The organism is Arenimonas sp., from assembly GCF_036275555.1.
Taxonomy (GTDB): Bacteria; Pseudomonadota; Gammaproteobacteria; order Xanthomonadales; family Xanthomonadaceae; genus Arenimonas.
Window position 1 is genome coordinate 1 of sequence record NZ_DASUDO010000009.1, and the last position, 55,914, is coordinate 55,914.

The 55,914-nt window shown below is 68.4% G+C and carries 51 protein-coding genes, 1 tRNA gene and 1 pseudogene (1 of these 53 only partly in view); 17 read left to right on the forward strand and 36 right to left on the reverse strand.

The annotated features are described in order from the left end of the window. On the reverse strand, positions 1 to 967 hold a 967-nt coding region (locus VFV21_RS02640; RefSeq protein WP_329667942.1), incomplete at its 3' end, for a hypothetical protein. 417 nt (positions 968 to 1,384) lie between these two features. Then, entirely contained in the window at positions 1,385 to 2,008 is a 624-nt protein-coding gene (locus tag VFV21_RS02645; protein ID WP_329667943.1) for a hypothetical protein, read from the reverse strand. A gap of 412 nt (positions 2,009 to 2,420) precedes the next feature. Here VFV21_RS02645 and VFV21_RS02650 point away from each other — a divergent pair, with 412 nt between their 5' ends. Further along, the gene (locus VFV21_RS02650; protein WP_329668029.1) at positions 2,421 to 3,092 is read left to right on the forward strand and encodes a recombinase family protein; all 672 of its coding nucleotides are present in this window, start codon (positions 2,421 to 2,423) and stop codon (positions 3,090 to 3,092) included. A 4-nt stretch (positions 3,093 to 3,096) separates the two neighbouring features. Here VFV21_RS02650 and VFV21_RS02655 read toward each other — a convergent pair whose 3' ends face one another. The 4 genes from VFV21_RS02655 to VFV21_RS02670 form a co-directional block, all read right to left on the reverse strand. After that, on the reverse strand, positions 3,097 to 4,218 hold the full coding sequence (locus tag VFV21_RS02655; RefSeq protein WP_329667944.1) for a reverse transcriptase family protein: 1,122 nt from the start codon (positions 4,216 to 4,218) through the stop codon (positions 3,097 to 3,099). Then, positions 4,219 to 4,524, reverse strand: a complete 306-nt coding sequence (locus tag VFV21_RS02660) for a helix-turn-helix transcriptional regulator (RefSeq protein WP_329667945.1) — start codon at positions 4,522 to 4,524, stop codon at positions 4,219 to 4,221. A gap of 48 nt (positions 4,525 to 4,572) precedes the next feature. Continuing rightward, entirely contained in the window at positions 4,573 to 4,737 is a 165-nt protein-coding gene (locus VFV21_RS02665; RefSeq protein WP_329667946.1) for a hypothetical protein, read from the reverse strand. Between the two features lie 590 nt (positions 4,738 to 5,327). Then, positions 5,328 to 6,239 (reverse strand): HNH endonuclease signature motif containing protein, encoded by a 912-nt coding sequence (locus VFV21_RS02670; protein ID WP_329667947.1) that lies wholly within the window; start codon positions 6,237 to 6,239, stop codon positions 5,328 to 5,330. A gap of 213 nt (positions 6,240 to 6,452) precedes the next feature. On the opposite strand from VFV21_RS02670, the gene VFV21_RS02675 reads away from it, so the two are divergent. Beyond that, positions 6,453 to 7,643, forward strand: coding sequence for a hypothetical protein (locus VFV21_RS02675; RefSeq protein WP_329667948.1), 1,191 nt, complete (start codon positions 6,453 to 6,455; stop codon positions 7,641 to 7,643). Between the two features lie 757 nt (positions 7,644 to 8,400). Here VFV21_RS02675 and VFV21_RS02680 read toward each other — a convergent pair. The 3 genes and pseudogenes from VFV21_RS02680 to VFV21_RS02685 all read right to left on the reverse strand — a co-directional run bounded on the left by VFV21_RS02680 (position 8,401) and on the right by VFV21_RS02685 (position 10,130). Further along, complete coding sequence (locus VFV21_RS02680; protein WP_329667949.1) at positions 8,401 to 9,819, reverse strand: site-specific integrase; 1,419 nt, start codon at positions 9,817 to 9,819, stop codon at positions 8,401 to 8,403. A gap of 3 nt (positions 9,820 to 9,822) precedes the next feature. Then, a pseudogene (locus tag VFV21_RS13475) lies at positions 9,823 to 10,002 on the reverse strand (DUF6538 domain-containing protein); the annotation flags it as partial. Positions 10,003 to 10,053: 51 nt separating this feature from the next. Continuing rightward, a tRNA-Met gene (locus VFV21_RS02685) sits at positions 10,054 to 10,130 on the reverse strand. Positions 10,131 to 10,275: 145 nt separating this feature from the next. Here VFV21_RS02685 and VFV21_RS02690 point away from each other — a divergent pair. From VFV21_RS02690 to VFV21_RS02705, 4 genes are all read left to right on the forward strand, one after another. Further along, the gene (locus VFV21_RS02690; RefSeq protein WP_414638461.1) at positions 10,276 to 10,839 is read left to right on the forward strand and encodes an RNA pyrophosphohydrolase; all 564 of its coding nucleotides are present in this window, start codon (positions 10,276 to 10,278) and stop codon (positions 10,837 to 10,839) included. 75 nt (positions 10,840 to 10,914) lie between these two features. Further along, the gene (locus tag VFV21_RS02695) at positions 10,915 to 11,118 is read left to right on the forward strand and encodes a bacterioferritin-associated ferredoxin (protein ID WP_329667950.1); all 204 of its coding nucleotides are present in this window, start codon (positions 10,915 to 10,917) and stop codon (positions 11,116 to 11,118) included. A gap of 133 nt (positions 11,119 to 11,251) precedes the next feature. Beyond that, on the forward strand, positions 11,252 to 11,722 hold the full coding sequence (bfr, locus tag VFV21_RS02700) for a bacterioferritin (protein ID WP_290891236.1): 471 nt from the start codon (positions 11,252 to 11,254) through the stop codon (positions 11,720 to 11,722). A 203-nt stretch (positions 11,723 to 11,925) separates the two neighbouring features. After that, on the forward strand, positions 11,926 to 13,320 hold the full coding sequence (locus VFV21_RS02705; RefSeq protein WP_329667951.1) for a S8 family peptidase: 1,395 nt from the start codon (positions 11,926 to 11,928) through the stop codon (positions 13,318 to 13,320). 51 nt (positions 13,321 to 13,371) lie between these two features. On the opposite strand, the gene VFV21_RS02710 is transcribed toward VFV21_RS02705, so the two are convergent. The 3 genes from VFV21_RS02710 to VFV21_RS02720 all read right to left on the reverse strand — a co-directional run bounded on the left by VFV21_RS02710 (position 13,372) and on the right by VFV21_RS02720 (position 19,325). Next, positions 13,372 to 15,906 carry a hybrid sensor histidine kinase/response regulator gene (locus tag VFV21_RS02710; RefSeq protein ID WP_329668030.1) on the reverse strand — a complete coding sequence of 845 codons (2,535 nt, stop codon included), beginning with the start codon at positions 15,904 to 15,906 and terminating at the stop codon, positions 13,372 to 13,374. A 5-nt stretch (positions 15,907 to 15,911) separates the two neighbouring features. Continuing rightward, positions 15,912 to 18,608: an EAL domain-containing protein gene (locus VFV21_RS02715; RefSeq protein WP_329667952.1), complete on the reverse strand. Its 2,697-nt coding sequence runs from the start codon at positions 18,606 to 18,608 to the stop codon at positions 15,912 to 15,914. A gap of 117 nt (positions 18,609 to 18,725) precedes the next feature. Beyond that, complete coding sequence (locus tag VFV21_RS02720; protein ID WP_329667953.1) at positions 18,726 to 19,325, reverse strand: DUF4126 domain-containing protein; 600 nt, start codon at positions 19,323 to 19,325, stop codon at positions 18,726 to 18,728. Positions 19,326 to 19,430: 105 nt separating this feature from the next. Between VFV21_RS02720 and VFV21_RS02725 the strand changes: the two genes are divergently transcribed. The 5 genes from VFV21_RS02725 to VFV21_RS02745 are packed head-to-tail and all read left to right on the forward strand — an operon-like array spanning position 19,431 to position 22,845. Continuing rightward, a complete protein-coding gene (locus VFV21_RS02725; protein WP_329667954.1) occupies positions 19,431 to 20,162 on the forward strand; it encodes a DUF6776 family protein in 732 nt (243 codons plus the stop codon). A gap of 1 nt (position 20,163) precedes the next feature. Beyond that, positions 20,164 to 20,616: a polymer-forming cytoskeletal protein gene (locus tag VFV21_RS02730; RefSeq protein WP_329667955.1), complete on the forward strand. Its 453-nt coding sequence runs from the start codon at positions 20,164 to 20,166 to the stop codon at positions 20,614 to 20,616. A gap of 41 nt (positions 20,617 to 20,657) precedes the next feature. Next, positions 20,658 to 21,017: an iron-sulfur cluster insertion protein ErpA gene (gene erpA, locus VFV21_RS02735; protein WP_329667956.1), complete on the forward strand. Its 360-nt coding sequence runs from the start codon at positions 20,658 to 20,660 to the stop codon at positions 21,015 to 21,017. 17 nt (positions 21,018 to 21,034) lie between these two features. Then, the gene (gene nudC / locus VFV21_RS02740; protein WP_329667957.1) at positions 21,035 to 21,943 is read left to right on the forward strand and encodes an NAD(+) diphosphatase; all 909 of its coding nucleotides are present in this window, start codon (positions 21,035 to 21,037) and stop codon (positions 21,941 to 21,943) included. A 20-nt stretch (positions 21,944 to 21,963) separates the two neighbouring features. After that, positions 21,964 to 22,845: a hypothetical protein gene (locus VFV21_RS02745; RefSeq protein ID WP_329667958.1), complete on the forward strand. Its 882-nt coding sequence runs from the start codon at positions 21,964 to 21,966 to the stop codon at positions 22,843 to 22,845. A 4-nt stretch (positions 22,846 to 22,849) separates the two neighbouring features. Here VFV21_RS02745 and VFV21_RS02750 read toward each other — a convergent pair whose 3' ends face one another. From VFV21_RS02750 to VFV21_RS02770, 5 genes are all read right to left on the reverse strand, one after another. Continuing rightward, a complete protein-coding gene (locus VFV21_RS02750; protein WP_329667959.1) occupies positions 22,850 to 23,278 on the reverse strand; it encodes a DUF2752 domain-containing protein in 429 nt (142 codons plus the stop codon). Continuing rightward, the gene (locus tag VFV21_RS02755) at positions 23,265 to 23,630 is read right to left on the reverse strand and encodes a CD225/dispanin family protein (protein ID WP_414638462.1); all 366 of its coding nucleotides are present in this window, start codon (positions 23,628 to 23,630) and stop codon (positions 23,265 to 23,267) included. Before VFV21_RS02755 ends, VFV21_RS02750 begins: the two co-directional genes overlap by 14 nt. 16 nt (positions 23,631 to 23,646) lie before the next feature. Further along, positions 23,647 to 23,931 (reverse strand): CD225/dispanin family protein, encoded by a 285-nt coding sequence (locus VFV21_RS02760; RefSeq protein WP_329668032.1) that lies wholly within the window; start codon positions 23,929 to 23,931, stop codon positions 23,647 to 23,649. A 249-nt stretch (positions 23,932 to 24,180) separates the two neighbouring features. After that, entirely contained in the window at positions 24,181 to 26,100 is a 1,920-nt protein-coding gene (locus VFV21_RS02765; protein ID WP_329667960.1) for an MFS transporter, read from the reverse strand. A gap of 162 nt (positions 26,101 to 26,262) precedes the next feature. Next, the gene (locus tag VFV21_RS02770) at positions 26,263 to 33,201 is read right to left on the reverse strand and encodes a putative Ig domain-containing protein (protein WP_329667961.1); all 6,939 of its coding nucleotides are present in this window, start codon (positions 33,199 to 33,201) and stop codon (positions 26,263 to 26,265) included. 283 nt (positions 33,202 to 33,484) lie between these two features. Here VFV21_RS02770 and VFV21_RS02775 point away from each other — a divergent pair, with 283 nt between their 5' ends. The 4 genes from VFV21_RS02775 (at position 33,485) to VFV21_RS02790 (ending at position 35,735) form a co-directional block, all read left to right on the forward strand. After that, on the forward strand, positions 33,485 to 34,015 hold the full coding sequence (locus tag VFV21_RS02775; protein WP_329667962.1) for a phage tail protein: 531 nt from the start codon (positions 33,485 to 33,487) through the stop codon (positions 34,013 to 34,015). Positions 34,016 to 34,084: 69 nt separating this feature from the next. Beyond that, positions 34,085 to 34,615: a phage tail protein gene (locus tag VFV21_RS02780; RefSeq protein ID WP_329667963.1), complete on the forward strand. Its 531-nt coding sequence runs from the start codon at positions 34,085 to 34,087 to the stop codon at positions 34,613 to 34,615. A gap of 27 nt (positions 34,616 to 34,642) precedes the next feature. After that, the gene (locus tag VFV21_RS02785; protein WP_329667964.1) at positions 34,643 to 35,182 is read left to right on the forward strand and encodes a phage tail protein; all 540 of its coding nucleotides are present in this window, start codon (positions 34,643 to 34,645) and stop codon (positions 35,180 to 35,182) included. A 4-nt stretch (positions 35,183 to 35,186) separates the two neighbouring features. Beyond that, positions 35,187 to 35,735, forward strand: coding sequence for a GNAT family N-acetyltransferase (locus VFV21_RS02790; RefSeq protein ID WP_329667965.1), 549 nt, complete (start codon positions 35,187 to 35,189; stop codon positions 35,733 to 35,735). Here VFV21_RS02790 and VFV21_RS02795 read toward each other — a convergent pair. From VFV21_RS02795 to VFV21_RS02885, 19 genes are all read right to left on the reverse strand, one after another. Further along, complete coding sequence (locus VFV21_RS02795) at positions 35,732 to 36,022, reverse strand: DUF6916 family protein (RefSeq protein ID WP_329667966.1); 291 nt, start codon at positions 36,020 to 36,022, stop codon at positions 35,732 to 35,734. The genes VFV21_RS02790 and VFV21_RS02795 overlap by 4 nt on opposite strands. A 26-nt stretch (positions 36,023 to 36,048) precedes the next feature. Beyond that, on the reverse strand, positions 36,049 to 36,846 hold the full coding sequence (locus VFV21_RS02800; RefSeq protein ID WP_329667967.1) for a sulfotransferase: 798 nt from the start codon (positions 36,844 to 36,846) through the stop codon (positions 36,049 to 36,051). 25 nt (positions 36,847 to 36,871) lie between these two features. Continuing rightward, positions 36,872 to 38,497, reverse strand: coding sequence for a flavin monoamine oxidase family protein (locus VFV21_RS02805; RefSeq protein ID WP_329667968.1), 1,626 nt, complete (start codon positions 38,495 to 38,497; stop codon positions 36,872 to 36,874). A 99-nt stretch (positions 38,498 to 38,596) separates the two neighbouring features. Further along, positions 38,597 to 39,502, reverse strand: coding sequence for an Ig domain-containing protein (locus VFV21_RS02810; protein ID WP_329667969.1), 906 nt, complete (start codon positions 39,500 to 39,502; stop codon positions 38,597 to 38,599). A gap of 106 nt (positions 39,503 to 39,608) precedes the next feature. After that, a complete protein-coding gene (purD, locus tag VFV21_RS02815; protein WP_329667970.1) occupies positions 39,609 to 40,898 on the reverse strand; it encodes a phosphoribosylamine--glycine ligase in 1,290 nt (429 codons plus the stop codon). Between the two features lie 28 nt (positions 40,899 to 40,926). Continuing rightward, complete coding sequence (locus VFV21_RS02820; RefSeq protein ID WP_329667971.1) at positions 40,927 to 41,430, reverse strand: hypothetical protein; 504 nt, start codon at positions 41,428 to 41,430, stop codon at positions 40,927 to 40,929. An 8-nt stretch (positions 41,431 to 41,438) separates the two neighbouring features. Further along, a complete protein-coding gene (gene purH / locus VFV21_RS02825; protein WP_329667972.1) occupies positions 41,439 to 43,007 on the reverse strand; it encodes a bifunctional phosphoribosylaminoimidazolecarboxamide formyltransferase/IMP cyclohydrolase in 1,569 nt (522 codons plus the stop codon). Positions 43,008 to 43,205: 198 nt separating this feature from the next. Further along, positions 43,206 to 43,484 carry a DNA-binding transcriptional regulator Fis gene (gene fis / locus VFV21_RS02830; RefSeq protein WP_329667973.1) on the reverse strand — a complete coding sequence of 93 codons (279 nt, stop codon included), beginning with the start codon at positions 43,482 to 43,484 and terminating at the stop codon, positions 43,206 to 43,208. A gap of 129 nt (positions 43,485 to 43,613) precedes the next feature. Next, positions 43,614 to 44,135 carry a DUF3426 domain-containing protein gene (locus tag VFV21_RS02835; RefSeq protein WP_329667974.1) on the reverse strand — a complete coding sequence of 174 codons (522 nt, stop codon included), beginning with the start codon at positions 44,133 to 44,135 and terminating at the stop codon, positions 43,614 to 43,616. 116 nt (positions 44,136 to 44,251) lie between these two features. Continuing rightward, entirely contained in the window at positions 44,252 to 45,166 is a 915-nt protein-coding gene (gene prmA / locus VFV21_RS02840) for a 50S ribosomal protein L11 methyltransferase (protein WP_329667975.1), read from the reverse strand. Positions 45,167 to 45,212: 46 nt separating this feature from the next. Further along, entirely contained in the window at positions 45,213 to 45,944 is a 732-nt protein-coding gene (locus tag VFV21_RS02845; protein WP_329667976.1) for a hypothetical protein, read from the reverse strand. Between the two features lie 84 nt (positions 45,945 to 46,028). Further along, positions 46,029 to 47,672: a phosphoethanolamine--lipid A transferase gene (locus VFV21_RS02850; protein ID WP_329667977.1), complete on the reverse strand. Its 1,644-nt coding sequence runs from the start codon at positions 47,670 to 47,672 to the stop codon at positions 46,029 to 46,031. Between the two features lie 120 nt (positions 47,673 to 47,792). Next, entirely contained in the window at positions 47,793 to 48,545 is a 753-nt protein-coding gene (locus VFV21_RS02855) for an energy transducer TonB (protein ID WP_329667978.1), read from the reverse strand. Beyond that, positions 48,542 to 49,909 (reverse strand): acetyl-CoA carboxylase biotin carboxylase subunit, encoded by a 1,368-nt coding sequence (gene accC / locus VFV21_RS02860; RefSeq protein WP_329667979.1) that lies wholly within the window; start codon positions 49,907 to 49,909, stop codon positions 48,542 to 48,544. The genes VFV21_RS02855 and accC overlap by 4 nt, the downstream gene beginning before the upstream one ends. Positions 49,910 to 49,920: 11 nt before the next feature. Next, positions 49,921 to 50,394, reverse strand: coding sequence for an acetyl-CoA carboxylase biotin carboxyl carrier protein (accB, locus tag VFV21_RS02865; RefSeq protein ID WP_329667980.1), 474 nt, complete (start codon positions 50,392 to 50,394; stop codon positions 49,921 to 49,923). Positions 50,395 to 50,462: 68 nt separating this feature from the next. Next, a complete protein-coding gene (gene aroQ / locus VFV21_RS02870; protein ID WP_329667981.1) occupies positions 50,463 to 50,906 on the reverse strand; it encodes a type II 3-dehydroquinate dehydratase in 444 nt (147 codons plus the stop codon). 95 nt (positions 50,907 to 51,001) lie between these two features. Further along, positions 51,002 to 51,565 (reverse strand): TlpA disulfide reductase family protein, encoded by a 564-nt coding sequence (locus tag VFV21_RS02875; RefSeq protein ID WP_329667982.1) that lies wholly within the window; start codon positions 51,563 to 51,565, stop codon positions 51,002 to 51,004. A gap of 1 nt (position 51,566) precedes the next feature. Beyond that, the gene (locus tag VFV21_RS02880) at positions 51,567 to 53,699 is read right to left on the reverse strand and encodes a protein-disulfide reductase DsbD (RefSeq protein ID WP_329667983.1); all 2,133 of its coding nucleotides are present in this window, start codon (positions 53,697 to 53,699) and stop codon (positions 51,567 to 51,569) included. A gap of 107 nt (positions 53,700 to 53,806) precedes the next feature. Then, positions 53,807 to 54,172, reverse strand: coding sequence for a helix-turn-helix transcriptional regulator (locus VFV21_RS02885; RefSeq protein ID WP_034213132.1), 366 nt, complete (start codon positions 54,170 to 54,172; stop codon positions 53,807 to 53,809). Between the two features lie 631 nt (positions 54,173 to 54,803). On the opposite strand from VFV21_RS02885, the gene groES reads away from it, so the two are divergent. After that, positions 54,804 to 55,091, forward strand: a complete 288-nt coding sequence (gene groES, locus VFV21_RS02890; protein WP_329667984.1) for a co-chaperone GroES — start codon at positions 54,804 to 54,806, stop codon at positions 55,089 to 55,091. 70 nt (positions 55,092 to 55,161) lie between these two features. Beyond that, a protein-coding gene (groL, locus tag VFV21_RS02895; RefSeq protein WP_329667985.1) for a chaperonin GroEL crosses the window boundary here: on the forward strand, positions 55,162 to 55,914 show its start. The gene runs 897 nt beyond the window's last position; only the first 753 of its 1,650 coding nucleotides appear in the window; the start codon lies at positions 55,162 to 55,164; its stop codon lies off the right edge, out of view.

Here is a 55,914-nt window from a genome sequence, read left to right on the forward strand (position 1 = left end):
CGAGTACTACCAGTTTGGTGCGAGCAAAACCTTCACCAACGTCGAGACGGCCGACGAAGTCCAGTCCGCCGTCGCTGGTGCCGCGCGTAAGCCAGCCTCGCTGGTAGTTTCCGCCCGACTCGCGCACCGTTGATTCGCAAACCATGCTTGCGAGAGCTTCGAATCGGGCCTTTTTGCCGTCGTAATAGTTGTAAATCGTCTCGAGCGCTTTACGCTCGCTTGTGTTCGATCCCGGCACTTGGTCGGATTTTGGCGCAATCTGATAGCGGACAACCCGGCGACGGAGTTTTTCGATAACTGGTTTACCGTACCGGACCCAGCTGACCCATGCACTAGGTGCAGCAGAGTTGGCTACGGTGGCAGAGAGCTTCGAGTCCCGGCGGTCCCTGAGCCACACGGCAGCAACCCCTTCGTCTTCTTCAGTGAGCGTCAGCAGGGCAATTTCGAACAGGTAGTTCGTGAAGAATCCACCGTTGCGTTGGGCGTACTGAGTGACGCGTTGGACGCCTGTCAGAATGCCGAGGCCACAGAACTCCTTGTAGCCCTTCTTACTTGAACGGAAAACGAGAAGTGGCGCCGCTTTTTGTCGCTTCTCAGGGTCGGGGGATGCGTGCAATTCGAATTGCGCGAGAAGGCTTGAGTTGCCTGGGGCCTTCGAAGGGTCATTGCCCGGTGTTCGATTGTCTCCGTAGTACCTGGCATAGCCTCGGTCGGGTTCGATCTCGTCATGCCACGGGTTTTCGAACGAGCCCCGCTTGTTGTAGCTGCTGGAAAGGAAAAAGGCGGCAACGCGCACACCGTCAGGTGCGATTGTTCGCGCTGGCGCGGCGATTCCCCTTTCCATCTGGATCCGGGGCATGCCTTCGGTCCACATGATGAAGTGGAAATTCGGCAGTCCATCAACGTGGCTTGGCTTCGCGTCCGCCGGCTTGGCGTAGCGATAAAACTCGCCGATACGAAAACGCATGGCGGTTCCTCAAGTTGTTGTGCCAATCCAGCTTACGCGAGCCTTGGTCGGTTCAGTAGCGTGGTCACCGAACGGGTGCGCCATGGGTCTCGCGCAAAAGATTCGGCGCCGTGGTTATCTGAGTTACGGGACCAAAAAAACCTGCAGGAATGCGGGTTCAATGTGGTGGCTATGGGTGGACTCGAACCCACTGGCCGGGCGGCGTTATCAGTCAGGCACTTGCGCGCGGGACGAGATTAAACAAGCCGGCCGGACTGTAGCAGTCTGGTAGCAAGTTTTCACCGTTTGCGAAAAAAACTTCGAGGGGGGCTTGAGCCCCGGATGCGCGTCCCATTCCCCCCGTGCCGGGTGTGGCTGGCGGGGGGCGCGCCGAGAAACATCCGGCGCGCGCCCGGAGGGGCGGCGCCGGACGGTGCATCAGTTCTGGATCTGTCCGAGGACGTCTCGCAACGCTGCGATAACCACCTCTTCCTGCACCTCTTCGGTCAAACGAAGAAGGCGCCTTCGCGGTGCATCTACCAGCGCTACTTCGGCATCCAGCGCTCGGGCATCAGCCACGTACTGGGCAGCATGAAGCAGCAGGTGAACCGCCTCATCGGTGCGAGGGGCGTCGACCACATGGAAGAACATGAACAGCGGTTTGCCCGTCTCAGAGGTTCCGATGCTGTCCGGGCTCATCTTCAGCGCGGTGCCGCCGATGATTCCGAAGCAATCCTTCGGGGTCGGCTTGCGCGTGAAGTCAATGCTCGGATTCGCGTCAATGATGTGTTGGAACCCGTCAATCACCGACCTGGCCTTGAGCTGCAGTGCCTCGTTAAAGGTGTTGACCCGGAGGTAGGCTGCGGCGAGTCCTTTGCCCCCAAACACGTCCTTCCCTGCGTTCTTCAGTCGCATGGTGTACAGGAGAGGGAAGGGCAACGGGTCGCCCGGCTTGCGCTGGGCATCCCGGAGGCGCGCTTCTTCAAGTTCCTCCTCCGGCGTGGAGGCAAGGCGTACCAAGGTGCGGACAGTCAGTGAATGTATATCTTTGATGGTGCCCATATTTCTGAAGTTTCCTTTTGTTGGCTTAAGAGCACGTCCAACAGAGGCAACTTCGTCGAACCGCAGTACGCGAAAAAGTTTTCAGATATTAACGAAAAATTAACCTATTAGCTGTCAATGCGTCGTTATACTTTTCCGATCTTGTTGTACGTTGCTCGAGCGGAGTTGCACCTCTGCTTGTTGTTGAAAAGAGCTCCCCCTGGTTGCACCCAGGGAGTGGGCTCTTTTCTTTTGGGCACTCCAAACGAAAGACATAAGGAGTGGCCCAGATACAGAGTATCACAAGATTAATCTGTTGAGCAGATCACAGTTCTGGACATCGAGCTGGGGTTGCTCACAATCTTTTCAAGGGGTATAGTTCTGCCTAACCAACGTTAGGCGAGTTTGTACGGTGTCCAAGCTAGTGGCTTATATGCGGGTCTCGACAGCCAAGCAGGGCCGGAGCGGACTAGGCCTGGAGGCCCAGCTCTCAGCGATTCAGGCCTACTCGAACGCTCGAGGCGGCGCCATCGTGGGGGCCTTCACGGAGGTCGAGAGCGGCAAGGTGAACTCTCGGCCTGAGCTGGCACGGGCGATCCACCTCGCGAAGGTGACGGGGGCGACCCTAGTGATCGCCAAGCTGGACCGGCTCTCCCGCAATGCCTCTTTCTTGCTGGCCCTGAGAGACAGCGGGGTTAGGTTCGTCGCTGCGGATATGCCCGACGCCAATGAGTTAACGGTCGGGATCATGGCGTTGGTGGCGCAGCAGGAGCGAGAGGCGATCTCTCGCCGTACCAAGGAGGCATTGGCCGCCGCTCGCGCTCGAGGTCAGCGCCTGGGCAACCCAAGGGGGGCGGAAGCGATCAGGCGCGCGGGGAAAGGCAACGACGCCGCCGTAGCAGCAGTGGTGGCGGGGGCCGATCTGCATGCACGGCGTTTGGCCCCCGTCATTGCTGAGCTAAATGGCACCGGTCTTAACTCACTCGGTGCGCTAGCGGAGGCGCTGAACTCGCGGGGCATGCTCACGCCTCGTGAAAAGCGTTGGCATAAGTCTTCGGTACGGAACCTGCTCAGCCGCTTGGCGGTGTTGGGTTGCGTGGAATGACCGACTAAGGTGTCCCGGAGTCGATGTCTTCCCGTCCGGCCGAAGTGTCTTGGTCATGCGGTGTCTGAACTGGGGCATTAGCCTTCAGGGCCTGACTGACGAGGCCTCGTATCGAGCTCACCCGATGTGACCTGGTGCGCCGCCGTTTCTTTTTTGTTCCTGGCGCTTTTTTGCCGGGCGTAATCCCGAGGGTTTGCATTCTGTCGAGAATCGGAGCCGCACGAAACTCGATTCCTGGTTCCACGCGTGCCGCCTCACGAAACTGCCCGATTAGAGCGGTTCCGAGAAGCCTTATGCCCTCTTCGTCTGCGGCCCTCCAGAATGCAGTCTCAAACATTCTTGCGCGACGCTGCCGCGAGAACGGGAGGCTCCTCTCGCCCTGGATTAGTGCAACCCCAGTGATAACCTTTGGCTCCCCATCCGGAATGCAAGCGGCCTTGTGGCCGACGAAACCATGACGCTTCAAGATTCCATTCACCCTTGAAGCAAAGGCCCTGTTCGCCTTGGCTCCAGTAAAAGTCATGTCGTCAACATAAAGAGTGAAGTTGAGGTCGTGCTCGGCGGCTATGTCGCGAATCTCGAGGAAAAGATCGCTGCAGGCAAAGTAGGAGAGGATGGGGCTGAGCGGGCTACCTGTGGGAAGCTTTCCATCCAGGCAGCAGGTGCGGGCGATCAAGTCCGCCACGTCACCCGGACACTGCATGTGTACCTTGAAAAACTTCTTCACCTGCAGTTTTGTGACTGAGGGGTAGAAGTTCTTGATGTCCACCTTAATGGTGTTGCCCGGCGAGGTGTGGGCGGTGGCGTTATCAAGGTAAGAAACGCCCCTCGTCGCCGACTTTACGAAACTCGGTTTCTCGATCTTTGCCAGAAGAGAAGCCAGCCGAGCGTGGATCGCGAAGAGTGCTGACTTCGGATGCTGAATGGTTCGAGACTTTCGCGGCTTAATCCCCGCCAGCTGCTCCGAAAGCTTCTGTTGCGTTGGCCAGACGTTGTAGTTTTCGTGGCGTAACAGTGCCTCAAGCTCAGGTACCGTGAGACCGAAGAGGTGTGCGAGCTTCCGCTTCGAGGCTACCCTGAAAAACGGGGATTGATGCGCTGGGTACTGTGTGATCCGACGGCTCAACTAAGCGGCGTCCTTAAACTTTGCTCGCTGTTCGATCCATTGAAGTATGGCGATCGCCTTCTCGCCAAGAAGCTTCTTGATCTTAAGATCCTTTCCAGGCTCGTCCGTGTTCTCGGAAAAAAAGATTAGGGCCGAAAGCGGCATGCCGAAGTGCTCTGAGTATCGCTGGAGCAGTTCGAGGCTCGGCGACTTCTTGCCCGACTCCAGCTCGGAAAGGTAGGACCTGGAGATGCCCAGCGAGCCGGCCAGATCTGACTGGCTAATCTGGTGAAAAGTTCGAATCAGTCGTAATGCGTCTGAAAACATGTTGGTCCCCTTTAGGGTGGTGAAGGGGGTGGAATGGATTATGGGGGGTTAGCTGAAGAACTCTGCCAGGTAGTCATACGCACGCTTGAAGAGCCGGTAGTACCGGTAAATCGTGCAGGCGCCGACCATCACGGTTTTCAAAGTGAAGACCCAAACGGTCTTCTTGTCCTCAGGCTGCTTGCGGTTGTCGTTGGTGTTGCCGTTGCTGGTCATAGTGTTAATCCTTGTTTTGGCGATAGTTCCCGCCCCCGAACCATTCGGAGGAAGTCGCTATCTCTCGATCACCAAACAAGGCCATGAACAGCTGAAGTAACCGCTAGCTTTGTCACCCCCCACAACCAACCCCGTCTCTTTCTCGAAGACGGTCTAAGTCGCCCCTCGGGCCGCACCAGATCCGACGATGGACGCCGGCCCGGCTCGGATCGCGCGACGACGGACGTCGACGATGGCCGCGTGGGCGGGGGTAGGGGCCAAGCCTCAGCCCCCGCGAACACCCTTGCGGGTGTTCAGTTACAGCTCGAGATGAATCCTTCTATATCCAACGACAGGGAGTAGCTTACCTTACTGTTCGCTCAGAGTCAACACCATTCCGCCTCAGGAACAACACAATGTCGCAACTTTGGTTGCCATGGCGGCCCAAAGATGGACGGAAAACGAGCTAAAGCCCATATACAACAACGGGTTGTGTATACCCGGTGGGGAGTCCTGCTGTCGGCGTGTGTCTGACCTACCCATTCGAACGGCGCGAATGGGCAGCGAAGATCGAGCTGGCAGCTGGTCAGCCTTGCGGAACCAAGGAACAGCTAGTCGTACTTCGCTTCTAGAGCGGCGATTCTGATCCGAAGTTGGTCATTGAGCTCCGACCCATCGGCTCCGTGGTGAATCATTCGATGACACGTAGGGCAGATCGCAGCCACCTTTTGGGGCAGGTCGAGGCCGCCGTCGGAAACCCGATCTACGTGGTGGACCTCAAGATACGGTGTCCCATCTTTTCGAGCGAAGGGCGCTGCCCCCCCGCAGCCCTCGCACACGCCTGAAGCGCGAGCCAGCGCATACCGAACAACGTCCTGGGATCGTTCGTAGAGCGTTCGCCGTGCGTCATTGGACTTCTTGGTGGGGGATGTCGACGCTGCCTTCGCGCGCGCCCTCAGGTCGGCCAGGGAGCCTTTAGGCGAAGTCTGGGGTGCCTGAGTGGCCTCATCGGTGCCGGCTCCTGCCGAGCTGGCCTTCTCTTCAAGCTCCTGGACGGCTCCCACCCTGACCAGCTGGAACTGGATTAGGTCCCGGAGGAGCGTCTGCTTCTTGTCTAGTCCCTTGCTGACGATGAAACCTGCGCACTGCATCTCTGCCACGTACCGACAGTAGCCCTTTCTGGATTCCCCCTTTGGGAGGTGGGCCATCCCGGACTGGGGTACCGCCTCAAAGAGGTGCAGAGCTCGCCCGTCAGCGACGTGGTCGTGAATCGCGGCGTTCCCGCCGGTCATCGTCATGTCGCCCTCTGTCCCCTCGCCGGTGTACGTGAAGACCTGGCCGGCGGCATCCCAGGAATCCTCGTACCCATACTGCTTCCCGCTCTCCCCGGTGAAGATGAAGATCGCGGGGGCCTGCCGGGAGGCAGATATCCCGGATTGGCGGCTTCCGCCGAACTTGTCGTGGATGTCGCCTCGCTTGTAGATCTTGCCCTCGGTGAAGCTGGGGATGTTGTTGTGGTCCATAGGCCCTCCCTGGGCAAGCTCCTGCAGGAACCTAGGTGTCGACATTCCCCTGGCCCTGTCCTATCTTCCCACCCCGCGTTGGCCCGGATGGGTACGAGTTGCGCACTTATGCATGAAACAGTCGCTGACGAGGAACGTTACAGGAAGGACCGTTCCTTTGACCCCGCCAAGCGTCCAGCTTCCGAGGGGCTTCTAAGCGTCATTGAAGAGGCCATGAGTCTCCTGGACCATCAAGAGGCCAGGATTAGACGTCGCCGTCCCAGGGACGAGGCGATCGTGCGCGCCGCTCTTTCAGCCCTGATTGCCGATGCCGCGCATCGTGCGATCGAAGCCCCGGGCTCATGGATCACCATCGAGCTTTCCAAGGCTGAGCTCAGTCCTCGCAAACGGCGTGCTCCCTTTATGACGGAAGCCATCGCGCCACTGGTCCACTACATGGCAGAGGCGGGGCTCCTAGAGGTCCAGATGGGCTATCGAACAGCCTTCCGCGCCCGACGAACACGCATCCGCGCCTCCGAGTGGCTCCTTCAGGCAATCGACGAGCGCGGCATTGGCTATGACGACATCGGCCGCAACTTCGAGTTCCAGGGCGACACTTTGATCTTGAGAGATGCGAGCACCGAAATCGGAGCTCCGCCCCTCGCTCTCCCCGCGATACCGGAGGTGGATCGGTACCGAGAGGAGATGGCTCAGATCAATGCCTGGCTCGAGGAGGCAGACCTAGCCTGGACTGGAGACGAGGCGGTTGATACCCGGCGGAGGTTCCTCCGCAGGGTGTTTAACAACGGCAGTCTCCGACAGGGTGGCAGGCTCTATCACGGCTTCTGGCAGGACCTTGGGGCGCGTGCGCGGCTACAGCACTTACTCATCGCCGGCTGTCCGGTGGCGTCCCTCGACTTCGCGCAGATGGCCGTTCGGTCAGCGTATGCCCTGGCCGGTGTCGAGCCGCCGCAGGGTGATCTTTATGCGCACCCGTGGTACCCGCGGGAAGGCGTGAAGATGGTCCTCAATGCGCTTCTCTCGTCTAGTAAGCCGTTACGCCGCATGCCTAGCGGGGGTCGGCAGTACTTCAAGCGCGAGCCCTGGCCTGACGTGGAGAGGAGAATCAACGCTGCGCACCCGAACTTGGGCTCTCTCTTCTACAGGGGGGTCGGGATGGAGCTCATGTTCCTGGAGAGTGAGATCACGGTCAGGGCGCTCCTAGCGTTGAAGGAGGCGGGGGTGCACGCACTCCCTGTCCATGACTGCCTTTTAGTAGGGGTGCCCCATGTGGCTGTGGCCCAGGAGGTTCTCCTGAGGTGCTCAAGGGAAGTGCTGGGTTGGGAGGTGCCTGTGACGGTGGACACTCTCTCCCTCTTTAAGCAATCCATGGGGCTCCCCGTAAGAGGGGGGCATAAGCCATGAACCTCCTTCGGTCGAAGCGGTCAATCGAGGTCGAGGGCCGGATAAAGAGGCAGATACCTGCTCCCCGGGGTTGTGCAGTCCTGGGCTGCACGGGGATGACACGTGCCCACCTGCAACAAGGCCTCGACCGAAACTACTGTTCGAAGCATGTCGCGCACTATCTGCGCCACGGGAGTTACTCGAAGCCGAGCTATCGAGCCGCGGACCTGACCGGTCCAAGGGCGTTCGCTCTTGAGTGGCTCTTCGCCAATGCCACGAGACCGGAGGTCGCGTCAGCGAGAGAGCTGGTCCTGGACAAGTACCACCAGGCCGGGCGGGCTGAGCCGGCTTTTAGACTTGCCGGAAAGCCTCCCCAGGTCAGGGCCAAGAACACGTGGGCGGCCCTCGCAGAGCGCCGGGTAGAGCCTGGGCAACTTCTAGCAGCCTGGATCGCTGTGCAGCTAGCGCACCAGTCCGACCCGTCCCCGGAGCGGAAGAGGGAGTACCGGCTTGTTCAGACAGCCAAGCTGCTTAACCGCTTGGCGGGCGGTACACACCGCGAATGGCGGCATATGACCGCCAGCGGTCAGGAGACAGTCACCAAACTCCGCAAGTACCCGGCAAGCCGGGGTCGCGTCCTAAGGCACCTTGGCGCCTCTCTCGAGGATGTGGCTCGGCCACTGGAGGGGCTCCTGGACGACCTCGCCCGGCAGTACAGAGAACGCACGCCGGCTGCCCCGAGGCGTATCTCCCGAGCCATGCATGCCGGGAAGTCGGGCTAAACGGGTAGATCAAGCTTGGAGATAGCGCCCTTCAAGACCGCAAGGTCTGCTTTCTTGCCGTAACGGCCCGTCGTGATGTTGTCGTTCTCGTGGCCGAGAATCTCAGCAATGACGTACTCCGGTACCTCAGCGTTCTTGAGTCGCGTTGCCACTGTAGAGCGGAAGCTCTGCATGACCTTCCGTTCATCCGTGATTCCCGACCCTCGGAGAAGCGCCGAAAGACGCTTGGATAGCCGGTCAATGTTGCTTCGTTCCGGACGGTCCGTCTTCCTCATCGACTCGGGCAAAAGGTAGCCATTCGCCTTTGTGTCGACCCATTCCAGTAGGCCGAGTTCAAGCAATCTCTGGTGAACTGGAACTAGGCGGCGGCTGTTCTCCGTCTTCAAGGTCTTACCTTCATCGTCTTCGTTGAAGTCGAAGACCCAGACCCCCGCTTCCTGTCGCACGTCCTGGCTCCGAAGCTGAGCCGCCTCGCCCATTCGGCAGCCGGTAAGGGCCATGATTCGAGGCACCCATAGCTCGTAGTCCCGGCGTTGGGCGGTCGCAAGATGGGCGAACAGGGTGCGAATGTCGGAGTCGTCGAAAGCGTCGCGAGCGTCCTGCGCGCGTCCCTCCTCAACGTCTCTCAGCACTACGCAAGGACTCTGGGCGATGTGGTCGTGCTCTTGCGCCCATCCGAAGATGCTGCGGACATGCATGTAGTACTTGTTCACGCTTCTCGGCGCCAAGCGATCTACCGGGGTTCCCTCGCCAAGCTGAGCCAGGACCTCCTTGGCGGAGAGGCCGGGAAACCTCTGGGTCATGTTGGCTGGCAGCTCGATGATCTCCAGCCCGAGTTGACGGATGCGGGCCTTAGATATCGACCCGACAGGCGCGTCGTCCAGGAGTGAGGCGATCACCTCAAAGATCTTTTGGCTCTGTCTGGCAGTCCTATGGCTCCACTTTCCCGCGGAGATTCGCTCTTCGCAGTACTGAGATGCCACTTGGGAAACGCTGGGGGAGTCGATGCCGGCCTGGTCAAGGAGCTGGCTGGCAGACGCGGTTGGCGACGAGAGGACTGGTCTCGGTGGGAGTGGACGACCCCCCAATGCGGCCAGCTCAGCCTCCACAGCATGCAGCTTTATCTCGGTGAGCTTTCGAGCCAGCTCGCGTTGATGCTGGTCAGAGCCGTCCGGCGCCTGCTCGCGGGCGTATGGAAGCAAGTGGGAAAGACTGCCGTCGACAAGCTGCAGCGATAGCTGCTCTGCGAACTCCTCGAGAGCGCCTTTGACAGCCTCCGTGTGTTCATGATCGGGCCTGGGCTCCGCCAGTCGGGCCTCGAGGTCGTCGAAGGTGGATTCTAGGAATGCCTGTACGAGCTTCTGGGCTTGATCGCGGGTCATCACTTTTCGGCGCTGGGCTATCAGTCTGAACATGACTCCCAGGTGGGACTCCCAAAGCGACAGGCGCCAGCGAGCTTCCCGCAGGTCTGTGGTCCGAAGGCTTCGAAGGATCTCGACACGGCCCACCAGGGCCTGAACTTGGCCTGGGATTACGACGCGCGAAGTGTAGACAGTTCCTCTGCGGTGTAGCACTTCCTGTAGCACTCCCTGTAGCACTTGGCTGAAGAGGAGGCGTAAGAGCGCTAACTGATTGATACCGCTAAACGATGGTGGCTATGGGTGGACTCGAACCACCGACCCCAGCATTATGAGTGCTGTGCTCTAACCGGCTGAGCTACATAGCCATCGGGTACTGCGCGCTGTCCGTTGCAGACAGGGCCGCGAATTCTGGGCCGTTTGGCCGCTCCTGTCAATGTTGTGCGTCCCGGCTTGTGGGGGCGCGCGGGGGTGTGGCAGGCTGGCCGCAGTGAAGTTTTTGGAGTCCGTTTCGTGGTCGATCCGGACGGTTATCGCCCCAATGTGGGCATCGTGCTCATGCACGGCGACGGGCGGCTGTTCTGGGCCAGGCGGGTCAACCGGGACGGTTGGCAGTTCCCGCAGGGCGGCATGAACACCGACGAGACGCCGCGCGAAGCCATGTTCCGCGAGCTGCGCGAGGAGACCGGCCTGCTGCCCGAGCACGTGGAAGTGCTCGGCTCCACGCCCGGCTGGCTGCGCTACCGCCTGCCCCGCCGCTGCGTGCGCCGGGGCAACCGGCCCGTGTGCATCGGGCAGAAACAGGTCTGGTTCCTGCTGCGCCTGACCGGCCAGGAGGCCAACGTGCGCCTGGACCTGACCGACAAGCCCGAGTTCGACAGCTGGCGCTGGGTCGACTTCTGGTACCCGGCCGAGCATGTGGTCAGCTTCAAGCGCGAGGTCTACGTGCGGGCCCTGCAGCACCTGGCGCCGCATGCGCGGGCCGTGGCCGGCGAAGGGGCCGTGCCGGAGGCGGGGGAGTTGCTGAATGCCCTGATCCAGCCGGTTCAGGCGGCGGCGGGGCGGGGGCGGCGGTAGGGCGGGATGCTGTTGACAATGGTTCGCATTTGCGTGGAGAATGCGAACCGTTCCCATTCCTGCATGGATTCCCCCATGTACGTCTGCATTTGCCACGGCGTCACCGACCAGGACATCCGCAACGCGGCCGAGGCCGGCTGCGGGTCGATGGCGGAGTTGACGATGCGGACCGGGCTGGGCAGCGGCTGCGGAACCTGCGGTGAGTTCGCCCGCGAGATCCTGGATGACGCGCGCGCCGTGAAGGCGTTGCCGTTGCCGGTGTTTGCGGTCGCGGCGTAAAGCTTCGGGCCTGAAGGCCCTCCTACAGATCCTGCCCCAAGACCTTGGGTGAGAACGGGAGCGATTCCTGTTTCAGCACGGGTTTTCGCGCGGGGGTATGGTGCCGGCCTGTCCACGGAAAAGGAGGCCCGCCATGAAGGGCGACGCCAAGGTCATCGCGCACCTCAACAAGGCGCTGTACAACGAACTGATCGCGATCAACCAGTACTTCCTGCATGCCCGCATGTTCAACAACTGGGGCCTGAAGGAGCTCGGCGAGCACGAGTACAAGGAATCGATCGACGAGATGAAGCACGCCGACAAGCTGATCGAGCGCATCCTTTTCCTCGACGGCCTGCCGAACCTGCAGAACCTGGGCAAGCTCTTCATCGGCCAGTCGCCGAAGGAAGCGCTGGAGTGCGACCTGAAGCTCGAGATGCAGGCGGTGCCCGACCTCAAGGCCGGCATCATCGACTGCGAGGCCGCCAACGACTACGTGTCGCGCAAGCTGCTGGCCGACATCCTGGAGTCCGAGGAAGAGCACATCGACTGGCTGGAGACCCAGCTGGCCCTGATCGAGCGCCTGGGCGAGCAGAACTACCTGCAGACCAAGATCGGCAGCTGACTCGCGGTACCTCTGTGGGAGGGACTTCAGTCCCGATGCTTTCCGGCGGAAGGCATCGGGGCTGAAGCCCCTCCCACATTCGTTCAGGAAGGTCAAAAGTGTGTGGTGCGTCGCAACATGACAGCGACGTTGCACAGCGATAGCGTCCGAAACGCCCGCACCTATTCCGGTGCGGGCTTTCATTTTTGGGGAGCTCTCGCAATATGAAGTCGATTCTCCGCACCACCGCCCTGGCCGCCGCCACCCTGGCCGCGCTGGGCCTCGCTTCCACCGCCGTCGCCGGCGGTCGCCCGGACCTCGTTCGCGCCCACCTTGAGCAGGGCCGTCCGCACGTCGCCGGCGAGCTGATCGTCAAGTTCCGCGACGGCACCGACGCCGTTGCCCAGCAGCGCGCCATGGGCCGCGCCAATGGCACCTTCCGTGACAACCTGTCGCCGAACGGCAATGGCCGCGGCGTGGGTGGCGACGTCGCCCTGCTGTCGGTGAAGGGGCACCGCAGCCTGGCCGACGCCATCGCCGCGCTCGAAGCCGACGCCGACATCGAGTACGCCGAGCCGAACTGGATCGTCAGCCACAGCGCCACCTCGAACGACACCCTGTTCACCGGCGGCAACCTCTGGGGCATGTACGGCGACGCCAGCTCGCCGGCCAACCAGTACGGCAGCCAGGCCGCCGAGGCCTGGGCGCAGCCGGAAGGCGCGACCTGCGGCGACGTCGTGGTCGGCATCATCGACGAGGGCTACATGTACACGCATGAAGACCTCGCCGCGAACGCCTTCAAGAACCCGGGCGAGATCGCCGGCAACGGCATCGACGACGACGGCAACGGCCTGGCCGACGACGTGTACGGCTGGGACTTCGACGGCAATAACAGCTCGGTCTTCGACGGCACCGCCGACGACCACGGCACCCACGTGGCCGGCACCATCGGCGGCGTCGGCGGCAACGGCAAGGGCGTGGCCGGCGTGTGCTGGTCGGTGCGCCTGATGGGCGCGAAGTTCCTCGGCAGCCGCGGCGGCACCACCGCCAACGCCATCAAGGCCGTCGACTACTTCACCGACCTCAAGGTCCGCCACGGCCTGAACATCGTCGCCACCAACAACTCGTGGGGCGGCGGCGGCTTCTCGCAGGCGCTGAAGGACGCGATCGACCGCGCCAACGCGGCTAACATCCTGTTCATCGCCGCGGCCGGCAACTCGGGCGCCAACAACGACGCCACCGCGGCCTACCCGAGCGGCTACACCAGCCCGAACGTGATCGCCGTGGCGGCCACCACCTCGGCCGGCGGCCTGGCCAGCTACTCGCAGTACGGCGCCACCAGCGTGGACATCGGCGCGCCGGGCTCGGGCATCGTCTCCACCGTGCCGGTTTCGAGCGGCAAGGGCCGCACGGCCACCGTCGGCTCGGGCTACGCCAGCTACAACGGCACCTCGATGGCCACCCCGCACGTCGCGGGCGCCGCCGCGCTGTACGCCTACCGCAACCCGGGCTCGACCGCCGCGCAGATCAAGGCGGCGATCCTGGGCTCGGCGGTGCCGACGCCGTCGCTGCAGGGCAAGGTGCTGACCAACGGCCGCCTGGACGTCAGCGGCTACTGATCCACCGCGTCATCGCATGACGAGAAAGCCCGGCCATTGGCCGGGCTTTTTTTATTTCAGCAGGGCGTTCAGGGCGGCGGATGCCCGGCGGAACTCGGACTCGAGCACCGCCACGGCCACGGCCGGGCGCGGCAGCACGCCCTGGCGGGCGCCGAGTTCGATGCGCTTGGCGGCGGCCGACAGGGCCATCGCGCCGAGGTTGGCCGCGGCCGATTTCAGCGTGTGCGCGGGGGCGACCATCTTGCTCATGTCGGCGGCGGTGGCCGCGGCTTCCAGCGCCTGCACGTGCTTGGGCGCGTCTTCCAGGAACAGGCGCACCAGGCTCAGGTACTCGTTGCCCATCACGGCCCGCAGCTCGTCCACCACTTCGCTGGCCAGCACCGGCGGTGGCGCCGGCGGGGTGTCGGGGCCGAGCTGGGCGGAATAGGGTTCGGGCGCGGCCGCGGCGGGGCGCGCGGGCGCCGAAGGCGCGGCGGGGCGAAGCAGCGGGCTGGACGGATTCGCGGTGGCCGGGGCAGCCGGACGCGGCGGGAACGGGACCGTGGGGCGCGGCGTAGCGACCGGGGCGGCGGGGGCCGGGGCAGGTGCGCGCGCGGGGGCGGGCGAAGGCGCGGGCGTCGGCGCCCCGGGGCGCGCGGCCAGCGGCGGCGCGACGTCGTCGCTGGCCTCCGCGACGGGCCGATGCTGCAGCCAGCGGGCAATGGTGGCTTCCAGCAGGCGGCGGTCCACCGGTTTGGACAAGTAATCGTCCATGCCGGCGTCCAGGCACTTCTGGCGGTCGCCGGCCATGGCGTTGGCGGTCATGGCGATGATCGGAAGGCGCGGCAGGCCCTGGGTGAGTTCGTGCTGGCGCCACTCGCGCGAGGCGGTGTAGCCGTCCTTCACCGGCATCTGGCAGTCCATCAGCACTACGTCCAGGTTCCCCTGCAGCATGCGCTCAAGCGCCTTTTCGCCGTTGTCGGCGGTTTCGCACTGCAGGCCCAGCAGGCCCACGAGGCGCTGGGCCACCATCAGGTTCACCGGGTTGTCCTCGACCAGCAGCACGCGGCCGCGCAGGCGGCCGGCGGGGCGCGCGGCGTCCTCGGGCACGTCGGCGGCGTCGGGCACCAGCACCCGTTCGGGTAGCGGCATCTCCACGTCCTCCGGCTTGGCGGCCGCCTCGGCCGCCAGGAATCCACTCAGCGCGCTGCGCAGTTCGTTGCCGCCGATGCTGCGCGAGAGCATCAGCGAATGCGGGCCCTGGGTCAGTTCGCCGGCCACGGCGTCCTCACCTTGCAGGTACACCACGCGCAGGTCCTCGAGCTCGGCGCTGCGGCGCAGGTTGCGGTGCAGGGCGATGGCCGTGCTGCGCACCGAATTCAAATCCACGATCAGCAGGTCGAAGCTCCAGCTGGCGCCGCGGCTGAGCGCGGTGCGCAGGCGGGTCAGCGCGTCCTGCGTGGTCTCGACCTGCGTCAGCTGCACGCCCCAGTTCGGCGCCGACTGGCCCAGGCGCTGGCGCAGGCCGGCCTCGGTGCTGAGCAGCAGCACCCGGGCGCCGTTGAGGTCGGCGCGTTGGCCCTGGATGTCGCCGGCGGCCTTGGTCAGCGGCACTTCGAACCAGAAGGTGGAGCCGCGGCCCGGCTCGGAATCCACGCCGATGCTGCCGCCCATCAGGTCCACGATGCGCTTGCAGATCACCAGGCCCAGGCCGGTGCCTCCGTACAGGCGCGTGGTCGAGGCGTCGGCCTGGCTGAAGGCGCGGAACAGCCGCGCGTCCTTGGCGATGCCGATGCCGGTGTCGGCCACTTCGAAGCGAAGCTCGTGCTGGGTGCGGCTTTCGCCGCGGCGGGTGACCGCCAGCGTGACCGAGCCGCGCTCGGTGAACTTCACCGCGTTGCTGAGCAGGTTGGTGAGCACCTGGCGCAGGCGCACCGGGTCGCCGCGGACGGCCAGGCGCACCGACGGATCCACCTGCAGGTTCAGGCGCAGGCCCTTGCTCTCGGCCGGCTTCTCCATCAGGCGGATGACGGAATCGAGCAGTTCGCGCAGGTTGAAGCTGGTGGTTTCGAGCTGGACCTTGTTGGCCTCGAGCTTGGAGTAGTCGAGGATGTCGTCGACGATCCGCTGCATCTGCCGCGCCGAGGTGTAGGCGGTGCGCACGATGTCCTGCTGGTCGGGCTGAAGGCGCGAGCTCAGCAGCAGGTCGAGCATGGGGATGATGCCGTTGAGCGGCGTGCGGATCTCGTGGCTCATGGTGGCCAGGAACTCGCCCTTGGCCATCATCGCGGCTTCGGCCGCCTGCTTGGCCTCGGTCAGCTCGCGCTCGAGGCGGCGATGCAGGGCCAGCTCTTCCTGCAGCGCGTTCACCTCGCGGTCCTGCTCGCCGCTTTGCTGCGCCACCACGGCCAGGGCCCGGTTGCGCAGGTGGAAGGCGCGCCAGAGGCCGGCGATGCCGGCCACCGCCAGCAGCGCGGCGACCAGGGCCACCGCCTGCCACAGGCCGTCATCGTTGAAGTAGCCCACCGCGACCGCGATCGCGGCGCCGGCGGCACCGGCCAGCGCCAGCCAACGCACGATCAGCGCATCGTTGGGCTTGAACGGCACCCCGTTCAAAGCACGGCCTGCTGGAAGTCGAAGTCCATGTCGCGGTCCGCCTGCTGCACCAGGTTGCCCTGGATGAAATCAATGCCGCTCATCCACAGCGTGGCGGCCGACTGCGCGTCCTCGACGCCGTGGCCGATCACCTCCAGGCCGCGGCGGTGCGAGCGCTCGATCAGCACCTTGAGCTCGTCGCGCATGCCCGACGACAGGTTGTTGGTGGTGTACTTGCGCGCCAGCTTCACGAAGCTCAGCGGCAGGTGCTCGATCAGGCCCTCGGCGTGCTGGCCGGCCTCGAACTGGCTCAGGCAGAACTGCACGCCGTCGTCCACCATCGCGTCGCAGAAGGCGCGCACGGTGGTGGCGTGGATGGCGGCGTCCTCGAGCCGCAGCTCGATCACCAGCGAATTGCCCGGCACGTCGTGCGCGGTGAGTTCGGCCTTGAGCCAGGCGGCCTGGGCCGGGTCGGCCAGGGTCAGCGCCGACTGGGTGACGTACAGGCGCAGCGGCCGGCCTTCGGCGCGGCGGTCGCGCACCAGCTTCAGCGAGGCCTGCAGCACCCAGCGGTCGATGTCGCCGATGAAGTCGCCGCGCTCGGCCAGCGGGATCACCTCGGCCGCGGGCAGCAGCTTGCCGTCGCTGCCGCGCAGGCGCAGCAGCACCTGGTACTGGGAATCGTCGCTGCCGGCCACGGCCACCACCGGTTGGTAGATCAGCTCGAGGCTGTTGAGCGCGATGGCTTCGCGGATCTGGTTCACCAGCGCGGCCTCGCGCACGGCCTCGCTCGGCTTCACCGGCTCGTAGCGCTTCACGCCCTTCTCGTGGGTGCGGGCCTCGCGCGCCATGCGCTCGACCGCGTTGAGCATGTCGCTGGCCTCGCCGAAACGGTGCTTCATCGAGCACACGCCCACCGATACGCGCAGGCGCAGCGGGTGGCCCTGCACGTTGAACGGATGCTGCACCAGCGACGCGCGCAGCTGCGTGGCCAGCAGCTCCAGCCCGGCCTCGTCGCGCTCGCGGTCGAGCACCAGGAAGCTGCCGTCGCCGAAGCGCGCCACCGGGGTCGGCTCGGCGCGTTCGCCCAGGATGCGGCCCACTACATGCAGCAGCTGCTCGAGCGTGGTCAGGCCGAGCCGGTCGCGCAGCAGGTTCACGCTCTCGATTTCCAGGAACAGCACGCCGCCAACGCTGAGCTCGCTGGCGTCGGCCAGCAGGTACTCCAGGTTCTCGAGCAGCTCGCTGCGGTGGAAGAGGTTGGTGTCGTTGTTCTTGCCGCCCCGGCGCTGGCGCTTGATCTCCATCGCGCGGTGGCGGGTGACGCGGTTCTTCACCGCGGCGATCAGGTGCTTGGGCCGCACCGGCTTGGTGATGAAGTCGTCGCCGCCGGCCTCGAGCGCGTCGAACTTGCGGTCCTGGTCGGTTTCGCCCGACAGGAAGACGATGGGCGTGTGCAGGAACGGGTCCTGGTCGCGGATCAGCACCGTCAGCTCGATGCCGTTGGCGTGCGGCATGTGCAGGTCCATCAGGATCAGGTCGGGCTGGAACTGGTGCAGGGCCTGCAGCACGTCCAGCGGGTCGAGCACGACCATGGTTTCCATGCCGGCGTTGCGCAGGATGCCTTCGGCGAACAGGGCCTGGTTGCGGTCGTCCTCGACCACCAGCACGCGGAAGGGCGCATCGCTGCCGGGGTTGAGCAGCAGCGCCAGGCGGCGCAGCACGTCGGAGGCGCCGTTGGGTTCGACCACCAGCGAATCCACGCCCGCGCGCTTGGCGGTGAGGCGCAGGTTGATGTCGTCGGCCTGCGACAGCGCCACCAGCAGCAGCGGCTGCTGGCTGCGCTCGCGCGCCTCGCGCACGGTGGCGCCGATCGCCTCGAGCTGGTCGCTGAAGGCGGCGTCCACGAGCGCGAGGTTGGCCGGGAAGGCACCCAGCAATTCGCGCAGCTCCTCGGCGGTCTCGAGCAGTTCGACCTCGTAGCCCAGGGCTTCCATGCGCTGGTCGAGTTCGAGCGACAGCGGGTCGTGGCTGGTGAGGTGGTAGACGCGGACGCCGGTGACCGCGGCGGGCTCGCCGGCGGCCGCGGCGGGCGGCGGCGGGGCGGCAGGCGGGGCGGGCGGCTTGGGCAGGGGCTTGGGCTCGGGGCGCGGGGCGGCGGCGGCAGTCGGCTTGGCAGGCAGGCTCGTCGGAGGCGGCGCCGCCCGCGGCACGGGCGCCGGGGCGGGCGGCGGCGCGGGTTCCGGTTCGGGTTCGGGCGCGATCTGCGCCAGCGTCGCCATCGGCGCGTCGTCGCCCCAGCGGCGCCAGTAGTTCGCGGGCGGGGTTTCGGCGCGGCCGCCGTGGTCGACCTGGCGCGCGGTGCCGACCTCCGGCACGGGTTCGGTGTTCATCGGCACCGAACCGCCGATGTCCTCGACCAGGTGCCAGAGGCGTTCGCCCAGGCTCGGGTCGGGCAGGGCCTGCTGCTGCAGCGTGTCGCCGAGCAGTTGGTGCATCTGCTGGAAATGGCCGCTGGCGGCCTCGAGCCCGTGCCGGCCGCAGGCGTCGCCGAGGAAGCGGGCTTCGTCGTGCATCAGCGACAGCCCGTTGATGTCCCAGCCATCCTGCAGGAAACGATGCAGGCGGCGGCCCATCACCTCGACGCGCCGGGGCAGCAGGCGCAGGAAGGCGTGGCGGTGTTCGGCGAGTCTGGACTCGTCGTGCGGATTCATCACTAAGCCCCCGGTTGGCCTTGGATTATGCCCCCGGGGGTGGCGGCTGTCAGTGTGTCTGCGGTCACTGGTGGGCAAACGCCCTGCCCGGACGTGACCGGACAGCCGCCGCGGATTTCACGCGGTGCTCGCATCCGGCTGCGGGCGCAGGCGACGCCCGCGGCGCCAGACCCAGCGCGCCACGGCGAACACCGCCAGCGAGCCCAGCACCATCACGGTCAGCAGCAGGCCCAGCGCGATGAACGGATGCGCGAACACCAGGGCCAGCGCGCCCAGCGCGGTGGCGTCCTCGCCCAGCGAGGCGGTCCAGTTCGAGACCGGCTCGGGCGAGGCGTTGATGACCGCGCGGGTAGTGGCCTTGAGCGCGTGCGTGCCGAGCGCGGCGGTGGCGCCCAGGGCCAGGGCGCCGGTGCCGAGCTGGCCGTCGTCGGAGAGCGTGGCGGCGGCCAGGAAGGCGCCGGCCGGGATCCGCGCCAGGGTCTGCAGCAGGTCCCAGCCCGAGTCCACGCCGGGGATCTTGTCGGCGCCGAACTCGACCACGGCCAGCGCGCCGGCCGTGCCCAGCACCCAGGGCGAGGTGGTGACGGCCAGGGCCGAGGGCAGGTCCACCCAGCCCATCAGCCCGGCGATGCCAACGCCGAATACGGTGAGATAGGCGCGCACGCCGGCCAGGCAGGCCAGGGCGAGGCCCAGGGCAAAGATGTGTGCTTCGGTCATGGCGGGCTCCCGGAAGGTGACGCAGTTCACAGTATAGTGAGGCCGCGGCTTGACGCTGGCTTACCGGGCCAGCGATGTTGCCGATCCCCCCGAACGCCCCCGCCGATGAGCTCGCCTGCCCCGGACAAGCCCCGCTTTGTCATCGTCCCGCACCGGCCGCATGCCCGGGTGTTGCTGGCGGTCGCGGGCGCGCTGTGGGTCGCCAGTCTGTTCGCGGTGGGTTACTGGGCCAGCAACCAGGCCGCGCCGGGCCTGTCCAAGGCCCGGGCCGAGCTGGCCGTGGCCAGCAAGCGCGCCACCCAGGCCGAAGCCCTGGTGAAGCAGCTGCGCCAGAACGTGGCCACCCTGCGCCGCAGCGACCAGATCAGCCGCAGCGCCAATACGGAACTACAGGCCAGCCTGGCCGAGCGCGAGGAAGAAGTGTCGGGCCTGCGCGCCGACGTCGCTTTCTACGAGCGCCTGGTCGGCGCCACCGGCCAGCGCCGGGGCCTGTCGGTGCACGAGGCGGTGTTCGCGCCCGAGGCCGGCGGCACCTGGCGCTACACCGTCACCCTCACCCAGAACCTCAACCGCGGCGCCATCAGCAAGGGCGAGGCGCGGGTGTCGGTGGAAGGCGTCAGCGAGGGCCGGCTGCGGACCCTGCGCTGGGAAGACCTCGTACAGAAGCCGGGCGCACCCGGACAGGCGTTCTCGTTCCGCTATTTCCAACAGCTCGAGGGGAGCATCATGCTGCCCGAGGGCTTCACCCCCCAACGCGTCCGGGTGCAGCTGCGCTCGGATGGCAGCACCGTGGACCAGGCCTTCCCCTGGACGGCCGCGGGCCCACGAGGAGATTGAGATGTTCGGCAGCGACAAGCACAAATCCCCGCGCCACGGCAGCCACGCCGTGGAAACCCTGATCGGCCCGCGCGCGGTGATCCGCGGCGACGTCAGCTTCACCGGCGGCTTGTACGTCGAGGGCACCATCTACGGCAAGGTCACCGCCGAGGACGGTTCGGCCGCGGTGCTGACCATCGCCGACGACGGCCACGTCGAGGGCGAGGTGCGCGCGCCGGTGGTGGTGATCAGCGGCCGCATGACCGGCGACATCCACGCCGGCGAGCGCATCGAGCTGGCCGCCAACGCCCGGGTCACCGGCAACATCCACTACAAGGTGGTCGAGATGGCCGCCGGCGCCATGATCACCGGCCGCCTGATCCACGCAGACGCGCCCCTGGCCCAGCTCACCGGCCCGGAGCCTGCCGCGGGCGGCGGCCGCGTGAAGACCAAGGCCGAGGCGCAGGAAGCCTGATTTGCCTTGATAATGGGCGCCCCCGCGTCCATCTTGGTCCCATGCAAACCACGCCCAGCTACCAGACGCTCGACGCCCCGCTCGACTTCACCGCGGCGGCCGCCGCCAAGGTCGCCTCCCTCATCGCCGAGGAAGGCAACCCGGGCCTGAAGCTGCGCGTGTACATCACCGGCGGCGGCTGCTCGGGCTTCCAGTACGGCTTCGAGTTCGACGAACAGCAGGGCGAGGACGACCTGGCCCTGCAGCGCGACGGCGTCACCCTGCTGGTGGATCCGCTGAGCCTGCAGTACCTGATGGGCGCCGAGGTCGATTACCGCGAAAGCCTGCAGGGCGCGCAGTTCGTGATCCGCAATCCGAACGCCAAGACCACCTGCGGCTGCGGCAGCAGCTTCTCCGCCTGACCGCCGCGCCCGGGCCCATGCCTTCGTCGCCGCCCGGCTACGCCTTCCGCGGCCCCGGCCTCGACCGCTCCGAACTCCTGCGCGAACGCCCCGACGACCTGCGCGCGCGCTGGAACGCCGCGCGCGTGCTGGTGGTCGACACCGACGGCAATGCGCGCTTCCCCGAGGCCGTCGGTGCTTGCGGCTACTGCATCGGCGGCGAGTTGGCGGGTGAACTTCCCGAGGCGGCCAGCTTCCTGGGCCTGGGCGAGGAGGGCGCGTGGTTCGCGCTGCCGCATGAGTCTTTGCCCGAGCCGATGCCCGGCAAGCTCGACCTGCGCAGCGCGGCCACCGAATGGCCGGCCCTCGAGGCCGCCGCGCTGGCCGAGGCGCGCGCGCTGCTGCACTGGCAGCAGCGCAACAAATTCTGCGGCGGCTGCGGCCACGCGCTGGCGCTGGGCAAGGGCGGCTGGTGCGCGCGCTGCGCGCAGTGCGGGCTCGAGCATTACCCACGCACCGATCCCGCCATCATCGTCGCGGTCACCGACGGCGAGCGCCTGCTGCTGGGCCGCCAGGCCAGCTGGCCGAAGGGCCGCTGGTCGGTGCTGGCCGGGTTCGTCGAGCCCGGCGAATCGCTCGAGCAGGCCGTCGCCCGCGAGGTGATGGAAGAGGCCGGCATCCCGGTGCTCGACTGCCAGTACGCCGCCTCCCAGCCCTGGCCGTTCCCGGCCGCGCTGATGATCGGCTTCCAGGCCCAGGGCCTGCCGCTCGACCCGTCGGTGAGCGACGAGCTCGAGCAGGCGCGCTGGTTCTCGGCCGACGAACTCGATGCCGCCGTCGCCACCGGCGAGGTCAAGCTCTCGCCGGCGCTGTCGATCTCGCGCTGGCTGATCGACGAGTGGCGGGCCCAGGCCCGCGCCCGCCGCGAGGCGGCGCCGACCGGCTGAATCAAGGCTAGAATCCGGCCATGTCCGCCGCGCTCATCGCCGTCGTCGTGTCCCTCCTGCTCGGCCACCTGGTGCCGTCGTTGCCGCTGCTGCGGCGCTACGACTGGTTCATCGGCTGGCTGCACTGGCTGGGCAAGCAAACCAGCGGCGACGAGTGGCCCAACCGTATCGGCCTGCTGCTGGCGGTGGGCCTGCCGCTGCTGGTGGTGGGCGCGCTGCAGTTCCTGATCGACGACCTCTGGTACGGGCTGCCGGCGTTTTTCTTTGCGCTGCTGGCGCTGCTCTACACCTGGGGTCCGCGCGACCTCAACCTCGATGTGGAAGCGGTGATCGAAGCGCGCGGCCCCGAGGCCCGGCGCAGCGCGGCAGCGGCCCTCTTCCCCGAAGGCGGCGAGCCGGTGGTGGAGGGCCCGACGCTGGTGGCGGCGGTGTTCCATTGCGCGCTGTGGCGCTGGTTCGGCGTGCTGTTCTGGTTCGTGGTGGCGGGCGCGGTCGGCGCGCTGGGCTACCGCCTGATTTCGCTGTGCGCGCAGGGCGAGGCGCGACGCAGCCTGCCCGAGGCGCAGCGCGGCGTCGCCCGCACCACGCTGGCGGTGCTGAACTGGCCGGTGGCGCAGCTGATGACCTTCGCGCTGGCACTGGCCGCCGACTTCGACAAGGTGCTGACGGCGTGGCGCGACTGGCACGCGAACGGCGTGCGCCTGGAACTCGGCTTCCTCGACGCCGCCGCGCGCGCCAGCGTCGCCAGCGAACTCGCCGAGGAAGACGCCTACGCGGTGGATGGCCCCGCGCAGGCACCCGACCTGCTCGAGCTGCGCGACGCGATGAGCCTGGTGTGGCGAATCCTGCTGCTGTGGCTGGGCGTGTTGGCGCTGTTCGTGCTCGCGGGTTGGGCGACCTGAGGCCTCAGCCCGGCGCCAGCCAGGTGAAGGGCCACCACGGCAGGTTGCGGGTGATGGCGTAGGCGATCACCACCACGGCCCAGGGGCGCGCGTCGCCGAGGCGGCGCAGCGCGGGCTTCCACGATTCAGGCGCGAAGCCCAGCGGCTCCAGCAGCAGGAAGGGCAGCAGCGGCAGCGCGAGCAGCAGCAGAGGATTCATCGCCAGCGCGGTGGGCAAATCACCGTGGATCAGCGCGTGCAGCATGCGCGTGGCGCCGCAGCCCGGGCAGTACAAGCCGGTGAGCCACTGCGAAGGGCAGGGCGGCAGCGGAGTGCCTGCAGCATTGGGATCGAACACGAGCAGCAGCGCGATGGCCGCCAGCGCCCCGCCCGCGAGCACGAGCGCCAGCGCGTGACGCGTGCGCGCGTTGCCCGCTGGGTCAGTAGGTGCCATCCGAGAGCGCGCCCATCATCCCGAGGCCGAGGTAGCCCACTGCGCCGGCCAGGCCCAGGCCGAAGGAGATCCAGCTCCAGAGCTTGGCGTTGTTGGCGTCGCTGATCGCGCCCTGCACGTCGCCGGCCGACAGCTTGGAATCCACGCGCGCGGCATAGACGATCGCCACGATGCCGAACGGCAGGCAGCAGCACAGCGTGGCGAGGATGGCCCAGACCAGGTTGTTCTCGACGTGGGGTCGCGGCGCGGCGGGTGGCGCCGGCGGTGGCGCGGCGATCGCAAGCGTGACGCCGCAGGCGACGCACTGGGTGTTTTCGGCGGGGTTGCTCTGGCCGCAGTTCTGGCAATACATGCAGGACTCCTCGGAATCAGCCGGCCATCGCGCCGGTCAGGGCCGCGAACATCACGAACAACAGCCACAGTACGCCGAACACCAGCGGGATGCCGAACGAGATCAGCGACCACAGCTTGGCATTGTCGGAATCGCTGCGCGCGCCGGCGATATCGCCCGCGGCCACCTTGCCGTCCACGCGCGCGGCATAGACGATGGCGACGATGCCGCCGGGCAGGCAGCAGAAGAGCGTGGCCAGGATCGCCCAGACCAGGTGGTTCGGGACATGGGGTCGCGGCGCGGGCGGCGGCGGCGCGGCGATGGAAAGCGTGACGCCACAGGCGCCGCATTGGACGGCGCTGGCCGGATTGCTCTGGCCGCAGTTCTGGCAGTACATGGAATTCCCCCGGGAGCCGCGGCGGGTGGCCATGGCATGACGATGTGAAGAACCCTAGCGGGTGGCCGGCTGCGCGGTCAATGCCGCGCTTCCGGTGGGGCGCCCGGCGCGGTCAATACCGCGCTTCGAGTGGCGCGCCCTGCACCGCGTGTGCCGCGCTGCCGCCGGTGCGCGTCAACGGTCGCTGCCGCGCATTTCCCGCACCTTGGCCTCGAGCGAGGCGGCCGTCGCGGCTTCCCCCGGCACGGCCGGCGTGGCCAGCACCGCCACGCCCGCGCGCAGCCGGCGCGGCACGCGCAGGCGGCCCAGGCGCGAGTCGCGCTTGCTCCACATGCTGTCCCACAGGCCGGTCAGCGCCATCGGCACCACCGGCACCGGGTGGGTGGCCAGGATGCGCTCGACGCCGCCGCGGAAGGGCGCGATCTCGCCGTCCTTGGTCAGCGCGCCCTCCGGGAAGATGCACACCAGCTCGCCGGCATCGAGCGCGGCGCGGATCTCCTCGAAAGCCGCCTCCATCACTTCCGGGTCTTCCTTCGCGCCGGCGATCGGGATGGCGCGGTAAGCGCGGAACACCCAGTTCATGCCCGGCACGCGGAAGATCTTGTAGTACATGACGAAGCGGATCGGCCGCGGCACTGCGGCGCTGATCAGCACCGGGTCCATGTAGCTGACGTGGTTGCAGACCAGCAGCGCGGCGCCTTCGTCCGGCACGTGCTCCTCCACGCCCTCGATGCGCACGCGGTAGAACAGCGTCACGTACATCCAGGCGATGAAGCGCAGGAAGAACTCGGGCACGATCGAGAAGATCAGGATCGCGACGAGTGCGTTTGCGATGCCCAGCGCGAGGAAGAGCTCGGGGATGCCCAGGCCCGGCAGCGGGATCACGATGCCGAGCACCTCGGCCTGGTCGCGCTGCAGCGCGATCGACAGGATCGACGCGGTCACGATGAAGAACGCGTTCTGGATATTCAGGCCGGAAATGACGCGCGAGAGCTCCTCCTTCGGCGTGCGGCTCTGCACCAGCGCGAACAGCGGCACGATGAACAGGCCGGCAAACAGGCCGATCAGCGTGAGGTCGGCCATGATGCGCCAGCTGCCGGCGGCGTTGACGAACGCCGACACGCCCATCCCGGACTCGACGGCCAGGCCCGGGCGCGCGAAGTAAAGGTCTACGCAGAACGCCGTCATGCCGAATGCGCCCAGCGGCACCAGGCCGATCTCGACGGTGCGCCGCGACAGCTTCTCGCACAGCAGCGAACCGACGCCGGTGCCGACCGAAAACAGCACGAAGCAGAACAGGTACAGCGTGCTGCCGCCGCCCAGGTGCAGTTCGGCGTAGGTCGGCAGCTGTGCGGTGAGCACGGTGCCCACGAACCAGAACCAGGACACGCCCAGCACCGCGTTGCGCACGGCGGGCGTGCGGCGCGTCAGGCGCAGCGCCTTCAGTGATTCCGGGAACGGGTTCCAGTTGATCTTGAGGTCGGGCGCCGAGGCCTCGACCCGCGGGATGGCGCGGCTGACCAGGTTGCCGGTGATCGCCAGCGCGACGATGGCGAAGGCGGCGGCTTCCGGCCCGTGCTCGCCGGCGATCACGAAGATCATGCCGCCGAAGATCATGCCCAGCAGGATTGACATCGCCGTGCCCATTTCGACCAGGCCATTGCCGCCGGTCAGCTCCTCGGGCTTGAGCACGCTGGGCAGGATCGAATACTTGACCGGGCCGAACAGGGTGGATTGCAGGCCGGTCAGGAACAGCGCCACCAGCAGCACCGGCAGGCTTTGGAGCAGGAAGCCGACGCCGGCGATCGACATGATGCCGATCTCCATCATCGTGGTGATCCGCACCAGCTTTGATTTCTCCAGCTTCTCCGCGACTTGCCCGGCCAGGCCCGAGAACAGGAAGTAGGGAAGGATGAACAGCGCCGGCGCCAGGTTCGTGTAGAGCGAGCGCTGCTCGAGGTCGATGCCCAGGTAGAACAGCAGCCCGATGATCGCCTGCCGGTACACGTTGTCGTTGAACGCGCCCAGCGACTGCGTGACGAAGTAGGGCAGGAAGCGCCGCTGCCGAAGCAGTTCGAACTGGTTGTGGGCCATGGATCCCCCGGGGTCTGCGCGCAGCCTACCAGACGAAAATTGTGGGAGGGACTTCAGTCCCGATGCCTTTCGCCGAGAGCATCGGGACTGAAGTCCCTCCCACAGGGTGGGGCAAAGAAAAAGGCCCCTCCGGAGAGGGGCCTTTCAAGGGTTGCGCTTGGATCAGTAGGACTTCTGGACGTTCAGCAGCAGGCCGTTGTCGGCCTCGCCGCTGCTGCCGACCTGGCCGCGGTACTCGAGGCCGAACGACCAGTCGTTGCTCAGGTCGAAGCGGGCGCCCAGGCCCAGGACCCAGCGGCTGGCGTCGTACTCGGTGCCCACCAGTCGGTACACCGGGCCGCCGACCAGGTCCGCGTACTGCAGGCTGGCGTTGGCGCGGTCGTGGAAGTCGCGCTGGTACTCGATCCGGAACATCGGCGAGAACGCGCCCCAGGTGGTCGGGACCACGCTGTCCACGCGCAGGCCGAGGTTGCCAGTGGTGGTGTCCACGTCCATCGCGCCGTAGCGCAGGGCGTAGATCGCGTCACCGGTCTCCGTGTAGCCATCGAGCGTGGCGCGGGCGAGGTCCAGGCGCAGGTACGGGTTCCAGGTCACGGCCCCCTGGCGGATGTCGGCACCGGTCGAGACCGAGGCGAACCACTGGTCACCGTCGCGCTGGCCGAACACGAAGCCGTCGGTCGGGGTCACGTAGCGGCGCAGGTCGAAGGAGATCCGCTGGTAGCCCAGCAGGCCATCGACGTAGTAGCGGTCGCCCGGGTGGAAGCTCGCGTAGCTGGCCAGCGTGCTGGCGTCGCCCTTGACGCGGCTGCCGTTGTCGCCGATGGCGTTCTCGTCGCGGCCGTAGCCGATGCCGACGCCGATCGCGAGGCTCGGGTTCACCCGGAAGTCCATGCCGGCGCTGGCGCCGTCGGTCTCGAAGGACACGTCGGCGTTGCCGTTGCGGCCGTCGGCGCTGCCCGAGCGGATCACGCCGCCGACCCAGGCGTTGAGCGCCGAGTCGCGGTTGCCGCCGCTGCGCGCACCGTTGCCGGTCGCGCCGTTGGCGCCCATCCCGCCCATGCCGCCTTCGTTGGCGCCCAGGGTGTCGCTGCACGGATCCATCCAGTCGGTGACCACCGACTCGATGCACTGCGGGCGGACCGAGAAGCCCAGCGTGTTGTCCACGCCCTCGGTGCCGCCGCCGCCGCGGTGCAGGCGCTCGAGGCGCTGCTGGAAGTTGCCGATCTGGGCGGTGGCGAAGCGACGGGTGGTCTCGGCCTGGGCGTCGACCATGCCCTGCACCTCGGCGTCCTGGGTCGGATCCGGACGATCCTCGACGGTGATGTTCACCGTGCCGATGGCCGAGGTGGCGAAGGCGTTGTCGATCGTGAACTGCACCACGACCGCGCCGCTGAAGGCCGCGGCCGGGGTGAAGGTCAGCACGTAGTCGCCGCCCGAGGCGGTGATCACCGCCGTGCCCGACGCCGCCGGGCTCACCGACACCACGTCGGCGCCGGTGAACGGACCGCCGGTCGCGCCCGCCGTCAGCGTCACCGACACCGGCGTGGCCGGGGTGGTGGTGACGTCGAAGTTGGCCGGGATCGGCAGCGGGTTCACGGTGACCGTGACGGTGGCCGGGGCGGAGGTGCCGCCCGGGCCGGTCGCGGTGTAGGTGAAGGTGACGGTGGCCGGCGAGATCGTCGGCGCGGTGTACACCACGTCCAGGCCCGAGACGGTGGCCGTGCCGGCCGCCGGCGGGCTGGTGATCGCGATCGAGGTGATCGGCGCGACGCTGGTGTCGTTGGCGGTGACCGCGATGGTCACCGACGCACCGGCCAGCACCGTGGCCGCGTCGTTCACCGCCACCGGCGGGGCGAACACGATCTCGACGCTGTAGGCCTGCGAGGCCGTCGCCGCGGTGCCGCCCGTGCTGTCGGTGGCGGTCACGGTGAAGGCATAGGTGCCCTGCGCGGTCGGGGTGCCCGACAGCGTGCCGTCGGCCGCCAGCGTCAGGCCCGTCGGCAGCGCGCCGCCGGTGACCGCGAAGCTGTAGGGCGCGATGCCGCCGCTGGCGCTGATCGCCTGCGAGTACGCCACGCCGACGATGCCCGAGGGCAGCGTGGCCGGCGTGATCGCCAGCACCGGCAGGTCGATCACCAGCGCGTAGGCGCGGGTGCCGGCCTGGCCGTTGGCGTCGGTGGCGGTGACGGTGAAGTTGAAGGTGCCGCTGCTGGTGGGCGTGCCCGACAGCGCGCCGCCGGCCGACAGCGACATGCCCGGGGGCAGGGCGCCGGCGGTGACCGCGAAGCCGTAGGGCGCGACCGCGCCGGAGGCCGACAGGCTGGCCGTGTAGGCCTGGCCCGCGGTGCCGTTGGCCAGCGTGGCCGGGTTCACCACGATCGTCGGGGCCGGCACGTCGATCGTGTAGGCCTGGGTGATCGAGAACGGTGCGCCGACGCCGGTCAGGCCGGTATCGGTAGCCGTCACGGAAACCGGGTAGCTGCCCGGCACCGTCGGCGTGCCCGAGAGCGTGCCATTGCTGAAGCTCATGCCCGCCGGCAGCGCGCCGGTGAGGACATAGGTGTACGGGCCCGGGCTGCCGCTGGCGGTGAAGGCCTGCGAGAACGCCACCGCGTAGGGCGCGTTCAGCGTGCCGGCCGCCGGGGTCATCGTCAGCACCGGCGCCGCGACGGTGAAGCTGTAGGCGCGCGAGCCGGTCTGGCCGTTGGCATCGGTGGCGGTGACGGTGAAGTTGAAGGTGCCCACTTCCGTCGCCGTGCCGCTGAGCGAACCGCCGGCCGACAGCGTCAGGCCATTCGGCAGGCTGCCCGCCGTCAGCGCGAAGCCGTAGGGGCCGACGCCGCCGGTAGCCGTGATCGCCTCGGCGTACGCCGCACCCGCGACCGGGTTCGGCAGCGTGGCGGGATCGACCACGATCGTCGGGGCCGGCACATCAATCGTGTAGGCCTGCGCGATCGAGAACGGCGCACCCACGCCGGTCAGCCCGGTGTCGGTGGCGGTCACGGTGACCGGGTAGCTGCCCGGCACGGTCGGCGTGCCCGAGAGCGTGCCGTTGCTGAAGCTCATGCCCGCCGGCAGCGTGCCGGTGAGCACGTAGCTGTACGGACCCGGGCTGCCGCCGGCCACGAAGGCCTGCGTGTAGGCCGCGCCGTACGGCGCGTTGAGCGTGCCCGCCGCCGGGGTCATCGTCAGCACCGGCGCCGCCACGGTGAAGCTGTAGGCGCGCGAGCCGGTCTGGCCGAAGGCATCGGTGGCGGTAACGGTGAAGTTGAAGGTACCCACTTCCGTCGCCGTGCCGCTGAGCGAACCGCCGCCCGACAGCGTCAGGCCCGCCGGCAGGTTGCCCGCGGTGACTGCGAAGCCGTAAGCACCGACGCCGCCCGAGGCGGTGATCGCCTCGGAATACGCCGCGCCCGCGACCGGGTTCGGCAGCGTGGCCGGGTTCACCACGATCGCCGGGGCCGGCACCTGGATCGAGTAGGCCAGGGTGACGGTGAACGGCGAACCGGCCCCGGTGCTGCCGGTGTCGGTGGCCGTCACGCTGATCGCGTAGTTGCCCGGCACCGTCGGCGTGCCCGACAGCGTGTCGCCGCTGAAGCTCAGGCCCGCCGGCAGCGTGCCGGTGACCGCGTAGGTGTACGGACCGGTGCCGCCGCTGGCCGCGAAGGCCTGCGAGAAGGCCACGCCGTACGGGGCGTTCAGCGTGCCTGCGGCCGGCGTCATCGCCAGCGTCGGGCTGTTGATGGTGAGGCTGAAGGCCTGGCCGACGGTGAACGGACCGTTGCCCGTGCTGCTGTCGGTGGCCGACACGTTCAGCGAGAACGTACCCGCCTCGGTCGGCGTTCCGGACACGGTGACCGTGTTCGCGGAGGTGCCGGTGATCGACACGCCCGCCGGCAGATTGGTGACCGCGTAGCCGCTCCACGGCTGGCTGCCGCCGTTGAAGGTGAAGGTTTGCGAGTAGGGCGCCGCGACGGTGCCGCTGAGCGGACCGCCGGCGGTGATGGTGACCACCGGGTCGCTGACCGTCACCGAGATCGTCGCCGGCGCGGAGGTGCCGCCGGAGTTGGTCGCGGTGTAGGTGAAGCTGTCCGGGCCGGCGTAGCCCACGTTCGGCTGGTAGGTGATGCTGGTGCCCGTGGCGATCGCGGTGCCGTTGGCGGGCGCCGTACCGATCGCCACCGAGACCGGCGCACCGCCGGTGATGTTCAGCGGCACGTTGGTCGCGGCGGCGTTGAAGGCCACGGTGACCGAACCGTTGTTGGCCACCGGCGGCACGTCGACCACGGTGATCGCGTAGGCCTGGGTCGCGGTGTACGGCCCGGTGCCCGTGCTGCCGTCGGTGGCCGTGATGCTGAAGTTGAAGGTGCCCAGCGCCGACGGCGTGCCGGTGATGGCGCCCGTGGCCGGGTTGAGCGTGAGGCCGCCCGGCAGCGCGCCGGCGGTGACCGCGTAGGCGTAAGGCGCGGTGCCGCCGCTGGCCGCGGTGATGGACGCGCTGTAGGCGCTTCCCAGGGTGCCGCCCGCCAGCGCCGTGGCCGGCAGGGAGATCGTCGGGGCCGCGATGGTCACCGAATAAGCCTGGCTGCCCGAGAACGGACCCGGGAACGGCGACGCATCGGTAGCCGTGACGGTGAAGTTGAACGTGCCGCCCGCGGTCGGCGTGCCCGAGAGCAGGCCGCCCGTCGACAGCGTCAGGCCCGTCGGCAGCGTGCCGGCGGTGACCGCGAAGCTGTACGGCGCGGAACCGCCGCTGGCCGAAAGCGCCTGGCTGTAAGCCACCGCGACGGTGCCGTTGGGCACCGTGCCCGGCGAGACCGTCACCGGCACGTCGTCGTTGGTGATGGTGCCCACGCCCTGGTTGTCGGCGATGGTGGCGTTGGTGGCGCCCGAGAGGTTGACGAAGAAGGTTTCGTTGGCCTCGGGCGTGATCTCGCCGTTCACCAGCAGGATCAGCGTCTGGCTGACCTGGCCGGGCGCGAAGATCAGCGTGCCCGAGTTGGCGATGTAGTCGGCCGGCGCGGTGGCGGTGCCGTTGGCGCTGGCGTAGTTGACGTTGACGCTCTGGCCGCTGGCGGCGCTGAGCGTGATCTGGAAGGACGCGATCGCGGTGCCCGCATTGCCCTCGACCACGCTGACGTCGTTGATGCTGATCGACGGCAGCGGATCGTCGTTGACGACGGTGCCGACGCCCTGGCCATCCACCACGACGGCGTTGATCACGTTGGTGACGTTGACGAAGAAGGTCTCCGACGGCTCGTTGAGCGCGTCGCCGTTCACCAGCACGGTGAAGGTGTAGGTGCTGCTGCCGGCCGGGATGGTCTGGCCGGTGAGGCTGTTGGCGACGTAGTCCACGCCGCCGGTCGCGGTGCCGTTGGCGCTGGCGATGTCGAAGGTGACGCCGCCCGGGCCCGCCGGTGCGCTCAGGCTGACGGTGAAGGTGAAGTTGGTGGTGCCGGCATTGCCTTCGTTCGCGGTGACGTCGTTGATCACCAGGTTCGGCAGGTCGTCGTTGAGGATCGTGCCGGTGGCGGCGTTGGGCACGCCGACGGTGTAGCCGGCGCCGGCCGCCAGGGTCAGCGCGACCGTTTCATTGGCCTCGATGGTGGCGTCGGCCGTCGGGTTCACCGTGATGGTGCCGGTGGTGGTGCCGGCCGGGATCACCAGCGGCGAGGCGATGGTGCCGTAGTCGGTGCCGTTCGCCGCGGTGCCGCCGATGGTGTAGTTCACCGACGTCGCCGACAGCGACGCCTGGTTGAGCGTGACGGTGTAGACCAGGTTGGGCACGCCGTCTTCGGCGACGTTGGCCGGCGAGACGCTGATGGTCGCGGTCGGTACGTCGTCGTTGAGGACGGTGCCGGTGGCGCTGGCCGGGGCGCCGACGGAGTAACCGGCGCCCGCGGCGACGGTCAGGATGACGGTTTCATCGGCCTCGACGGTGCCGTCCACGGTCGGATCGATCGTGACGGTCGCCGTGGTGGCGCCGCCCGGGATGGTCACCGTGGCCACGCCGCCGGTGTAGTCCACGCCCGAGGTGGCGGTGCCGCCGGTGGTGAGGTTCACCACGGTGGAGCCCGCCAGCGCGGCGCTGCGGGTGACGGTGTAGGTCAGGTTGGTGGCGCCGTCCTCCGACACGGAGGCGGGCGACACGGCGATGGATACGCTGGGCGCCGCGACCACGTTGATCGACACCGGCACGACCGCGAAGAAATCGCAGCCCGGGCAGGCCGGGTCGGTGGTGCTGTCGTTGACCACCAGGTCGAAGTTGAAGGTGCCGGTAGCGGTGGGCGTGCCGGTGAGCTGGCCGTTGGCCTGCAGCGTGGTGCCGGTGGGCACCGTGCCGCTGTTGACCGAGAAGGTGTAAGGACCAGTGCCGCCGCTGCCCGCGTAGGTCAGCGTCGAGGCTGCGCCCTGGACCAGGCTGGTGCTGGTCGGCGTGGCGGTGATGGCCGGGTTGGCGATGGTGCCGCCGTAGGTCTTGAGGACGAAATCACCCAGCGAATCCTGCGAGCGCACGGTGAAGTTGAAACCCGTGCGCTGCGTGGGCGTGCCGGACAGCACGCCGCCCGAGGTCAGGGTCAGGCCGGCCGGCAGCGTGCCGCTGTTGAGGGTGTAGGTGTAGGGGGCGGTGCCGCCGGTGGAGGTCAGCGTCGTGTTGAACGGCACGCCGGTCTGCAGTGCGATGCTGGCCGGCGACACCACGATCGCCGACGCAGACGGCGTCACGGTGATGTTGACCTGCACGCGGTCGCCGTACTCGTCGTTGAACCCGAAGGAATCAGAAAGGGTCGCCGAGCCGTCGTGCGTGTAGGTCACGAAGATCTGGTACGTCGATGGCGGCGTGAACAACTCGCTGAGCACGGCCGTGCCGTTGCTCGGCGGGAACTGCACGGGGCCCACGCCGGGACCGAAGAAGTCGTTGCAGTCGGTGACGTCGATGACGACCGAGCCGCCGTTGGGGACCGTGGCCGATTGCGCCGGGCACAGTGGCGACGTGTGCTGCGCCATCGCGAGGGAAGACCAGAACAAGCCGGCCAGCATCAGCCAGCCCAAGACGAACAGACGCGTGAACCCCGCGCGGGCGGTGGACTTGGGCAGCATTGCGATTTCCCCTTTGGCGACGTTTGGTGGTCCGGGCCGTTGGCACCCGGTGGCGCCAGGAGGCTGGTCAGCCCGCGGCAGCACCGCGCCAAGGTAGCCCAACCGCAGGCGCCGCGCCATCGCGAGAAGTTCTGCATCGTGACCCGCCGCACGGTCCCCGGCACGCCAGCCGGGGCGGGCTTGTATTGCCCCTTCCGTAGCGGCAAAGTGGCCATCGGGGTCGGGGGGCTCCGGGCGACCAGGCGGCTCCCCGCAGGCAAAGGGCATTCCAGGGGACGCCACAATGAGCGAGAAATTCATCGGCCAGATCATGATGGCCGGTTTCGGGTTCGCACCGCGTTTCATGGCCCAGTGCAACGGCCAGCTTCTGCCGATCGCCCAGAACCAAGCCTTGTTCTCGCTGCTCGGCACGCAGTACGGCGGCAATGGCACCACCAACTTCGCCCTGCCGGACCTCCGCGGCCGCACCCCGATTGGCTATGCCTCCTCGGTGGATCCGAGCTGGCAGCCACCCAGCGTCCAGATCGGGCAGGCAGCGGGCGTCGAGAACGTGACCCTGTTGAGCACCAACCTGCCGGCGCATACGCACTCGGCGATGGCCTCCACCAGCGCTGGCGCGACGCGCAATCCGCGCAACGCCGTCTATGGCACCACCACCGTTCCGCTGCACGCCCCGTCGAGCGGGGCGGTAGTGCCGCTGAATCCGCAGACGCTGGCACCTGCCGGCGGCAACCAGCCACATCCGAACATGCAGCCCTACGGCGTGATCAATTTCTGCATTGCCCTGTCCGGCATCTTCCCGTCCCGGAACTGACCCGCACGCCCGGCGCCGCGCCCACCCCACGGCGCGCGGCCCAAGCCACGATTCCCGGAGCCATGCCCCATGAGCCAGCCCTACATCGGTGAAATCCGCCTGTTTCCCTACAACTTCGCGCCCCGGGACTGGATCGACTGCGATGGCCGCCTGCTGCCCATTTCGCAGTACGACGCCCTGTTCGCGCTGATCGGCACCACTTACGGCGGCGACGGGCAAAGCACCTTCGCGCTGCCGGACCTGCGCGGCCGCTTGCCGATCCACCAGGGCACCGGCCCGGGCCTGAGCAACCGGGTCCTCGGCGAGCGGGCTGGCACCGAGACAGTGACCTTGACCCAGGCCCAAATGCCGGCCCACACCCACACCGCGGTGGCCACCACGGGCATCGCCAACGCGGGGGCCCCGGGGCCCACGGTGTTGCCGGGAGCCGTCACCAACCAGACCCAATACGTCAGCGACCTCACGGGCGCGGTGCCATTCGCAATGTCGCCCCAAGCCGTATCCGTCGCCGGCAGCAGCCAGCCCCACGACAACAACATGCCGACCCTGACGCTGCGCTACTGCATGGCGGTGTTTGGCATCTTCCCGTCGCAAGCCTGATCCGCCGACTTTCCAGGAGTCCTTCCCATGGCCACCCCGTTCATCGGCGAAATCCAGTTCTTCGGATTCAACTTCAACCCGCGCGGCTGGGCGTACTGCAACGGCGCCACGCTGTCGATCGCGCAGAACACGGCGCTGTTCTCGCTGCTGGGTACCACCTATGGCGGCAACGGGCAGACGACCTTCCAGCTGCCCAACCTGGCGGGGCGCGCCGCGGTCCACACGGGTCAGGGGCCCGGCCTCACGCCGCGGACGCTGGGCGAGGCCTACGGCAGCAACACCGTGACCCTGATCTCGAGCCAGATCCCCGGCCACGGCCACACGATGCAGCTGTTCGCCCAGAACGACGTCACCAAGCGCACCGGAACGCCGTCTGCGAACAACGCGCTATCGGTGTCGTCCAACTCGGCGGTCACCTCGTTCGTCGGGACACCGATCAACACCCAGTTCGCGCCCAACATGATCCAGCCCAGCGCCGCTGGCGGGCAGCCGCACCAGAACCAGCAGCCTTACCTCGGCGCCAATTTCTGTATCGCGCTCCAGGGAGTCTACCCGGCGCGCAACTGATCGGATGAGCGGCCTGCCGCCGTTCCCGCGCCGCTCGGACCGCGGCCCGGTGACGCCGCCGCGCGTGGAGGCGCTCGGGTTCCGCCTGCGCCACGCGACCGACGAGGACCTCCCGCGCTTGCGCGACCTGTACGCCGATACGCGCGCGGACGAAGTCGCCGCCGTGCCCTGGCCGGCGATGGCCAAGCGCAGCTTCCTGGACCACCAGTTCGAGCTGCAGCACCGGCACTACCTCGTTCACTACGCCGACGCTCAGTTCCTAGTCGTGGAGCAAGACGGGCTGTTGCAGGGACGCTATTACCTGCAGCGCGGCACGGAGGCTGACCTGATCGTGGACATCAGCCTGGTGGCCGCCTGCCGCGGTCGCGGGGTGGGGCGTGCGCTGATCGAGGCCTCGCAGCGCGAAGCCGCCACCGCGGGGCGCGGCATGACCCTGCACGTGGTGCGGGCCAATGTGGCGGCCCGGCGGCTCTATGAGCGGCTTGGTTTCCAGCTGGCCGCCGATGATGGCGGCACGCACCTGCGCATGGACTGGGCCGCGCCTGGCGCCTAGTTGAAGATGGCCTGGTAGAGGAAGCCCTCGCGCTCGCGCGCGATCGGCACGATGAAGATGTCGACGTGGAACCCGCGCGGATGGCGCATGCGGTAGCTCTGCTGGGGAAACAGCAGCGCGGCCGTGTTCCGGAACAGGAGCGAGAACGGCTGACGCAGCGCGTTCGGAGGCGCTTTGTCGAGTGGACGCGCCTCGACCAGCACGAACTCGATCTCGCCGTCGTTGATCGCGGCATGGAAGGTTTCGTTGAGGCAGCCCGCGAAGTCTTCGATCGTCAGCAGATGCATCTGGTTTCCCCGTCAAGGCGCCTAGTCTAGTGCAGCGCGGCTTCGGCGGCAGCGACGAAATCCCATTCCCGCGGCGACAGCGCGGCTGGCGCGATGTTGCCGCTGGCATCGCGCCGTGCGTGGACAGCGTCGCCTGCGCCGGCGTTGATGCGGCGGGTCAGCACGCTGGCATCCATGTCGCGGGCGCCCGTGAACTCCGCAAGGGCTTCCAGCCCCTCTGCAGGCGCAGCCAGCAACGCCTCGAGCCGCAGTTCCAGCACCGGATGCCCCTGCGCCCAGTCGCGCATGAAGCGCCGGTGCGCCAGCCATTGCGCGCAGAAAACCTCGGCTTCGCGCTCGTCGACAAAGCCGTGCCAGGCCTTGGCCGAACTCAATGTATCGGCCAGGCCACGCACCACGTAGATCACCCGCAGCGCCGGGGCTTGCGCGTGCAGCATCCGCACCAGTGGCGGCGACCAGCCCGGGTATTTGAACCCCCACACCGGCCGCCCAATCGCGCGCGCGTGCTCGCCGCAGTGCGCCAGGCCCGCCAGCGCGCCGGCGCGAAGCGCGTCCAGATAGCCGTCCAGCGGCGGCAGCAAGTCCACCATCCAGCCATCGCCGTCGCCGGCCAGCAGGCGGTCCAGGTGTCCCTCGAAGCGGGGACGTCCGTGGCGGTAAACGAGCTCGCGCGAGGCAAGCACCTGCAGCGGTACGTCGAGGTCCTTTCCGACTTCCTCGCCGTAGATGAGCGCGTTGGTGGCCGAGCACAGCAAGCGCTGCAGCAGCGTGGTGCCGCTGCGCGTCGCAGGCGAGGTCAGCAGGAGCGGGTCGGGTCCGCGCACGTTGGCCGTGCGCGGACCCTCGGCGTCAGGCCTTGGCAAGCGTCAGCACTTCGCCGGCGGTGCGCAGGCCCGACAGCGCCGCGCCTTCCATGAAGCCCTGCCACTCGTAGAAACTGGAGGTGTGCTCGCCGCCGAACAGCAGGTTGCCCACGGCCTTGCCTTCGTGCGCGGCCGTGTTGGTGAAGTAGCCCGGGCGGTTGGTGCTGTGGGACCCCTTGCTGTAAGGGTTCTGGGCCCAGTTCTCGGCGAAGGCGACGAAACGGCCGTCGGCGTCGCGCGACGCCGCCGCGGTGGCGCCGGGCATGACGCGCTCGAGACCGGCCAGGAAGGCAGCGGCGTTGGCCTGCACGGTGCCCCCGGAAATGCCCTGCGCGCGGGCGCCGCCGAAGTGGCCGGCCAGCACGGCGTGGTCGGCGGTGGCGCGGCTGGGGTTGGTTTCCCAAGTGGCCTGCAGCTCCGGCTGGTCGCTGAAGCCGGTGCCGCTCAGGCCATGGCGGTCGCGCCACACCGGGCCGTTGAAGCCGAGCATCAGCTTGCTGTGCTGGCCCATGTCGGTGGACTTGATGGCGAGCGTTTTCCAGGCCGGCAGGTCGAGGCTGGCGTGCAGCTCGACGTCGCGCAGCACGCTGAAGGGAAGGGTCAGCACCACCGCGTGGTGGTCGCTGTCGACGGTGCGGCCGCCAGCGTCGAAGCTCAGGCGGAGCATGCCGCCAGCCAGCTTCCGGATCGACACCAGGCGATGGCCCAGCGAGGCCGGTATCGGCAGTCGTTCGGCCAAGCCGCTGGTGATGCGGTCGTTGCCTTCCAGCACGCGCACGCTCTCGCCGCCGTGGACGCCGAAGGGTGCCTGCTGGCTGCGCTGGTCGCCATGGACGAAGCGCAGGAAGCTGATCGCACTGAGTTCGTCGATGCCGGCGCCGTACTCGGCGAGGTAGGCGCTGCCGATAACGCGGCGCAGCAGCGAGCCCGCACCGTGGAGGTCGAGGTAGTCGGCGATGCTCATGTAGTCCAGCGTTGCGTCGCTGGGCTGGAAGCTGTCGGCCGTGGGTGCGCCCAGGGTGCCGATGTCCTCGCGGATCGAAGCGGCGAACTCGCGGTATTCCGACACCACCTGGGCTTCGGAGTACCGCCCGCCGCCGAAGTGGTAGAAGGACTCGCCGGCAGGCGAGGCGTAGTTCTCGAGCGTGAGCCCCAGCTCGCGCGCGTAGCCGAGCATGGTGTGGTGCGAGGTGCCGATGAACTCGCCGCCGCGCTCGACCACCTGGCCCGGGAAAACGTCGCGCAGGCTGGCGATGCGACCGCCAAAGCGGTCGCTGGCCTCGAAGACGCGGGCGTTGAGACCTTGGCGGCTCAGTTCGGTGGCGCAGGCCAGGCCGGCGATGCCGGCGCCGACCACGGCAACACTGCCCGACAAGCGGGGGCGGACCGGCTTCATGCCGATGCGCTTGCCGTCGGCCCAAACGCCTGGCGCCAGCGAGAATGCCGCTGCGCCGGTGGTGGCCGCCACGACGCCCTTGGCGAATTTGCGCCGTCCCTCGCTGCCGGGCTGGTCCCGGCCAATGGCTTCTTCCGGGCTTTCACCGGTCTGCTCGCAGCGCTCGGCCAGACGCGCCATGCGAAGCAGCCGCGCCATCAGGTCGCTGCGGCTCATCGTTTTCCCCTTCCCCTGTTTATCCCCGCCAGTTGTATCGCGAACGCCGCAGGCCAGCAAGCTGGAATGACGGCGGTCAGCGCGGAATACCGGGCGACGTCACTGTTTGGCGGGGGCCGGCTCCACGACCTGGACCGAAAAGGCCTCGGCCTCGAAATATTGGCCATCGCCGGTGCTGGCGTCGGTCACCCGCAGCACCAGCGGGAACCGGCCCGGGGAGACCCCGGTGCTGCCGCTCAGCACGCCCTCGGGCGAAAGCCGCAGGCCGTCGGGCAGGCGGCCACTTTCGACCGCGAACCGGTGCGGCGGCACGCCGCCGCGGGCGGTGAGCGCCAGCCGGACCGGCTGGCCGCGCACGGCCGTCGCCGCGGCCGGTGAGATCGACAGCGCCCCTGGCGACACGGTGCCGCCGAAGCCCCGGCGGGTTTCGGCGCCGCGGGCGTCGCGCACCGCCAGGTCGAAGGCATAGGCCGCCCGCGCGGTCGGGGTGCCGGCCAGCCGGCCGTTGGCCGCCAGCGCGAGGCCGGGCGGCAGCGCGCCCGAGGCCAGGCGGTAGGTGTAGGGCGCGGTGCCGCCGGACGCCGCGAACGCCAGCGACACGGGTTTGCCGGCCTGCAGTGCCGGCAGGGCCGCCGGGGTGAGGGCCAGTCCGGGCGTCGACGCGGGCGGCGCGATGGTGACGCTGACCGTGATGGTGTCGCTGTTGTCGTCGAGCACCACGAACCGGTCGCGTCCACCGCCGGCCGGCGAGCGGCCGCCGTGGATGTAGCGGTAGCCGTCCAGCGGCACGTTCGCGCCGGGCGTGGCCGAGCCGTGCGCGGGCGCCTTGGCCACCGTGCCCAGGCCGAACGAGTGGCAGTCCTTCAGGTCGATCGCGACGCTGCCGCCCCAGGGCACGCTGACGCTGCGCGTGGCGCAGCCGGGGTAGGTGGACGGCTGGTCGACCGCCAGCGCGGGCGAAGCCGCCAGTGCCAGCAAGGCCAGGGTCAGCGCACGAGGTGTCATGGGATGCTTCCGTAAGACCAGTGCCCCGATCATGCCGAAAAAAAAAGGGGTCAGAGTAAATATTTGTTTAAAACAAATATTTACTCTGACCCCTTTTTCCAGGCGGCTAGCCGTGGCGTTCGCGGTCGATGGCGCGCCAGCCGATGTCGGTGCGGTAGAAGGCGCCTTCCCAGTGGATGTTGTCGGCGGCGGCGTAGGCGCGCTGCTGCGCCTGCGCCACCGTGTCGCCCAACGCGCAGGCGCAGAGCACGCGGCCACCGGTGGTGACCACCACGCCGTTGCGCAGCTCGGTGCCGGCGTGGAAGACCTTGGCGTCGGTGCCCGGATCGGTAGCGAGGCCCGAGATGGCGTCGCCGAGGCGCGGCGTGCCGGGATAGTTATCGGCGGCCATCACCACGCCCAGGCTCGGGCGCGGATCCCACTCGGCCTGCACTTCATCGAGGCGGCCATCGATCGCGGCTTCCACCAGGTCGAGCAGGTCGCTGCGCAGGCGCAGCATCACGGGCTGCGTTTCCGGGTCGCCGAAGCGCACGTTGAACTCGATCACCTTGGGCGCGCCGTCGGGGGTGATCATCAGGCCGGCGTAGAGGAAGCCGGTGAACGGAATGCCGTCGGCGATCATGCCGCGCACGGTCGGCTCGACCACTTCGCGCATCACCCGGGCGTGCACCTCGGGCGTGACCACAGGCGCCGGCGAGTAGGCGCCCATGCCGCCGGTGTTCGGGCCGGTGTCGCCGTCACCGACGCGCTTGTGGTCCTGCGACGTGGCCATCGGCAGCGCGGTGCGGCCGTCCACCATCGAGATGAAGCTGGCTTCCTCGCCCTCGAGGAACTCCTCGATCACCACGCGCGCGCCGGCCTCGCCGAAGGCTTCGTCCTCGAGCATGTCGATGATGGCGGCCTCGGCCTCGGCGACCGTCATCGCCACCACCACGCCCTTGCCCGCGGCCAGGCCGTCGGCCTTAATCACGATCGGCGCGCCGTGGTCGCGCACGTGCTGCAGCGCCAGCGCGCTGTCCTCGAAGACGCCGTAGTAGGCGGTGGGGATGCGGTGCCGCGCCAGGAAGTCCTTGGCGTAGGCCTTGCTGCCCTCGAGCTGCGCGGCGGCGGCCGTGGGCCCGAAGATGCGGCGGCCCGCGGCGCGGAAGGCATCGACCACGCCCTTCACCAGCGGTGCCTCGGGGCCGACCACGGTGACGCCCACGTCCTCGGCGGCGGCCAGCGCCAGCAGCGCGTCGATGTCGGTGGCCTTCACCGGCACGTTGCGGCAGCGCGCCTCGGTGGCGGTACCTGCGTTGCCGGGCGCGACCAGCACCTCGCTCACGCGCGGCGACTGCGCCAGCTTCCAGGCCAGGGCGTGCTCGCGGCCGCCGGAACCAATGACGAGGACTTTCATGCAGGGACTCCGGAAGCGTTGCGGTCGGTCAGGTTTTCGGGCGGCAGTCCGCCGCGGCCAGCGAGACGTCGAAGAAGCGCTGGCCCTCGCGATCGATGAAGCGGCGCGTCAGCACCACGCCTTCGTCCAGCACCAGGCGGAAATCGCGCTGCGAGCAGTAGGCCAGCAGCCGCGCCTGCTCCTCCTCGCGCACGCGCTGGAACCGCGCCGGGTTGCGCGCCGCCTCGGCCAGGGTCATGCCCTTGCTGCGCAGGATCATCAGCACGGTGCGGCCTTCGACCGTCATGCGCTCCAGCACCAGGCCATCGCCCAGGTCGCGCGGGAGGCCGGCGTTGTGCTGGCGGACGAGGTCGGCGGCGATGGCCTGCACCGGGTCGACCGGCGGCGGCACCGGGGCCGGCGTGCGCAGGACCAGCCACACCAGCCCCGCGATGACCGCGAGGCCGAGGCCGGCGAGGCCGAGCGCCAACCCGGTCCGCGCCGGTCCCGGCGGCGGAGCGGGGGAAGCGGGCGGCGGGCTGGCGGTCTTCATCGCGGGCCTCAGTGGCGGAAGTGGCGGCGGCCGGTGAAGACCATCGCCATGCCGTGTTCGTCGGCGGCGGCAATGACTTCGGCGTCGCGCATCGAGCCGCCCGGCTGGATCACCGCGGCGATGCCGGCGGCCGCGGCGGCGTCGATGCCGTCGCGGAACGGGAAGAAGGCGTCGGAGGCCATCACCGAGCCCGGCACCACCAGGCCGGCCTCATCGGCCTTGAGGCCGGCGATCTTCGCGCTGACCACGCGGCTCATCTGGCCGGCGCCGATGCCGACCGTCTGCAGGTCCTTGGCGTACACGATGGCGTTCGACTTCACGTACATCGCCACCTTCCACGCGAACAGCAGGTCGCGCAGCTGGGCGTCGGAGGGCGCGCGCTTCGACACGACCTTCAGGTCGGCGGCGCCGAGCGCGTCGGTGTCGGCATCCTGCACCAGCAGGCCGCCGGCGATGCGCTTGTATTCCAGGCCGCTGGCCGCGCGCAGCGCGCCGCAGGCGAGCACACGCACGTTCGCCTTCTTCGCGAAGTGCGGCAGCGCGTCGGCGGCGATCGACGGCGCGATCACCACTTCGACGAACTGGCGCTTGAGGATCTCGGCGGCGGTGGTGGCGTCGAGCTCGCGGTTGAAGGCGATGATGCCGCCGAAGGCCGAGGTCGGGTCCACCGCGAAGGCGCGGTCGTAGGCGTCCATTAGGTTGGCCGCCACCGCGACGCCGCAGGGGTTGGCGTGCTTGACGATGACGCAGGCGGGCGCGTCGAAGGCCTTCACGCATTCGAGCGCGGCGTCGGCGTCGGCCAGGTTGTTGTAGCTCAGCTCCTTGCCCTGCAGGAAGCGCGCGGTGGCGACGATGCCCTGCGGCGCGTTGGCCTCGACGTAGAGCGCGCCGCGCTGGTGCGGGTTCTCGCCGTAGCGCAGGGCCGAGGCCAGCTGCAGCGAAGCGTGGAAGGTCCTGGGCCAGGCCTCCGGCTGCGCCGGATCCTCGGCCCGCGGCGACAGCCACTGTGCGATCTGGCCATCGTAGGCGGCGGTGTGCGCGTAGGCTTTGGCGGCGTAGGCGCGGCGCATCGCCGGTGTGCTGCCGCCGGCCTTCAGCGCTTCAAGGAACGCGCCGTAGTCGGACGGATCCACCAGCACGCTGGTGCGCGCGTGGTTCTTGGCGGTGGCGCGCAGCATCGCCGGGCCGCCGATGTCGATGTTCTCGATGGCGTCGTCGTAGCTGCAGCCGGGCTTGGCCACGGTCTGCGCGAACGGGTAGAGGTTCACCACCAGCAGGTCGATCGGCGCGATGCCGTGCTCGGCCATCACCGCGTCGTCCACGCCCTCGCGGCCAAGCAGGCCGCCGTGGATCTTCGGGTGCAGGGTCTTGACCCGGCCGTCCATGATCTCGGGGAAGCCGGTGACCTCGCTGACGTCACGCACCGCCAGCCCGGCCTCGCGCAGCGCCTTGGCGGTGCCGCCGGTGGAGAGCAGCTCGACGCCCAGCGCGGCCAGCCCGCGGGCCAGTTCGACCACGCCGGTCTTGTCGGAAACGGAAAGCAGCGCGCGGCGGACGGGTTGGCGTTCGGCGGTCATCGGGCACCTCGTGGGGAAGCCGCGATTATACCGGGGTGAAGAGCGGTTTTAGCCACGGATGAACACAGATGAACACAGATAAGAGCCGGTAAATGCAGGCAATTCCTCAATGCCCGGTCGCGCAGGCGCTTCCAGAGAACAAAACCCAATGGGCTCTATCCGTGTTTATCAGTGTTCATCCGTGGCCAAAAACGCTTTTCAGGCCAGGCCGTAGGCCTTGAGTTTCTTGCGGAGGGTGGCGCGATTGAGGCCGAGCATGGCGGCGGCGCGGCTCTGGTTGCCGTCGCAGTGGCGCAGGACTTCGGCGAACAGCGGGGCTTCGATTTCGCGCAGCACGACTTCGTAGAGATCGTCGATCTCGCAGCCGTTGATGTCGTGCAGGTAGCGCCGCACCGAACGCGAGACGTGGTCGCGCAGCGGGGTGTGGCTGGGGGTGGCGGCGTTGGAGTCGGCGCGCGCGGCCGGCAAGGCATTCACTGGAAGGCAGCTCCGTGGGGGAATCGTCCGCTTCCTTGCGGGCCCGCCGGTGGGCGGCGGGGGAGGAAGTCTACGTCAATCCAAAACGCGGTGCGACCGGTACTTCAGGACACGGTCCGGGAGGTTTTCTCAATGGAAGTCGAAGGTGAACGCGACCGCGCGCTTGCCCGGGTCCAGGATCTCCAGCGTTGCACTGGCGGACTGTCCCGGCGCGATCAGCGGCGAGGCCGGCGGGCTGCCCAGGTACTCCACCGGCTGGAACCGGCGCAGGCCCAGGGCCTGGCCATCGAGGTCCTGCAGTGCGATCTCCAGCACCGGCCAGGCCTGGGCCCAGCGGGCGTCGTTGCGGAAGCTGGCGGTGATCAGCAGCACGCCCGGCACGGTCGGGTGTGGCTGCACTTCGCGCGTGGTCACGCGGAAATCGTCGGGCGAATGCCAGGGCGGCAGGTCGCATCCGAGCACGCCACAGGCCAGCTCCAGCCGCGGCCGCCAATTGGCATCGCCGGCCAGGCGCGCGCGGTCGGCCAGCACCAACTGCACCAAAAGCAGCAGCCCGAGCGCGACGACCAGCCCGGCCCAGCCCCAGGGGAGGCGGCGGAGGGTGGGCGTGGTGTCGTCGGCGGTGGCGAAGCGGGGGGCTTTGGGGGGCATGGCGGGGATGATAGCGGGCGGGAGCTGAGGCGGAGGAAACAGGAGTTAGCGGATAGGAGTTAGGAGGTAGGGTAAAGGCACCAGCCCACTGCTCTGCTTCTACTATCTCCTAACTCCTATCCACTAACTCCTGCTTTCCTCACTCCGGTAATCCGCATCCAATCCCCCTCCCGCACCGCCACCAAGTCGTCGAACCACTCGGCATATCGCGCCAGCAACGCGTCCTCCTGCCCCTGCAGGATGCCGGACAGCGCGATCACGCCGCCGGGGGCGACTCGGCACGCAAGGGTTTCTGCCAGCGCATCAAGCGCTGAGGCAAGGATGTTGGCCACCACGACCGGATAGGTCGCCGCCGGCTCGTCCTCGGGCGAATACACCGTCAGCAGGTCGCCGACGCCATTGCGCTCGGCGTTGTCGGCGGTGGCGGCCAGGGCCTGCGGGTCGTTGTCCACGCCGACCGCGGCCTTCGCGCCGAGCTTGAGGGCAGCCAGCGCGAGGATGCCGGAGCCGCAGCCGAAATCGAGTACCACCTTGTCGCGCAGCACCAGCGAATCGAGCCACTGCAGGCACAGCGACGTTGTGGGGTGCGTGCCCGAGCCGAAGGCCAGGCCCGGGTCGAGCCGCACGATCACGCCGTCGCGCGCTTCCGGCGGCGGGTCCATGTTCCAGGGCACGATCCAGGTGCGGGTGCCGAAGCTCAGCGGCACGTACTGGTCCATCCACGCGCGCTCCCAGTCCTGGTCGGCCACTTCGCGGAAATCGGCCTGGGACAGGTCGATCGCATCGTCGAAGGATTCCAGCGCGTGCAGCACCAGCTCGGCCACGGTATCGCCGGGGAACAGCGCCAGCAGCGTGATTTCCGGCCACAGCGGAGTCTCGCCCACGCCCGGCTCGAGCACGGCCTTCTCGTTCGGCGTGGCGGCATCGGCGTCCATCAGCGTCACCGACAGCGCGCCGAGGTCCATCAGCGCATTCTCGGCGCGGTGTTCGTCTTCGGCGCGGACGCGCAGGGAGAGTTCGAGGAAGGGCATGGCGGGGCGGCTGGCAGCGGGGTCGCCATTGTCGCACCGCCGGGGCTCAGCTGCCCGGGGCGGGGGCGGCTGTGGGCTCGGCGGGGGCGGCCACGCATTCGGTAGTGAAGCCGAACAGCGCTTCCCGGTGGGGCTCATCCGTCGCGCCTGGTGCCGACGGCTTCACGCCGAGCGTCAGGTTGCGGATAGCCACGCCGTCCGGGCAGTCGGCAAGCCGCATGTGGACCACGAGCGCCAACGTAGTCTGCATTTGCTGGTAGCGGGGATTGAAATCGTTCGCAAACAGCCAAGACAGCATTGGCTGGCGGGTTTCGTTGGGCTCCCCGCTCATCAGTTTCCGGTACATGTCTTGGAATGCGTCGTCGTCCTCGACGTCGGCCGCGATGTCGAACTCGAACGGAAACTTGGGGGCGCAGCGCACGGTACGCACGAACAGCGTGCCGGCCGGATGCTTCGTCAGTTCGTCATGGACGCGCCGGTCGTCTTCCGGTTCCGTGGTCACGGTCTCGTGCAGTTCCCCTTGGGGACAGCTGGTCTTGAGATCAGTCCACATCGCCCGGTCAGCCTCCAACCAGGTCGCGGGACGCCGGGACTCCACCATGAGGCGGTAAATCGTGCCGTCCGCCGTTTCCTCGACGCGTTCGCGGGTGGCCATGCCGAACTTGCCCGCCAGACGGGCGGCTTCCCGGGGAGTCTTCGGGATTTTATCGAGGATGTCGCAGCCCGGAAGCAGGGCGATGGCAAGGACAGAAAGGGCAAGCGGGCGTGCGTGCTTCAAGGCGAGCGATCCAGTGCCGGCGGGGGCTTCAACCGTACCGGCCCGTCGCGGGATTCGCCATCAGAAGTTGTCGCAAATGCGCCCTCAGGCCGGTGCGCAGCGGGCCAGGGCGTCGAGCTTTGGTTCGTAAACCGTGGTCTGCAGGTCGAGCAGGCCCAGCACGGTGTGGAAGAGATGGTCGTGGCTGAGCGGGGCGCTGCGGCGGGACTGCACGCAGCCGCTATCGAGGCCGCGCCAGCGCTGGAAGGCCGGCGAGGTCCACAGCAGCATCGGCACGCGGGTCTGCTCGCCGGGCGCCAGGGCGTAGGGCGCGCCGTGCAGGTAGAGGCCGTGTTCGCCGGTGGATTCGCCGTGGTCGGACAGGTACAGCAGCGCGGGCGCGCGGTCGGCCGCCTCGTGCTCCAGCAGGCGGATCAGCGCGGCCAGCACGTGGTCGGTGTAGAGGATGGTGTTGTCGTAGCTGTTGCGGATCTCTTCGATCGTGCAGTCCTGCAGCGAGACGCTGCGGCAGGTCGGCGTGAAGCGTTCGAACTGCGGCGGGTAGCGCTTGAAGTAGGCCGGCCCATGGCTGCCGATCTGGTGCAGCACGAAAACCTTGTCGGCGGTGCCCGGCGCGGCGAGCTCGTCGCGCAGGTGCTCGACCAGGCGCTCGTCGAGGCAGCCGTCGGCATCGCAGGGTACGGCGGCCGGCAGCTTCGCCATCGATTCCTCGCGCTGGCGGGCGGCCACGCCCTTGCTGCCGGTGTTGTTGTCTTCCCATTCCACCAACAGGCCGGCGTGGGTGATCACGTCCAGCAGGTTCTCGCGGCCGCGTGCCGACGCTTCCTCGTAACGCGCGCGGCCCAGGTCGGAGAACATGCAGGGCAGCGAGGTCGCGGTGTTGGTGCCGCAGGAGCTCACGTTCGGGAAGAACACCGGCGCGATCTTCGCCAGCTCGGGGTTGGTCTGGCGCGGGTACCCGGCGAGGCTGAAGCTGTCCGCGCGCGCCGACTCGCCCACCACGATCACCAGCAGCACCGGCTTGCGCACGCCGTAGCGGCTGCCGCCGTGGGCGTCGGTGCCCAGTGGCTCCAGCACCACCGGCGCGCCGGGCGCGGCGTGCTTGGCGTAGCCGCGCACGGCGTTGAACAGGTTCGCCGGCGTGGCCAGGTGCCGCAGCTGCGCATGGTTGCGCGCGGTGGACGAGAACTCGCGCGAGAACGGCAGCACCGCCAGGCCCATCACCGCCAGCATCGCGACCATGAAGCCGGCGCGGCCCGCGAGTTCGCGTGGCCAGGGCCGGTAGCGCACGGGCAGTTTCACCAGGGCCAGCACGGGCAGCACGCCGAGTACCAGCAGGTAGCCCGCCATCGACCAGGACAGCCATTCGCTACCCTCGCGCAGGTCGGTCTCGAGCACGCTCTGCAGCGCGTGCCGGTCGATCACCGCGCCGTAGCCGTCCATGAAATACGCGGCGCCGGCCGAGAGCAGCAGCATGACCGCCAGCGCAGGCTTCTGCAGCCCGCGCCACGCCACGAACGACAGCAGCAGCCCGTTGAACGCGAACACCACCGCGAAGGCCGCGAGCAGGAACAGCGCCTCGCGTAGTCCACCCGGCAGATCAGCCGCGAGCAGCTGGCGCCAGAAGCTGGCGCTGTAGGCCAGGGCCAGTAGCGCCGCGGCAATCGCCGTCAGCGCGTTCGCACCGATGCCGCGCGGCGGCGCAGGGGAAACCGTGGAGTCCGACAAGGAAGCCTCGCGCCCGTTCTCGACCGCGGCCCTCCCCCGGTCATCGAGGCGGCATCGTCGGCGATGCGTCGCATCGCCGTGTCAATAATTCGTAAGGCTGAAGCGGCCGTTCAGGCGGGGTTAGCCCTCGGGAAACCCGAAGCTGATCGGGACCCGCAGGGTCGCGGTGGCGCGCCCATCTTCCGGAGGAAGGGCTTTCCAGTTGCGCGCCGCCTCGACGGAGGCGCGGTCGATCTCCTGGTGGCCGCTGCTTTCCAGCACCCAGGCGTCGCGCACGTCGCCGCAGCGATTCGCCAGCAGCGCCAGCAACACCACGCCGCCGACCTGGTTGCGCGCGGCGTGCATCGGATAGCGCGGCGCCGGGGTGTGCACCGGCCCCGGCGTGCAGGGCTCGGTGGCGATGATCTCCAGCCAGGCCTCGCGCCTTGCCGGGTCCGGCGGGCGCGGCGCGAGCATGGCCGCGAAATGCGCCTGTGCGGCCTCGCAGCCGGCGCCCGGCTCGCAGTGCAGTTCGGCGATCCAGCGATAGCCCGACGCGCCATCCCACCGCAGGCGATAGCCGGCGTGCGGCCGCGTGCCGCCCTCGGCGCCGAGAAAGGTCCAGTCACCGGCCAGTTCGCCCTCGGGCTCGACCATGTGCACGCGGGTCGCGTGCATGCGGATGTCCTTTTCGCGCGGGGGGTAGTTCTCATTGAACACCCCGCTGCGCAGCGCTCTGCGCGTGCTCAGCTGCTCCCACAGTGCCTTGGGGTCGGGCGACGCCTGCGGCGCCACCTCGAGCCACTCGGGTGCGGCGGCCGCGACGTCTGCCGCGGTAGCCGCGGGAGGCGCGGACGCGGCGAGCGCCAATGCCAGTGCGAGCGAGGGGCTCATCCCAGCCCGATCGCCTTTTCCTTGCGCTCCGCCAGCCGCTTTTCCAGGTAGTGGATGTTGGTGCCGCCCTGCTGGAAGCCCACGTCCGCGAGGATGCGCTGCTGCAGCGGCACGTTCGTCTTGATGCCGTCCACCACCATCTCGCTCAGCGCCACGCGCATGCGGGCGATGGCCTGGGCGCGGGTGGCGCCGTGCACGATCAGCTTGCCGATCATCGAGTCGTAGTTCGGCGGGACCTTGTAGCCCTCGTAGATGTGCGAATCCACCCGCACGCCCGGGCCGCCCGGCGCGTGGAAGTGGCGGATCAGGCCGGGGCTGGGCAGGAACGTCTCCGGGTCCTCGGCGTTGATGCGGCACTCGATCGCGTGGCCGTTGATCTTGATGTCGCTCTGCTTGATCGACAGCTTCTGGCCGCTGGCGATCAGCAGCTGCTCGCGAACCAGGTCGATGCCGGTGATCATCTCGGTCACCGGATGCTCGACCTGGATGCGGGTGTTCATCTCGATGAAGTAGAAGCGGCCGTTCTCGTACAGGAACTCGAAGGTGCCGGCGCCGCGGTAGCCGATGCGCACGCAGGCCTCGGTGCAGATGCGGCCGATCTCGGCGCGCTGCTCCTCGGTGATGCCCGGCGCCGGCGCTTCCTCGACCACCTTCTGGTGGCGGCGCTGCATCGAGCAGTCGCGCTCGCCGAGGTGGATGGCGTTGCCCTGGCCGTCGGACAGCACCTGGATTTCCACGTGGCGCGGGTTCTCCAGGAACTTCTCCATGTAGACCATGTCGTTGCCGAACGCGGCCTTGGCTTCCTGCTTGGTGGCGGCGATGGCGGTCATCAGCGCGCCTTCGCTGTGCACCACGCGCATGCCGCGGCCACCGCCGCCGCCGGCGGCCTTGATGATCACCGGGTAGCCGATCTCGCGGCCGTGGCTGATGCACTCGGCGGTGTCGTCGGGCAGCGGGCCGCCGGAGCCGGGCACGCAGGGCACGCCGGCTTCCTTCATGGCGCGGATGGCCTCGACCTTGTCGCCCATCATCCGGATCACGTTCGCGGTCGGGCCGATGAAGGTGAAGCCGGACTTCTCGACGCGCTCGGCGAAGTCGGCGTTCTCGCTCAGGAAGCCGTAGCCCGGGTGGATACCCTGGGCGTCGGTGACTTCGGCCGCGGCGATGATGGCCGGGATGTTGAGGTAGCTCTCCGACGACGGCGCGGGGCCGATGCAGACCGACTCGTCGGCCATGGCCACGTGCTTGAGGTTGCGGTCGACGGTGGAGTGCACGGCCACGGTCTTGATGCCGAGCGCGTGGCAGGCGCGCAGGATGCGCAGCGCGATCTCGCCGCGGTTGGCGATGACGATCTTGTCGAGCATGGGAAGCGCCTTCAGCTGATGACGAACATGGGCTCGTCGAATTCGATCGGCTGGCCGTTCTTGACCAGCACGGCCGTCACGGTGCCGGAGACTTCGGCCTCGATCGGGTTGAACATCTTCATCGCCTCGATGATGCCCAGCGTCTCGCCCTGCTTGACGGTCTGGCCGACCTTCACGAACGGCGGCTTGTCCGGGCTCGGCGACTCGTAATAGGTGCCCACCATCGGCGAACGCACGGTGTGGCCCTCGGGGATGTCCTTGGTGGACTTGCCCACGGCTTCGGCCGACAGCGCGGCGGCGGGGGCGGCCGGCGCCGGGCGCGGGGCCTCGGCGTGCGCGGCCACCGGCGCGGGCGCGGCGGCGACGAAGGTGCCGGTGGCGTGGCGCGCCAGGCGCACCGATTCCTCGCCTTCCTTGATCTCGATCTCGGAAAGGTTGGATTCCTCGAGCAGGTCGATGAGTTTCTTGATCTTGCGAAGGTCCATGAAGGCCTCGTCTCGTCGTTGGTAGTGGGTGGGATGCTTGCGGGCGGCCCCGGCCGGGCCGCCGGGGTCTAGGGCGTCGAGAGGCGCTTGAGCGCCGCCTCCAGGGCATAGCCGTAGCTGTCGGCGCCGAAGCCGCAGACCACGCCCAGCGCCAGGCTCGAGAAATAGCTGTGGGCCCGGAACGGCTCGCGCGCGTGCGGGTTCGACAGGTGCACTTCGATGAAGGGCAGGGCCACCGCCGCCAGCGCGTCGCGCAGGGCGACCGAGGTGTGGGTGAAGGCCGCCGGGTTGATCAGGATGAAGGCGGTGCCGTCGCGGCGGGCGGCCTGCACGCGGTCCACGAGCTCGTGCTCGGCGTTGGACTGGAATTCGGACAGCACGTGGCCGGCGGCCTCGGCCCGGGCCTTGAGCGCGGCGTTGATCTGGTCGAGCGTGGCGTGGCCATAGATGCCCGGCTCGCGTTCACCGAGCAGGTTCAGGTTGGGACCATGCAGTACCAGGATCTTTGCCACGCCAGCCTCCCCGGGGGAGGCACAGTCTGGGGGCAAGGCCGGGCGGCTGTCCAGAAGATCGCCGCGACTTCCCGGATTTTAACGGGCGTTTGAATTTATTCCGCGGGGCTGCGGACCCATGCGTTCAGCGCCTCGAGGCTGGGGAACTCGCCGTAGCGGGTTTTCACCAGCCGCCCCTCGGCGTCCACCAGGGCGGTGAAGGGCAGGATGTTGCGGCGGTTGCCCAGCACCACCGAGCTGTCGCCGGGGCCGGGGGTCTCGAGCAGGGTTTCGAAGGCCACCGGGACCTCGCGCAGGAAGGCCCGGGCCTCGTCGGCGGTGTCGAGCGCGACGCCGATCACCTGGATGCCGTTGCCGCCCTGTTCGGCGGCGAACGCATCCAGGATCGGCATTTCCTTGCGGCAGGGGCCGCACCAGCTGGCCCAGTAGTTGATCAGGCGCGGGCGGCCGGGGCCGTCCAGGCGGCGCGTGCCGCCGCCGGCGAGGTAGGGCAGCGACAGGGGCGGCAGGGCCTGGCCCGGTTCGACCAGGACCAGGCCGGCCGGCGGCGGCTGCTCGGGCGGCAGCATCACGCGCTGGCCCAGCCACCAGCCCAGGCCGGCGCTGACGAGGCCCAGCACGGCGATGGCCGTCCAGGTCAGGATCGCGTCGCGCTTCATCTCAGTTCGCGGCCTCGGCCAGGGCCTCGGCCACGAGGGCCTGGGTCAGCACGGTCGGCAGCACGCGCGGCTCGCCCTGGCGCGGGTAGACCACGTACAGCGGCACGCCCACGGCGCCGTGCGATTCGAGGAAGGCGGTGATGGCCGGGTCCACGTCGGTCCAGTCGCCCTTCATGTAGACGGCGCCGGCGGCGTCAAGCGCGGTGCGGAAGCCCTCGCGGCCCAGCACCGTGCGTTCGTTGGCCTTGCACGTCACGCACCAGTCGGCGGTCATGTTCACGAACACGACGCGGCCGTCGCGGCGCAGCTGCTCGAGCTTCTCCGCGGAGAACGCCACCACGCCTTCCTCGGCCACGACCGCGCGCTCCGGCGCCGGCATCCGCTGCACCGCCAGCACCGGCCACAGCGCGGCCAGCACCACCAGGCCCGCGAGCACGCGCGGCAGCACGCGGCCCCAGCGCGCCTTCTCCCACCACCACAGGCCCAGGCCGAGCACGACCGCGCCCGCCAGCACCAGCCCGATGGCATCGGCGCCGCGCTGCTTGGCCAGCACCCACAGCAGCCACACCGCGGTGAGGTACATCGGGAAGGCGAGCACCTGCTTGAGCGTGTCCATCCACGCGCCCGGCCTGGGCAGGCGCGAGGCCAGCGCCGGCACGAAGCCGATCAGCAGGAACGGCAGGGCGAGGCCCAGGCCCAGCGCCAGGAAAACGAGGATCGCGACCGCGGGCGACGCCGCGAACGCAAACGCCAGCGCGGTGCCCATGAACGGCGCCGTGCACGGGCTGGCCACCACGACGGCCAGCACGCCGGTGAAGAAATCGCCGGCCGGGCCGGACTTCTGCGCCAGCGATTGGCCGGTGCCCGCCAGCGACGCGCCGAAGCTCACGACGCCCGACAGCGACAGGCCAATCGCGATCATCACCAGCGCCAGCGCGGCGATCACGCCCGGCTGCTGCAGCTGGAAGCCCCAGCCCAGCGCCAGGCCCGCCTGCCGCAGCGCCAGCGCGATCGCGCCGACCGCCGCGAAGCTGGCCAGCACGCCGGCGGTGTACCAGAGCGCCTGCCGCTTCGCCTGGCCGCCGCCCTGCGCCAGCGACAGCGCCTTGAGCGACAGCACCGGCAACACGCAGGGCATCAGGTTGAGGATCACGCCGCCGCCCAGCGCCAGCAGCAGCGCCAGCCACAGCGCGGTGGGCGCGCGGGCCGGCGGGGTTTCGCGCGGCGCGTCCGCGGGCGCGGCGGCGCCCTCGCCGGCCGGCAGCGTCACCGTGGCGGTGCGCGTCATCGGCGGGTAGCAGATGCCGTCGGTCTGGCAGCCCTGGAAGGTGGTGCGAACGGTGAGCACGGTGGCGGCGGTGTTCGTGCGCTGCAGCGGCAGCGTCGCGTCCACCGGGTCGAAGAAGACCATCACGTCGCCGAAGTGTTCGTCGCGGTGCGCCTGCGCCGGCGGCCAGTTGATCGCACCGGCGGTGACGCCGTCGCCTTCCACCTCGACCGTGCTGCGGTCGCGGTAGAGGTAATAGCCGGGCGCGGGATCGAAGCGCAGCAACAGCTTGTCCGGGCCACCGGCGATGGCTTCGAAGCGGAAGGCCTGTTCCTCGGGCAGCGGCAGGCCGCCGGCCGCGCGTGCCGGGTCAGTGCCGCCGAACAGGTCGGGCCCGCGCGCGCCGCCCAGCGCCGCCAGCGGATCGCCGGTCGCGACCGCCGGCAGCATCACGGTCACGGTCTTCGTATGCGGCGGGTAGCAGACGCCCACGTCGGCGCAGCCCTGGTACTTCACCTTGAAGCGCAGCGCGGTGGCGTCGTCGGCCGCGGCGCCGGTGAGCACGGCGGTCAGCTGGTTGCGGTAGGTCTCGACGTCGCCGAAGAATTCGTCGGTGTAGGCCTCGCCCTCGGGCAGTTCGAGCGGGTTCGACTTGAAGCCGCCCGCCACCAGCTCGACGCCGGTGCGGTGGCGGTAGAGGTAGTAGCCAGGCGCGATTTCCCAGTGGAACTCGATCCGCCCGCGGTCGGTGGCGCGCGCGCTGAGCGCGAAGGCTTCGTCGATCGGCAGGAGGTCGGCCTCGTCCACGGCCTGGGCGGTCGGGGCGAGGAACAGCGCGGCCAGGGCGGCCAACAGCCAACGGGTCATGCGGGGCACTCGTTCGGGAGGGGCGGCCCGCGGCGGGCCGGCCTGTACGACCGCCAGTATCCCCGGAAGTTCGTCACCGGGGCGAGAACCCCGCCCCGGCGCCCGGCTCAGGCCCGGTCGGTCATGGCCTCGACGAAGTCGACCAGCGGCTGCTGCTCCGGGCTTCGCAGCGTGCGGAAGGCCAGCAGCAGGCGTTCTTCCAGGCCGCACTGGGCGTAGAAGTTGAGCATCATCGCCGGCGTCTCGGCGTCGCCGCCCAGCCAGCGGCCGCCGCGGCCGGTGGCCAGCCACTCGAAGCTGACGGTGGTGGCCATGGCGATCTTGGCCATGTTCTCGGTGGTGGGTTTGGCGCCGTCGCGGCGCTCCCACTGCGCCACGGCGCTGCGGGCCACGCCGACGATGTTGGCCAATTCGGACTGCGACAACTCGGCGCCACGGCGCGCCTGCCTGATGCGGTTGAAGAGCAAGCTCATGGTGTTTCCCCGGAAATGTAGCGTCTTGCAGCGCCCGGCCCCCTCTGCGTGGGACCTGGGCGTGATGGGCAGGCGCGGTACACAGCCACTGTCGGCCTCCCCTGAGGACCTCGTGGCATCCGTCGTCCTGCGGGTGGCCGCGCCTCTCGGCGCCTGCCTGCCGGACCTTCGCATTGGCTCTCGCCGCCGTCGTGGCAACCGGTCACCGGGGTCTTCCGGGGCGGAAGTTGTCGGCGGCTTGCCGACATTTACGCCCAATACCGGGATCCCGTCCCTGGCGTGATTGTAAAGTGAGAAGCCGGTCACAAATCAACCTTCACGCGCCGCATGGCTGGCGTGGGGCGCAGCCGACCCGGTGAGCCCTGCTGAGCAGCCGGGCCGCGGAGCTCCTGGCCCACCGTTGGGAATCCGCCCGGCTCGCCGCCTGGCCCGGCGCCCGGCCCGCCGCCGGACCCGCCGCCGGACCCGCCGCCGGGCCCCGCCCTTGAAAGCCCCGCCCCGCCGCCCCAGAAAGGGCGGGTCGCTGCCTACCCCGCGGGGTGGGCATGCGCGTATCATTGGCACTCACCGGGGCCGAGTGCTAACACACCAGGCCCATGTCGTTGAAATCACAGGAATAACGAGGAAACCCATGAACATCAAGCCGCTCTACGACCGCGTGGTCATCAAGCGTATGGAAGAAGAAAAGGTGTCCGCCGGCGGCATCGTCATTCCCGACTCGGCCACCGAGAAGCCGATCAAGGGCGAAGTGCTCGCCGTGGGCGGCGGCAAGGCCCTGGACAACGGTTCGACCCGCGCGCCGACCGTGAAGGTCGGCGACAAGGTGCTGTTCGGCAAGTACGCCGGCACCGAAGTGAAGGTCGACGGCCAGGAAATCCTGGTGGTCAAGGAAGACGACATCCTCGCCATCCTCGGCTGATCCCCCCGCCGGTCCGCGCTTGCGCGACCGGCATCGCACCAACCCCACACAGAATTCTGGAGTTTAGAAAATGGCTGCCAAGGAAATTCGTTTCGGTGAAGACGCCCGCGCCCGCATGGTGAAGGGCGTCAACATCCTCGCCAACGCCGTCAAGGCCACGCTCGGCCCGAAGGGCCGCAACGTCGTGCTCGACAAGAGCTTCGGCGCCCCCACGATCACCAAGGACGGCGTGTCCGTCGCCAAGGAGATCGAGCTGGCCGACAAGTTCGAGAACATGGGCGCGCAGATGGTGAAGGAAGTCGCGTCCAAGACCTCCGACATCGCCGGCGACGGCACCACCACCGCCACCGTGCTGGCGCAGGCCCTGATCCGCGAAGGCATGAAGGCCGTCGCGGCCGGCATGAACCCGATGGACCTCAAGCGCGGCATCGACAAGGCCGTCATCGAGGCCGTGGGCGAGCTCAAGAAGCTCTCCAAGCCGTGCTCGACCTCGAAGGAAATCGCCCAGGTCGGCTCGATCTCGGCCAACTCCGACGCCAACATCGGCGAGCTGATCGCCAAGGCCATGGACAAGGTCGGCAAGGAAGGCGTGATCACCGTCGAGGAAGGCTCGGGCCTCGAGAACGAGCTCGACGTCGTCGAGGGCATGCAGTTCGACCGCGGCTACCTGTCGCCGTACTTCATCAACAACCAGCAGTCGATGTCGGCCGAGCTGGAAGACCCGTTCATCCTGCTCTACGACAAGAAGATCGCCAACGTGCGCGAGCTGCTGCCGGTGCTGGAAGGCGTCGCCAAGGCCGGCAAGCCGCTGCTGATCGTCGCC

What these genes read in the sequence shown, in the direction of transcription:
- VFV21_RS02645 (WP_329667943.1), bottom strand. Translation starts at nt 2,008, where the DNA reads ATGGGCACCATCAAAGATATACATTCACTGACTGTCCGCACCTTGGTA.
- VFV21_RS02805 (WP_329667968.1), bottom strand. Translation starts at nt 38,497, where the DNA reads ATGAGCCGCAGCGACCTGATGGCGCGGCTGCTTCGCATGGCGCGTCTG.
- erpA (WP_329667956.1), top strand. Translation starts at nt 20,658, where the DNA reads ATGCAAACCACGCCCAGCTACCAGACGCTCGACGCCCCGCTCGACTTC.
- VFV21_RS02695 (WP_329667950.1), top strand. Translation starts at nt 10,915, where the DNA reads ATGTACGTCTGCATTTGCCACGGCGTCACCGACCAGGACATCCGCAAC.
- VFV21_RS02665 (WP_329667946.1), bottom strand. Translation starts at nt 4,737, where the DNA reads ATGACCAGCAACGGCAACACCAACGACAACCGCAAGCAGCCTGAGGAC.
- VFV21_RS02720 (WP_329667953.1), bottom strand. Translation starts at nt 19,325, where the DNA reads ATGACCGAAGCACACATCTTTGCCCTGGGCCTCGCCCTGGCCTGCCTG.
- purD (WP_329667970.1), bottom strand. Translation starts at nt 40,898, where the DNA reads ATGAAAGTCCTCGTCATTGGTTCCGGCGGCCGCGAGCACGCCCTGGCC.
- VFV21_RS02795 (WP_329667966.1), bottom strand. Translation starts at nt 36,022, where the DNA reads ATGCATCTGCTGACGATCGAAGACTTCGCGGGCTGCCTCAACGAAACC.
- groES (WP_329667984.1), top strand. Translation starts at nt 54,804, where the DNA reads ATGAACATCAAGCCGCTCTACGACCGCGTGGTCATCAAGCGTATGGAA.
- VFV21_RS02755 (WP_414638462.1), bottom strand. Translation starts at nt 23,630, where the DNA reads ATGTATTGCCAGAACTGCGGCCAGAGCAACCCCGCCGAAAACACCCAG.
- VFV21_RS02705 (WP_329667951.1), top strand. Translation starts at nt 11,926, where the DNA reads ATGAAGTCGATTCTCCGCACCACCGCCCTGGCCGCCGCCACCCTGGCC.
- VFV21_RS02715 (WP_329667952.1), bottom strand. Translation starts at nt 18,608, where the DNA reads ATGAATCCGCACGACGAGTCCAGACTCGCCGAACACCGCCACGCCTTC.
- VFV21_RS02725 (WP_329667954.1), top strand. Translation starts at nt 19,431, where the DNA reads ATGAGCTCGCCTGCCCCGGACAAGCCCCGCTTTGTCATCGTCCCGCAC.
- VFV21_RS02835 (WP_329667974.1), bottom strand. Translation starts at nt 44,135, where the DNA reads ATGCCCCCCAAAGCCCCCCGCTTCGCCACCGCCGACGACACCACGCCC.
- VFV21_RS02750 (WP_329667959.1), bottom strand. Translation starts at nt 23,278, where the DNA reads ATGGCACCTACTGACCCAGCGGGCAACGCGCGCACGCGTCACGCGCTG.
- VFV21_RS02765 (WP_329667960.1), bottom strand. Translation starts at nt 26,100, where the DNA reads ATGGCCCACAACCAGTTCGAACTGCTTCGGCAGCGGCGCTTCCTGCCC.
- VFV21_RS02730 (WP_329667955.1), top strand. Translation starts at nt 20,164, where the DNA reads ATGTTCGGCAGCGACAAGCACAAATCCCCGCGCCACGGCAGCCACGCC.
- VFV21_RS02745 (WP_329667958.1), top strand. Translation starts at nt 21,964, where the DNA reads ATGTCCGCCGCGCTCATCGCCGTCGTCGTGTCCCTCCTGCTCGGCCAC.
- VFV21_RS02855 (WP_329667978.1), bottom strand. Translation starts at nt 48,545, where the DNA reads ATGAGCCCCTCGCTCGCACTGGCATTGGCGCTCGCCGCGTCCGCGCCT.
- bfr (WP_290891236.1), top strand. Translation starts at nt 11,252, where the DNA reads ATGAAGGGCGACGCCAAGGTCATCGCGCACCTCAACAAGGCGCTGTAC.
- VFV21_RS02785 (WP_329667964.1), top strand. Translation starts at nt 34,643, where the DNA reads ATGGCCACCCCGTTCATCGGCGAAATCCAGTTCTTCGGATTCAACTTC.
- prmA (WP_329667975.1), bottom strand. Translation starts at nt 45,166, where the DNA reads ATGCCCTTCCTCGAACTCTCCCTGCGCGTCCGCGCCGAAGACGAACAC.
- VFV21_RS02790 (WP_329667965.1), top strand. Translation starts at nt 35,187, where the DNA reads ATGAGCGGCCTGCCGCCGTTCCCGCGCCGCTCGGACCGCGGCCCGGTG.
- accC (WP_329667979.1), bottom strand. Translation starts at nt 49,909, where the DNA reads ATGCTCGACAAGATCGTCATCGCCAACCGCGGCGAGATCGCGCTGCGC.
- VFV21_RS02770 (WP_329667961.1), bottom strand. Translation starts at nt 33,201, where the DNA reads ATGCTGCCCAAGTCCACCGCCCGCGCGGGGTTCACGCGTCTGTTCGTC.
- VFV21_RS02820 (WP_329667971.1), bottom strand. Translation starts at nt 41,430, where the DNA reads ATGAAGACCGCCAGCCCGCCGCCCGCTTCCCCCGCTCCGCCGCCGGGA.
- VFV21_RS02670 (WP_329667947.1), bottom strand. Translation starts at nt 6,239, where the DNA reads ATGGACCACAACAACATCCCCAGCTTCACCGAGGGCAAGATCTACAAG.
- VFV21_RS02680 (WP_329667949.1), bottom strand. Translation starts at nt 9,819, where the DNA reads ATGTTCAGACTGATAGCCCAGCGCCGAAAAGTGATGACCCGCGATCAA.
- VFV21_RS02880 (WP_329667983.1), bottom strand. Translation starts at nt 53,699, where the DNA reads ATGACCCGTTGGCTGTTGGCCGCCCTGGCCGCGCTGTTCCTCGCCCCG.
- VFV21_RS02875 (WP_329667982.1), bottom strand. Translation starts at nt 51,565, where the DNA reads ATGAAGCGCGACGCGATCCTGACCTGGACGGCCATCGCCGTGCTGGGC.
- VFV21_RS02775 (WP_329667962.1), top strand. Translation starts at nt 33,485, where the DNA reads ATGAGCGAGAAATTCATCGGCCAGATCATGATGGCCGGTTTCGGGTTC.
- VFV21_RS02650 (WP_329668029.1), top strand. Translation starts at nt 2,421, where the DNA reads ATGCGGGTCTCGACAGCCAAGCAGGGCCGGAGCGGACTAGGCCTGGAG.
- VFV21_RS02810 (WP_329667969.1), bottom strand. Translation starts at nt 39,502, where the DNA reads ATGACACCTCGTGCGCTGACCCTGGCCTTGCTGGCACTGGCGGCTTCG.
- VFV21_RS02660 (WP_329667945.1), bottom strand. Translation starts at nt 4,524, where the DNA reads ATGTTTTCAGACGCATTACGACTGATTCGAACTTTTCACCAGATTAGC.
- accB (WP_329667980.1), bottom strand. Translation starts at nt 50,394, where the DNA reads ATGGACCTTCGCAAGATCAAGAAACTCATCGACCTGCTCGAGGAATCC.
- VFV21_RS02885 (WP_034213132.1), bottom strand. Translation starts at nt 54,172, where the DNA reads ATGAGCTTGCTCTTCAACCGCATCAGGCAGGCGCGCCGTGGCGCCGAG.
- VFV21_RS02780 (WP_329667963.1), top strand. Translation starts at nt 34,085, where the DNA reads ATGAGCCAGCCCTACATCGGTGAAATCCGCCTGTTTCCCTACAACTTC.
- nudC (WP_329667957.1), top strand. Translation starts at nt 21,035, where the DNA reads ATGCCTTCGTCGCCGCCCGGCTACGCCTTCCGCGGCCCCGGCCTCGAC.
- VFV21_RS02675 (WP_329667948.1), top strand. Translation starts at nt 6,453, where the DNA reads ATGAGTCTCCTGGACCATCAAGAGGCCAGGATTAGACGTCGCCGTCCC.
- purH (WP_329667972.1), bottom strand. Translation starts at nt 43,007, where the DNA reads ATGACCGCCGAACGCCAACCCGTCCGCCGCGCGCTGCTTTCCGTTTCC.